Source organism: Brevundimonas sp. (assembly GCF_030704825.1).
In the GTDB taxonomy this organism is placed as follows: domain Bacteria; phylum Pseudomonadota; class Alphaproteobacteria; order Caulobacterales; family Caulobacteraceae; genus Brevundimonas.
On sequence record NZ_JAUYNX010000021.1, the window covers coordinates 1 to 52,898 of the forward strand.

Consider the following 52,898-nt stretch of genomic DNA (forward strand, 5'->3'; position numbering starts at 1 on the left):
TCGCGGGCGCCGGAGGACTGGCGAAGGCGAGCGACGCCGGGATCGAGACAGCGACCGTCGAAAGCAAGCCGTTCGGCAAGGACCGCGAAGCCTTCGAGCGCAAGCTTCATGACGTGCTTGTGGCCCACAATATCGAACTGGTCTGCCTTGCCGGCTTCCTCCGCCTGCTGACACCGTGGTTCGTCAAGCAGTGGGAAGGCCGGATGCTCAACATCCACCCGGCCCTGCTGCCCTCCTATCGCGGGCTGCATACCCACGAGCGCGCGCTGGCCGATGGCGTCAAGATTCACGGCGCGACGGTTCATTTCGTGGTGCCGGAAATGGACTCCGGTCCGATCGTCATGCAGGGCGCGGTCGCGGTGCATGACGACGACACGCCGGACACCCTGGCTGTGCGTGTCCTCGGCGTCGAGCACCGGATTTATCCGGATGCGCTGCGCCTCGTCGCCAGCGGCGGCGCGCGGCTGGAGAACGGCTTCTGCAAGGCCGGAAACGGCAACAGCGCAGAAGCCGCCCTGATCGTGCCGGCGATTACCTAGACGCGGACTTCGCGGCGGGCGTCACGCGCCACACGACATTGCCGACGTCGTCGGCCACCAGCAGGGCGCCGGCGGCGTCGAACTGGACCCCGACCGGCCGGCCCATCGCCTGATCCCGGTCATTGAGGAAGCCGGTCAGAATGTCCTCGGGCCGCCCCGCGGGAACCCCGCCGACGAACGGCACGAAGATGACGCGGTAGCCGTTGCGCGGGGTGCGGTTCCAGGAGCCGTGCTGACCCACGAAGGCCCCGCCGCGGTAGCGCGCCGGGAACAGTCCACCCTCGCCGAAAGTGAGACCCAGCGACGCCGTATGGGAACCCAGGGCGTAATCCGGCTTGAGAGCGCGGGCGACCATGTCCGGATTGGGCGGTTCGACCCGGGCGTCCACGATCTGGCCGTAATAGCTCCAGGGCCAGCCATAGAAGCCGCCAGGCGTGACCGAGGTCATGTAGTCGGGGACCAGATCGTTGCCGAGTTCGTCGCGTTCGTTGACCGAAACCCAGAGCACGCCGCTGTCCGGCTGCCAGGCCAGGCCCACCGGGTTGCGCAGGCCCGAGGCGAAGACCCGGTCGGCGCCGGTGGCGATGTCGATCTCGTGGATGGCGGCGCGCCCGACTTCCTCGTCGAGGCCGTTCTCGCCGATATTGGAGTTCGAACCGACGCCGACATACAGCCGGGCCCCGTCCGCGCTGGCGACCAGGCTCTTGGTCCAGTGATGATTCCGGCCGGCGGGCAGTGGCGTCACCCGGCGGGGAGCGGCGTTGATCCGCGTCTGGCCGGTCCGGTAGGGAAAGGCGACCACGGCGTCGGCGTTGGCGACGTAGAGCGTGTCTCCCACCAGGGCCATGCCAAAGGGCGAGGTCAGGTTCTCGAGGAAGGCGGTCTTCGTTTCCGCCGTCCCGTCCCCGTCCGCGTCGCGCAACAGGGTGATGCGGTTGGCGCTGGGGGCCTTGGCGCCGGCCTTCTTCATGAACAGGCCCTGCACCCAGGCGCGCAGCCCGCCCTCCTTGCCCTCGGGCTTGGGCGGGGCGTTGGTCTCGGCGACGAGGATGTCGCCATTGGGCAGGCGATAGAGCCAGCGCGGATGATCGAGGCCCGAGGCGAAGGCCTGGACCCGGAAGCCCGAAGCCGGGACCGGCGTCTGGCCGGCGGGCCAGCCGACCGCCTCGGCGACATTGACGCGCGGGAAGATGGAGGTTTGCGGTTCCGGCAAGGTCGGATTCGGGCCGAAGCCGGCGGCCGGATCCAGCGCCGGCGCGCTTCCGCAGGCTGCGAGGGCCAGGAACAGAACGGCGGCGGCGGCGGGTCGAATGGTCATGGCGAACTCCGGCGATGGGGGAATACCGCAGATACCCGACGGTTCCCCGCAGGCGCGGTTCAGAGCTTCAGCTTGCGCGGGGGGCGGATGCGGCGAAACCGCGCCTCGATGAAGGAAAAGGCTCCGAAGGCGACGAAGCCCAGGGCCCCGGCGATCAGAACCCAGGAACCGGCCGGCTGGCGCTCCACGGCCTCCAGCGCCGCGCCGAGGCTGGTTACGTCCGACGCCTTCGACCTGAGACCGGCGATCACGACAAGGACGGCCAGCGGGAGATAGGCCAGGCCCCGGGCGACGTGGCCGATGCGGGCCAGCGGGGCCACGCGGCGACAGGTCTTTTCCGAACAGGCTAGATACCGGGTGAAGTCCTCGCGCCACGCCTTGACGATATTTCCCGCCCCCGTGCCGAAGATGAGCAGTCCTCCGACGACCAGCAGCCAGTTTCCGAACGGGAGGGACAGTACGGTGGCGGCTTGTTCGCGACTGCGCTCCACGCCCTCGGCCGCCGGATCGGCGCCGGGGGCGTGAACCAGGAGGCTGAAGGCCGCGAAGGACAGGGCCGCATAGCTGAGGCCGCTGAACCCCTGGCTCAGGCGGGTGCGGAGACCGTGGCCGGACACGCCCTCATGGTCGGCGTCAAAGACGGTTTGCAGCAGCCGCCACATCACGAAGGCGGTCAGCCCCAGACCGATCAGGAACATCCATAGCCGACCCAGCGGGCGCACGGCCAGCCAGTCGAGCGCGCCCTTGATCCCGACCGTGTCCCCGATCACCTCGACCGCGGCCAGCAGGATCAACATCCCGGCGGACAGATAGACGAACCCCCGGGCGCCGTAGCCCAGACGCGCCGCCAGTTCGAGCAGGTCGCGCAGGGGCGGGACCCGGCGCAGCAGGGACGATCGACGGCGCCCCTGCTCGCCCAGGTTGGCCAGGCGGCGGCGAAGCAGGGCGAGGGGACTGGGCACGGCGACGGTAACTCGCGGCCGGGAATATGGCTCCGCTGTTCGATCCCCGCCCTTGAGGTGCGACAGGCGGACGCATATCTGCCTGCCTCTCGGGAGGGCGCGCATGCAGCCGGTGATATCGATCCAGGGTCTGACCAAGACCTACAAGTCGGGCCTCCAGGCCCTCAAACCCATCGACCTGACCATCGGCAAGGGCGAGATATTCGCCCTGCTCGGGCCTAACGGCGCGGGCAAGACGACACTGATCTCGATCGTCTGCGGCATCGTCACGCCGACGACGGGCACGGTGACGGCCGACGGTCATGACATCCAGACCGACTATCGCGCGGCGCGGTCGAAGATCGGCCTCGTGCCGCAGGAGCTGACCACCGACGCCTTCGAGACCGTGCTGGCCACCGTCACCTTCAGCCGCGGCCTGTTCGGCAAGGCCCCAAACCCGAAACACATCGAGAAGGTGTTGCGCGAGCTGTCGCTGTGGGAGAAGCGCAACGACAAGATCATGACCCTGTCCGGCGGCATGAAGCGCCGCGTCATGATCGCCAAGGCCCTGAGCCACGAACCCGACATCCTGTTCCTCGACGAGCCGACCGCCGGCGTGGACGTCGAGCTGCGGCGCGACATGTGGAACCTGGTGCGGCGGCTGCGCGAAAGCGGCGTCACCATCATCCTGACCACCCACTACATCGAGGAGGCCGAGGAGATGGCCGACCGGGTCGGGGTGATCCTGAAGGGCGAACTGATCCTGGTCGAGCAGACGGCCGAGCTGATGAAGAAACTCGGCAAGAAGACGCTGACCCTGAACCTGCAGGAGCCGCTGGCCGCGATCCCGACGGAGCTCGCCGAATGGTCGCCGACGCTGAAGGCCGAGGGGCACGAACTGGAATACGTTTTCGACTCCAACCTCGAGAAGACCGGGGTGCCGTCGCTGCTGCGCAAGCTGTCCGACCTCGGCATCGCCTTCAAGGACCTGAACACCAGCCAGAGCTCGCTGGAGGATATCTTCGTCAGCCTGGTCCACCAGGACAAGACCGACAGGAGCGCGGCATGAACTCGCTGACCTTCAACGGCCACGGCGTCTGGGCCATCTACAAGTTCGAGATGGCGCGGGCCATCCGCACCATCTGGCAGTCGGTCGTCACCCCGGTGATCACCACGGCGCTGTATTTCGTCGTCTTCGGCTCGGCCATCGGCAGCCGGATGACCGAGATCGACGGCGTGCCTTACGGCGCCTTCATCGTGCCCGGCCTGATCATGCTGAGTCTGTTCACCCAGTCGATCTTCAACGCCTCGTTCGGCATCTATTTCCCGAAATTCACCGGCACCATCTACGAACTGCTGTCCGCGCCGGTATCGCCGCTCGAGATCGTCATCGCCTATGTCGGGGCGGCAGCGACCAAGTCGGCGGTGCTGGGGCTGATCATCCTGGCCACGGCGGCCTTCTTCGTGCCGCTGCGGATTCTGCATCCCGTCGAGATGCTGGCCTTCCTGATCCTGATCTCGACGACCTTCAGCCTGTTCGGCTTTATCATCGGCATCTGGGCCGACGGCTTCGAACAGCTGCAGATGATCCCCATGCTGGTGGTCACGCCCCTGACCTTCCTGGGCGGATCCTTCTATTCGATCGACATGCTGCCGCCGGCCTGGCGGACGGTGACCCTGTTCAATCCGGTGGTCTATCTGATCTCGGGCTTTCGCTGGACCTTCTACGGCAGCGGCGACGTCGGCATCGGGGCCAGTCTGGCGGCGACCCTGGGCTTCCTGTTCGTCTGTCTCGCCATCGTGGGCTGGATGTTCAGGACCGGTTATCGCCTGAAGAACTGAGGTCTTCAGATTGGGGCCACGAAAGGGGCCAGATCGGCGGACACCTTGGCCGCCCTCCGCGTTTGATGAAGCGCGCCGGCGACCGGCGCGGGAGTTTCCATGTCCACCGACGCCGACAAACCGCTGAACGGGGCGACAGAGCCCTTCCGCCGTCCCGTGATCTGGGGCCGGCCGCCCCAGACCGTGTTCCGCGCCGGACCGCTGCCGAAGGGCGAGCGCCTGCCGCCCCTGCCCGAACCGCCGCGTGAATCGCAGGTGAGGCCGCCACGGGCGGTGGGACAAGGCATTCTCAGCGGATCGATGATTCCCCGCGCCGCGCCCCGGCCTGCTCCGCAAGCCCTGACGACGGAAACGCCCGTCGTCCCCCCGCCCGAAGCCCGGCCGGAACCCGCCCCGCGTCCGGTTCCGACCCTCCACGCGTCCGACCCCGATCTGACCGTTCGACCCCTGCCCCCGCTCGAGCCCGGACCCACGAAGCCGGTCGCCGCGCTGCAACTCGAGGCGCTGCCGGCCTTCCAGCCGGCCGTCCGGGACGAACCGGAGCCCGCGAGGGCCCCGGCTCCGGCCGCTTTCCGGACGGAACGAGCGGCGCCGGGGCGAAAGCTCCTTTATGGAGGCGTCGCCGCCGGCGCGGTCGCCGTACTCGCCCTCGGCGGCTGGATGTTGACCCGGCCTCCGGCGGATGCGCCGGTCCCGGCCGGATCCGCTTCACCGCCGGCCGTCGAAACCGCCGTCGCGCCGCCCGCGGCCTCCCCGCCGACCGTCGTGGCGACGCCGACGCCGGAGCCGGCCCCCCGGCTCGAACCCGTCACGCCCATTCCAGCCCCCGCCAGGCTCGCGCCGGCCCGGATTCCTGCGCCCACGCCGGTGCGCGAGACGTCGCCCGCCGCGACACGCCCTGCTCAGCCGCCGCCAGCGGAAGCGCCGGCCCCGACGATCGCGCCCGCACCATTGATCGAGATCGCGCCGGCTCCGCCCGCAGGCCCGCCGCCGACCGAGGCCGAACGTCCGTCCGCCGATCCGGACGCGCCCATCGCGACGCGGCCCCAGCCGATCGGCTGAGGCGTCTAGCGAATGGCGACGTAGCCGCGCTCGACCATGTGGCGCAAACCCTCGTAGGCCTCGGCCAGTTCCTCGTAGGCCGTTCGAGCCGACGTCAGACGGGCGATCTGATCGGGCGTCGAGGGCGCGCCCGACTCCGACTGACGCAGCCCCTCGGCCGCCCATTTCCCCCGCGCCGTGGCGGCCAGGATCGCCAGACGCTGGAAGGTCGCCGCATCCACCTTCGGCAACATCTGGCCGAGAACCTCGCGGTTGGCGACGAAGGCCGAATAATCGATCTGCTCCAGCAGACCGCGCAGCCGTCGCTGCTCCTGCGGATCCGTGTCCTGGGGCTCGAAATGATCGCGCTGTCGGCGGTAGCTGGACGTCTGGATGGTCGACATCTCGCCTCTCCGGAATGGGGAGCACCAGCGTGCGCCGCGCCGATTAACGCGCCGTTATCCCTGTTCTCTCCGCGTGGGCTTGCGTGCCTCCATCCGGCTTGATACTTAAGCAGATGCTTCAGCATCAAGCGCCGCTCGATCTCGCCTTCCAGGCGCTGTCCGATCCGACCCGGCGGGCCATGGTCGAGCGCCTGTCGCGGGGACCGGCCTCGGTCAGCGAGCTGGCGGCGCCCTTCCCGATGTCGATGTCGGCAGTGGCGCAGCACCTGAAAATTCTCGAGGCGTCGGGCTTGGTCGCCTCGGAGAAGACGGGGCGGGTCCGGACCTGCCGCATCGAGGCCCAGGCTCTCAGCGCCGCCGAACGCTGGATCAACGAGCGCCGGAAGTCGGTCGAACGCAGTCTGGACCGGCTGGGCGCTTTTCTGAACGAAACCCGGGACGAAGAGGAGTTTCCGAAATGACCGCCGCCGCCCGCACCTCGGTCGCGCACGGGACCTTCACGGTCGAGCGTCGCTACGACGCCTCGCCCGCCCGCGTGTTCCGCGCCCATTCGGATCCTGCCGCCTTCCGTCGCTGGTTCGCCGAGGGCGATAACTGGACGATCCATGAATGGACGCAGGACTTCCGCGTCGGCGGCCATTTCGGCGGCCGCTTCCGTTTCGGCGACGAGAGCAACGACACCTGGTTCAACGACACCGAATACCTGGACATCGTCGAGGACCGGCGGATCATCCTTTCCTACGTCATGGGCCGTGTGGCGGGCGGGGAGAAGCAACGCGCCTCCGCCTCGCTCGCGACCACCGAACTGATCGCCGACGGTTCCGGGACGCGCCTGATTTATACGGAGCAGGGGGCCTTCTTCGAGGGAGCCGACGACATCGCCGAGCGCGAACACGGCTGCACCGCCATGCTGGAAGCCCTGGGCCGGGAACTGGAGGCGCACCCATGACCGGCAAGGTGCGCGTCGACGCTTTCAGCGTCTCGGTCGACGGGTTCGGTGCCGGACCCGACCAGAGCCTCGCCCATCCCCTGGGCGTGGGCGGAGAAGGGCTGCATCACTGGTTCTATCCGACCGAAACCTTCCGGACGCTCTTCGGCCAGTCCGCGGGCGAGACGGGCGTGGACAACGACTTCGCGACCCGCAGCATGGAGGGGATGGGCGCATGGATCATGGGCCGGAACATGTTCGCACCGAGCCGGGGAGACTGGCCCGACGACGGCTGGAGGGGCTGGTGGGGCGCCGAGCCGCCCTATCACGTGCCCGTCCTGGTGCTGACGCATCACGCCCGCGAGCCGATCGAGATGGAGGGCGGCACGGTCTTCCACTTCGAGACCGGGGGCATCGAGGCGGCGCTCGAGAAGGCGCGGGCGTTCGCGGGCGACAAGGACATCCGCATCGGCGGCGGCGCGGAAACCGTCCGGCAGTATCTGAAGGCCGGGCTGATCGACCGGATGCATGTGGCCATCTCTCCGGTGGTGTTGGGCCGGGGCGAGCCGCTATGGGACGGCCTGGACCTGCCGGCTCTCGGCTATGAAATCGCCTCCAGCACAGCGGGCGAGCGGGCGACCCATCTGATCCTGACCCGCGCGTTGGAGAGGCGGCCGTGAGCGACCTGTTCTTCGGGGCCTTCGCCATCGTCCGCCGCTATGACGCCCGGCCGGAGCGCGTGTTCCGGGCCTTCGCCGACCGTGAGATCAAGCAGCGCTGGCTGGGCTGCGAAGAGGTCAGCGCGCCAGTGATCGAGCGGCTGGATTTCGAAGTCGGCGGTCGCGAGATCAGCCGCGGCGGCGGCGAGGACGGCGCCGAGCACCTGTTCGAAGGGACCTACCTCGACATCGTCGACGGGCGCCGCTTCGTGTTCGCCTTCGTCATGCATGTCGGCGGCCGAAAGATCTCGGCCTCGCTGGGGACCGTCGAATTCACGCCGGACGGCGAGGGGACGGTCCTGACCTTCAACGAGCAGGGCGTCTATTTCGGCGAGGACGGCTGGGCGGGGCGCGAGGAGGGCACGGCCGCCGGGCTGGATCAACTGGGCGTCTGGCTGGCGTCGCAACAGAAGGACGCCTGATGATGACGCTGCATCTCTGGTCCCATCCCTACGCCGCCTACGGCCAGAAGGCTTCGGTGGCGCTGTACGAGCTGAACCTGCCGTTCGAGCTTCGGCTGGTCGACGCGGCCGACGAGGCCGGCATGGCGGCTTTTCGCGCCGTCTCGCCCTTCGGCAAGATGCCTGTCCTGGTCGACGGCAATCGCCGCGTCGTCGAATCCAGCATCGTCATCGAATATCTGGACCGGCTGGCCGGCGGCGGGCGGCTGATACCCGGCGATCCCGAGACGGCCCTGGAGGCGCGTTTGATCGACCGCATCGTGGACACCTATGTCGGCGGGCCGATGAACCGCATCATTCCGCGCAAATTCCGGCCCGCCGGGAACGAGGATCCCTGGGGCGACGCCCAGGACGAAGTCGTTCTGGCGGCGGGCTGGGACTGGCTGGAGGATCGGTTGGCGGATGACCGGACCTGGGGTGCGGGCGAGGCTTTCACCCTGGCCGATTGCTGCGCGGCGCCGATCCTGACCTATGCCCGGCGGCTGGTTCCATTCGGCGACCGGCCGCGACTGCGGGCCTGGCACGGTCGCCTGATGGAGCGCGCGTCATTCGTCAGGGCGCTGGAGGACGCGGCCCCCTATGGCGACCTGATGCCGGCGCCACCGCCGCGGGACTAGTGCGCCTCAGGCGGTCGGGCGGCGGGACTCAGGTATTCGTTCTCGGGCTTCGGGCGGGCGTCGAGCACGAACCGGCGGTCGCAATAGGCGCACTCGACGAAGTCCGCGCCGCCCATGTCCATATAGACCAGCGGATGGCCGAGGGCCCCGCCGCCCCCGTCGCAGGCCACGCGCCTGGTCGGGACCACGATGGCTTCGGGGGGGGGAATGATCGCATCGGCGTGGCGCGGCGGCATGGGCGACCCTGACTGGTGACGACTTCTGTCGGCCGACTCCCTAGAAGGCCGGCCGCCCGGCGTCAAACCGTCTGCGGGCCGCGGCGGAAGACCCGGTCGAACAGGGCCTTGCGCTTGCGGAACAGGGACCAGCCCAGACAGCCGGCGGCCACCCACAGGCCGATCTCGCCGATCACCGCGGCCGGGCCGCCGATCAGCAGCGCCTCGCGCATCGGCACGTCGCCCATCTTGGTCAGCACGACCATGGCGGTGAAGGTCCCGTAGCCCAGCAGACAAGCCGCGAAGGCGGTCCAGCCGATCATTCTGGTGCGGTTCATCGTTTCAACTCCGTCAAGCAAGCTGTTCATAATGACAAGCACGCTAGACATCACCGGAAACGATGTCAAGCGTCATTGACACGAGCGTTCGACGATGGCGGCAGCGGGCTTGGCGGCGACGTGGGGCGCGCCTACCTAGGCCGGTCATCGATCGAAAGCCGCCGCATGCCCGAAGCCGCCGCCCTGCCCGCCAACGCCATCGAGGTGCGGGGGCTGGAAAAGACCTATGCCGGCTCGAAGAAGGCGCCGCCCAAGACGGCCCTGCGCGGCGTCGATCTGGTCATTCCGCGCGGCTCGATGTTCGGCCTGCTGGGCCCGAACGGCGCGGGCAAGTCGACCCTGATCAACATCCTCGCCGGCGTGGTCAACAAGACCGGCGGGACGGTTTCGATCTGGGGCCGGGACATCGACAACCAGCCGCGCGACGCCCGCGCCGCCCTGGGCGTGGTGCCGCAGGAGATCGTCGCCGACGTCTTCTTCACCCCGCGCGAGGCGCTGGAGGTCCAGGCCGGATTCTACGGCGTCCCGGCCGGCGAGCGCCGCTCCGACGAACTGCTCGCCGCCCTGGGTCTCTCTGACAAGGCCCACGCCTATGTCCGCGCCCTCTCGGGCGGAATGAAGCGGCGGCTGATGGTGGCCAAGGCCCTGGTGCACAATCCGCCCATTCTGATCCTCGACGAACCCACGGCCGGCGTGGACGTCGAGCTGCGCCGCCAGCTGTGGGACTACGTCCGCCGGATCAACGCCGAGGGCGTGACCATCCTGCTGACCACCCACTATCTGGAGGAGGCCCAGGAGCTGTGCGACACCATCGCCATCATGAACCGCGGCGAGGTCGTGGCCTGCGAGCCGACCCCGCAACTGCTGAGACGGCTGGACACGCGCAATGTGGTGGTGACGCCCGAGGGCGAGCTGGACGGCCTGCCGAAGCTCAAGGGGTTCGAGGCGGTCGCGCGGCCCAACGGCGCCTTCGCCGTCACCTACAAGAAGGGCCAGTCGTCGGTGGAACAGGTGCTGGCGGCGGTGCGGGCGGCGGGAGTCACCATCGCCGACATCGTCACCGAGGATCCGGATCTGGAGGACGTCTTCCTGGCCCTGACCTATGGGGACGCGAGCCGGGTCAGTCCTACGAAGGACTGAGGAAGGACCGGGTTGTCGCCCTTGTCGTCGTTGTCGACAATGTCCGCGGACGGATTGTCGATGATATGGAGGGCGAATTGTATCGGTCGCCGAGCGCCCCTCAGACCACCATCACCGTCCCGATCAGCAGCCGCGCGCCGGCTCGGCCCATAACCGTATTGGTCGCGGCCTGGAGCTGGACGACCAGCCGCTCGACGTCAGGCGGGGAGCCGGGAAGGAGCGCCGTGGCGGCCTGCTGGACAACGGCGGCGTAGGCGGCGCGCAGGCGCGGGGCGGACTGGGCGACGCGGGTGCGCAGGGCGGCGTCGGGCGTGTCGATCCCGGTCTCGACCGTCATCACCCCGCGCCGGCCGCCGGCGCGGATCACGTTGGCGGTGATCGTCGGCAGACGCAGATAGCTGCTTTGAGGCGCGGACCCGCCGCCGCTGGTCTTCCGGGGCGAGGCCTTCAATCCGAGCAGGGCGCGACGATCCATGCCCCGATCCTGACACGCGTCGCTTAAGGCGCAGTTACGCCGCGGCCCCGACCGCGGCCGGTTCCATGGCCTTCAGATCGAGGAGGGCGAACAGGGCCGCATCCTCGTCCTGTTCGGGATTCGGCGTGGTCAGCAGCTTGCCGCCGACGAAGATGGAATTGGCCCCGGCCAGGAAGCACAGCGCCTGCATCTCGGCGCTCATGGTCTCGCGCCCGGCCGACAGCCGGACCATGGCTTTGGGACAGACGATCCGGGCCACGGCGACGGTGCGGACGAACTCGACAGGATCGATCTGGCCCTCGGCCAGCATCCGCTCGCCCAGAGGCGTGCCCGTCACCGGCACCAGCGCATTGACCGGCAGGCTGTCGGGATGCTCGGGCAGGGTCGCCAGCGCATGCAGCAGGCTGGCCCGGTCGCGCCGCGCCTCCCCCATGCCGACGATGCCGCCGCAGCAGGTGCTCATCCCGGCGTCCCGCACATGCTGCAAGGTGTCGAGCCGGTCCCGATACGTCCGCGTGGTGACGACCTGAGCGTAGTACTCCGGGCCCGTATCCAGATTGTGATTGTAGTAATCCAGCCCCGCCGCCTTCAGCTGCCGCGCCTGGTCGGCGGTCAGCATGCCCAGGGTTGCGCAGGTCTCGAGGCCCAGCGCCTTCACGCCGGCGATCATGGTCGCCAGCTTCGGCGTATCGCGGTCTTTCAGCTCGCGCCAGGCCGCGCCCATGCAGAAGCGGCTGGCCCCGCCGGCTTTCGCCGCCATGGCTTCGGCCAGGACCGCGGTCGCGTCCATCAGTTTCTCGGCCTTCAGCCCGGTGTCGAAACTGGCCGACTGGGAGCAATAGCCGCAGTTCTCGGCGCACCCTCCGGTCTTGATCGACAGCAGCTGGCTCTTCTGCACCTCGGACGGGTCGAACCACGTCCGGTGCACGGTCGCGGCCTCATAGACCAGCTCCATGAAGGACCGGGCGAACAGGCCCTCGACCTCTGCAAGCGTCCAGTCGTGGCGGGGGGTGGCGAGGTCACGGGTCATGACGGACTACCTAGCCCCGCCGCCCGATCCCGCCAAGCCGTCAAGGCTCGTCGCGGTAGACCCGGCCGTCGCGCATGACGAAGTCCATCGAGGTCAGGACCGCTACATCCGCCAGCGGATCGCCATCGACCGCGACGATGTCGGCCCGCTTGCCAGGCTCGAGCGAACCCATCTCGGTCGACAGCCCCAGCAGGTCCGCGGCGTTCACGGTCGCCGCCTGGATCGCCGCCATCGGCGTCATGCCGTGCTGGACCATAAGGGCGAATTCGTCGGCGTTGCGGCCGTGCTTCGACACCCCGGCGTCGGTGCCGAAGGCGATCCGCACGCCCGCCGGGAACGCCCGCTGCAGCGACTGGCCGGTGATCGAGATGCGCCACTGGATCTTGGGCAGGACCTCGGGCGGATAGGCGTCCGGATCGGCGGCCAGACGCTCGATATAGCCGTTCACCGTCGACAGGGTCGGGACATAGTAGGCGCCCGACTGGCGGAACAGGCGGATGGTGTCGTCGTCGAAGATGGTGCCGTGCTCGATAGAGTCCGCCCCCAGCCGCAGCGCCATGTTGATGCCGTCGGCGCCGTGGGCGTGGACCGCGACCTTGAGGCCGTACAGGTGCGCCGTCTCGATCAGGGCGCGGGCCTCGTCCTCAAACATCTGGGCGCCGAGACCGGCGCCGATGCGGCTGTTGACCCCGCCCGTGGTGGCGATCTTGATCACCCTTGCGCCGCGCCCGACCTGGAGGCGCACCGCCTCGCGGCAACTTTCGGGGCCGTTGCAGACATTGTCGTGGGGCGTGACCTCGCGGAGATCGTCGTTCAGGCCCAACCGCCCGTCCATATGGCCCGAGGTGGTCGAGATGCTGTTTCCGGCATCGATGATGCGGGGCCCGGGCAGGCTGTGGGCGGCGGTGGCGTCTGCCAGGGCCAGGGTCACCCCGCCGTCGTCGCCGAGGTTCCGCACCGTGGTGAAGCCGGCCATCAGGGTCTTCCGGGCGTTGTCCGCCGCGCGATAGGCGTGGGTCGGCAGGTTTTCGGTGATCCCGGACAGGAAACCCGCCTGGCCGCCGAGGTCCGAGACCAGATGCACATGGCTGTCGATCAGGCCGGGCAGGACGAACCGATCCCGTTGGTCGATCACCGTCGCGCCCGGAAAGGCGGCGGCGTCGACGAAGCCGTCGCGGATCTCGACGATCAGTCCGTCGCGCACCACCACGGTCGACGGACCGCGCGGGGCCTGGCCCGGGCGGTCGAGCAGCCGACCGGCGTGGATCAGGGTGACCGGGCCCGTCGGGGCGGAGGCCGCCGTCTGCGCCATGGCCGGGGCCGCCAGCGCCAGAACCGCCGCAATCCCAACGCTCGCCATCAGTCTGTGCATGACCCGTCTCCCGAACAGGCGGCCATGTTGAGCGCACCTGTGCGCATCGCGCCAGAGGCCGGTGGGTCGCAAACACATAAAGATATCCTTATGTGTTTCTTGCTCCAGAGCCGCGACCGGTCTATAGGCCGCGCGAACAGTCTCCCGGAAAGCCCGACTCATGACCGACTACATCGTCCGCGACATCTCGCTTGCCCCCTTCGGCAACAAGGAAATCGCCATCGCCGAGACCGAAATGCCGGGCCTGATGGCGCTGCGCGAAGAGTTCGGCGCACAACAGATCCTCAAGGGCGCCCGCATCGCCGGCAGCCTGCACATGACGATCCAGACCGCCGTGCTGATCCAGACTCTGGAAGCCCTGGGCGCCGACGTCCGCTGGGCCTCGTGCAACATCTTCTCGACCCAGGACCACGCCGCGGCCGCCATCGCCGCCAACGGCACTCCCGTCTTCGCCACCAAGGGCGAGACGCTGGAAGAGTACTGGGATTACGCGCACAAGATCTTCGAATGGGCCGACGGCGGCTATCCGAACCTGATCCTCGACGACGGCGGCGACGCCACCCTGCTGTGCGTCCTCGGCCCCAAGGCCGAGAAAGACCTGTCGCTGCTGGCCAATCCGCAGAACGAGGAAGAGGAAGCCCTCTTCAAGGTCATGAAGCGCTACATCGCCGAGAAGCCCGGCTTCTATTCGGCCATCCGCGACGCTATCGGCGGCGTGTCGGAAGAAACCACCACGGGCGTCCACCGCCTGTACGAAATGGCCAAGAAGGGCGACCTGCCGTTCCCGGCCATCAACGTCAACGACAGCGTCACCAAGTCCAAGTTCGACAACCTGTACGGTTGCCGTGAATCGTTGGTCGACGCGATCCGCCGCGGCACCGACGTCATGCTGTCGGGCAAGGTCGCCGTGGTCTGCGGCTACGGCGACGTCGGCAAGGGCTCGGCCGCCTCGCTGCGCCAGGGCGGCGCCCGGGTGAAGGTCACCGAGGTCGATCCGATCTGCGCCCTGCAGGCCGCGATGGAAGGCTATGAGGTCGTCACCGTCGAGGACGTGGCCGGCGAAGCCGACATCTTCGTCACCGCCACCGGCAACAAGGACGTCCTGACCGTCGAGCACATGCGGGCGATGAAGAACAACGCCATCGTGTGCAACATCGGCCACTTCGATTCCGAGATTCAGGTCGCGGGCCTGAAGAACTTCAAGTGGGACGAGATCAAGCCGCAGGTGCACCACGTCGAGTTCCCGGACGGCAAGAAGATCATCCTGCTGTCGGAAGGCCGTCTGGTGAACCTGGGCAACGCCACGGGCCACCCGTCGTTCGTGATGAGCGCCAGCTTCACCAACCAGACCCTGGCCCAGATCGAACTGTGGACCAACGCCAAATCCTACGAGAACCAGGTCTACACCCTGCCCAAGCACCTGGACGAAAAGGTCGCCATGCTCCACCTGGGCAAGCTGGGCGCGAAGCTGACCACCCTGTCGAAGGAACAGGCCGACTACATCTCGGTCCCGACCGAGGGGCCGTTCAAGCCGGACCATTACCGCTACTAGGCGGAAAGGCCGAAAGACCGAGGAAGGCCCGCATCGCCATGCGGGCCTTTTTTGCTGCGGCGTCGGGGCCGCTGGCCTCCGGGCCCGCCGCCGCCTAGATTGCCGCCATGGGCGACGTACTCAACATTCTCATCCTGCTGGCGATCGCGGCGGTGGCCGTAACCCTCGGGTTCGGCATCTATTCCCTGTATCGCGGCGGGGATTTCGCGCGCTCGCACTCCAACAAGCTGATGCGGCTGAGGGTGGCGTTGCAGGCCCTGGCCATCGTCCTGCTCGTCATCGGCATGTGGTGGAAATCCACGCACGGGGCCTAGGTCATGGTCGTCCTCAACCGCATCTATACGAAGACCGGCGACGGCGGCCGGACCCGGCTGGCGTCGGGCGCGCCGGTATCCAAGAGCGACGCCCGGGTCGAGGCCTATGGCGCGGTGGACGAGCTGAACAGCGTCATCGGCACAGCCCGGCTGCATTCGGGCCAGAACGACCGCATCGACGCCATGCTGGGCCGGATCCAGAACGAGCTGTTCGACCTCGGCGCCGATCTGGCCACGCCGCTGGACCCGCCGCCGAAATGGGAGGCGCTGCGCATCGTCGACAGCCAGGTCGAGCGCCTGGAGACCGAGATCGACTGGATGAACGAGAGCCTGAAGGAGCTGGACAGCTTCATCCTGCCGGGCGGTTCGCCCCTGTCGGCTTACCTGCATCTGGCCCGCACCGTGGCGCGGCGGGCCGAGCGGGAGGCCGTGCGGCTGGTCGAGGCCGGCGAGGCGGTGACGCCGGCGGCCGTGCGTTACCTGAACCGGCTGTCGGACCATCTGTTCGTCGCCGCCCGCCGGGCCAACGCCAACGGGGCCGACGACGTGAAATGGAAGCCGGGGGCCACGCGCCAGGTCTGAAAACACCGTGCGAAGCGTGCGAAGCGTGCGCTCAGTGCGCAGCCCACTGGAAAAACACCGTCCGAAGCGTCCGAAGAGTCCGTTCGCGGAGGGATCGCTGCATTCGATTGTCAAAGACCGGGCCCGAAGGTCCGGTCAGGGAAGCATGCCCCTGCGCCAAAAACGGACGCAGGCGGCGGAACCCGATCTATTGCGCGGCCAGCGCCGCGCGCTGGCGGTCGGCCTCGGCGTCGCGAGCGGCCCGCTGGGCCGCCAGCGAATCCTCGATGGCCACCAGTTCGCGGTTCTTCTCGGCCGAGGCGGCCGCGCGTTGACCGGGAAGGGGGCGACCGGTGATCTCGGCGATCGAGATCGGCTGCGCGCAGACCCGGCCCTGCGGATCCCACCATTTGCCGCCGGCCTCGCAGCGGTCGCCCGGCGCGACGACCAGTTTCTCGTAGGCGAACATCCCGCCCATCAGCACGGCGAAGGTCGCCAGGAACAGGACGCTCAACCGCTTCATGGTGAGGAGACGATGCATGACAGGTTCCTGGGCTTTGCGGGACGGACGAACGGGGGCGGTTGACGCGGCGTTACGTTGACAGGCCGGGCAAGGCGTACCTATTGCCTGACCCAACATTCCGGCGACTTTGTGGATAGCGCAATGAAGGTTCTCGTCCCCGTCAAACGGGTGATCGACTCCAACGTCAAGGCCCGCGTCAAGGCGGACCAGAGCGGCGTCGACCTGGCCAACGTCAAGATGAGCATGAATCCGTTCGACGAGATCGCCGTCGAGGAGGCCGTGCGCATGAAGGAAGGCAAGGAGCACCACGCCGCCGGCACGGCCGACGAGATCGTGGTCGTCTCCATCGGCGTGACCCAGGCCCAGGAGACGATCCGCACGGCCCTGGCCATGGGCGCGGACCGCGGCCTGCTGATCCAGTCGGATGCGGACCTCGAGCCGCTGGCGATCGCCAAGCTGCTGAAGGCGGTGGTCGACGAGGAGAAGCCGGATCTGGTGCTGATGGGCAAGCAGTCGATCGACGGCGACAACAACGCCGTCGGCCAGATGCTGGCGGCCCTGCTGGACTGGCCGCAGGCGACCTTCGCCGCGAAGATCGGGATCGCCGGCGGCAAGGCCACCGTGACCCGCGAGGTCGACGGCGGCATCCAGACGCTGGCCGCGACCCTGCCCGCCGTGGTCACCGTGGACCTGCGCCTCAACACGCCGCGCTACGCCTCCCTGCCCAACATCATGAAGGCCAAGAAGAAGGAAATCGCGGTCAAGGCGGTCGCCGATTACGGCGTCGATGTCGCGCCCCGCCTGAAGGTGGTGAAGGTCACCGAGCCGCCCAAGCGTTCGGCGGGCGTCAAGGTGACGGACGCGGCCGATCTGGTCGCCAAACTCAAGACAGCGGGGGTCCTGTAATGGCCGTTCTCGTCATCGCCGATCACGACGGCACGACCGTCCGCGAGACCACCCACAAGACGGTGACCGCCGCCGCGGCCATCGGCGGGGATGTCGACATCCTCGTGGTGGGACAGGGCGCCAAGGCGGCCGCCGACAGCGCCGCGAAGATCGCCGGCGTGCGCAAGGTGCTTCTGGCCGAGTCCGCGGGCCTGGGCCATCACCTGGCCGAAGCCGTCGAGGCGACGGTCGTCGGCCTGGCCGGCGGCTATGACGCCATCCTTTCGCCGGCCAGCATGGACGGCAAGAATTTCATGCCGCGCATCGCCGCCAAGCTGGACGTCGCCCCGATCTCGGACATTGTCGAGGTCGTTTCCGCGGACACCTTCGTGCGCCCGATCTACGCCGGCAATGCGCTTGAGACCGTCCAGTCGTCGGATGGCAAGAAGGTCATCACCGTGCGTCCGACCGGCTTCGCCGCCGCGGCCGAGGGCGGCTCGGCCAAGGTCGAGAGCGTCGCCGGCGCCGACGCCGGCAAGTCGGTCTTCGTCAGCGAGGAGATGGTCAAGTCGGACCGTCCGGAGCTGGGCGCGGCCAAGATCGTCGTCTCGGGCGGCCGGGCGCTGGGTTCGGCCGAGGAGTTCCACGCCGTCATGGACCCGCTGGCTGACCGGCTGGGCGCCGCCGTGGGCGCCTCGCGCGCCGCCGTCGACGCCGGCTATGCGCCCAACGACTACCAAGTCGGCCAGACCGGCAAGGTGGTGGCCCCGGCCCTCTACATCGCCATCGGCATCTCGGGCGCCATCCAGCACCTCGCCGGGATGAAGGACTCCAAGGTCATCGTCGCCATCAACAAGGACGCCGACGCCCCGATCTTCCAGGTCGCGGACTATGGCTGGGTCGCGGATTACAAGGTCGCCGTGCCGGAGCTGATGAAGGCGCTGGGGTAGGGCCCGGTCAAACGGATCGAGACGGGCGCGGCGCCGAAGGGGGCCGCGCCCTTTTCATGGGCTTGGGCCGCCATGGGCAGGCTCGTTCAACCCTGCAAGGCGACGGGCTGCTCCATGAGCAGCGCCATCGGAAGATCGGCCTCATACGTCCCGTCGGGAAGGCGGAAACGTCGCTCGAAACGCCCCTCCTGGCGGAAGCCGACTCGTTCGTAGAGGCGAATCGCATGCGTCAGGCCTTCCCTGACGACGAGCTCAACGCGCTCGACCCTCGGCGTCAGGGCCGACGCCTTCGCAAGCAGTTCCAGAAACAGTTTGTGGCCTATGCCCCGGCCCTGCGCTTCGGGCGCGACCGCGACCGTCAGATCCCAGAGCACATGCTGGAACTGCACCGAGGGCATGCGGCTGGCCTTGATCACGCCGACCAGCTGCGAGCCGTCCCAGGCGCCGAGGGCGATCCCGCCCTGGAGCGCGCCCGAGAGGGCCTCCTCCATCCATGGCGGATCCATCTCGTCGGGGAGCCGGCCAAGGCCGCCTTCGGCCCGACGCATGAGGGCCAGGACCTCGGGCGCGTCGGCGAGGCTCAACGGCCGGAGGGAGAGGTCGGCCGGATCCGGCGCCGGCGACGTCACGCTTTTGCGACCAGAGTGACCAGCAGTTCGTCCAGCTGCTCGAACTGTTCGGGCATTCCTTCCTCCGCCCCATGGCCGGCGTCGAGGGCTTCCTTCGAGGGGTAGAGTTCGTGGACGGTCAGGAGCGTTTTGCCGTCCCTCTCCTCGAAGGTCACCGTGGTCACGGGGCCATCTTCGCCCTCCTCATTCGTCCAGACGAGGCGCGAGGGCGGCTCCACTTCGAAGTATTTGCCGACGAAGGCCATGGACTGCGAGGCGTCATGCCCGAACTCGAGCCGGTAGCTTCCGCCGGGGCGAACGTCCATCACGCACGACAGCAGGGGCACGCCTATCGACTTCGGCGCCCACCACAGTTTCATCAGCTCGGGTTTCGTCCACGCCTCGAACACGATGCGCGCCGGGCCGTTGAAGGTGCGGGTCACGACGAGCTCGCGCCCGGACGTTCGTTCGATCCGGGTGGGGTTAGTCATCGGCTTTCTCCCTGAGTTTCAAGGTCTCGACCACCTGATCCAGCGCGTCGAAGCGTTCGGCCCAGATCTGGCGGTAGGTCTCGATCCATGCCGCCTCTTCGTCGAGCCGGCGCAGGCCGAGCCTGCAGGTCCGCACGCGGCCGACCTTCTCCGTCGTGACGAAGCCGGCATGCTCAAGGACGCCGACGTGCTTCTTCATGCCGGTGAGGGTCATGTGGAATCTGTCGGCAAGCTCGGTGATCGAAGCGTCCGAACGTCCGAGCTGCTCCAGAACGCCGCGTCGGGTGGCGTCCGAGAGCGCGGCGAACGAGGTGTTGAGGCGGGATGTCGTATACTGAACCATATGGTGCAGTGTCTAGCCGACGGATTGGCGACACGCAAGAGCGGCGGACCGTCCGAACACCGAGCAGGGGATCGAAAGCGGTCGCCCGGCGAATGCGCCGTTGAAATCCCGCCGCCCGTCTGATCTTCCATCGCCATGGCCCATCTCGCCGTCAGACTGACCCCCGGCGCTTCCGCCGACCGCATCGACGGCTGGGACGTGGACGGCGAGGGACGGCCCGTCCTGAAGGTCCGGGTGCGCGCCCGGCCGGTCGAGGGCGAGGCCAATGAGGCCCTCGTCAAACTGCTGGCCAGGGCCTTGCGCGTCGCGAAATCGGCGGTGGCGATCCAGCGCGGCGGGCAGTCGCGGATCAAGATGCTCGACATCGCCGACCTGTCGAACGACGAGATGCGAAGCCGCCTTACCGGTTTGTAATGTTTCCGGCTTTGACGGGACCCGCCGGAGGCTTTTGTAATCCGCCCCGACCTGCGCCCCAATCCTCAAGCCGGGCGCCCCAAGGGGAACGATCGATGAGATTCCACGCCTTGCGGGGCTCCAGCCTCGCTGTCGTCGCCTGCGTCCTGGCGGGCTCTCTTGCGCTGTCGGCCTGCGCCACCACCGGGGACGACGACACGCCCGCCGCGGACGATTCATCCGGCGACGAAGCGCGCGAGCCGCTGGCCCGGGGCCTCGACCCTGCGGCCAACCCCGACCCCTTCCCATCGACCTATCGCGGCCTGCCGCGCGAGAACATGGCCATCGTCGGCGGGACGGTCTTCACCGGCGCCGGCCAGCGCATCGAGAACGGGGTGGTCGTGGTCACCGACGGCAAGGTCGCCGCGGTCGGCGACGCCTCGACCCCGGTCCCGGGCGGGCACCGCGTCGTCGATGCGCGAGGGCGGTTCGTGACCCCGGGCATCATCGACGTGCATTCGCACCTCGGCGTCTATCCCTCGCCGGGCGTGTCGGGGATGAGCGACGGCAACGAGGCGACCAATCCGAACACCGCCCAGGTCTGGGCCGAACACTCCCTGTGGCCGCAGGATCCCGGCTTCAACGCCGCCCGCGCCGGCGGGGTGACCACCCTCCAGATCCTGCCCGGCTCGGCCAATCTGTTCGGCGGCCGCGGCGTGACCGTGCGCAACGTCCCCTCGGTGACCATGCAGGGCATGAAGATGCCCGGCGCCCCCTACGGGCTGAAGATGGCCTGCGGCGAGAACCCGTCGCGCGTCTATGGCGGCCGCAACACCTCGCCGGCCACCGGCATGGGCAATGTCGCCGGCTATCGCGCCGCCTTCATCGCGGCCCGCGAATACAAGGCCAAATGGGACAAGTGGCGCGAGGACGGCGAGGGCTCGCCCCCGACCCGCAACCTTCAGCTCGAGACCCTGGCCGGGGTGCTGGACGGCTCGGTGCTGGTCCAGAACCACTGCTACCGCGCCGACGAGATGGCGGTGATGATCGATATCGCCAGGGAGTTCGGCTACGAGATCACCGCCTTCCACCACGCCGTCGAGGCCTACAAGATCGCGCCCCTGCTGGCCCGCGAGGGCATCTGCGCCGACATGTGGACCGGCTGGTGGGGCTTCAAGATGGAGGCCCTCGACGCCGTCGAGGCCAACGCCGCCCTGGTCGACGCGCCCGAAGGCTCCTGCGCCGTCATCCACTCGGACGACGCCGAACTGACCCAGCGGCTGAACCAGGAGGCCGCCGCCGGCCTGGCCGCCGGCCGCCGGATGGGGATGAACATCTCGGAGGAGCGGGCGATCAGCTGGATCACCCTGAACCCGGCCCGGTCGCTGGGCATCGCCGACCAGACAGGCTCGCTGGAGCCCGGCAAGCGCGCCGACGTGGTGATCTGGAGCGCCAATCCGTTCAGCGTCTACGCCCGCGCCGACCAGGTCTTCATCGACGGAGGGCTGAGCTTCGACCGCATGAACCCGGCCTACCAGCCGCTGTCCGACTATGAGCTGGGCCAGCCCGGCTATGGTCTGTCCGCCGCCAACGTCCCGCAGGGAGCCCGCTGATGCGCCTCAGGAACCTCATCCTCGGCGCCGTCTGCGCCGCCGCCCTCGCCTCGCCCGCCTTCGCCCAGTCCCTGACCGCCATCACCGGCGGACGGGTGCTGACCGGAACCTCGGTGATCGAGAACGGCACGGTGGTGATCCAGAACGGCCGGGTCGTCTGGGTCGGAACCGGCGCCGCCCCCTCGGGCGCGCGCGTCATCGACGCCCGCGGCAAGGTGGTCGCGCCCGGCTTTGTCGCCGTGGACAGCGGCCTCGGCGCCTCGGAAATCTCGTCGGTCGGCGGGTCGGACGACCAGTCCAACGGGGCCAACTCGATCAGCGCCTCGTTCGACGTCAGCTATGGCCTCGATCCGTGGTCCTTCACCCTGCCGGTCGCGCGCCTGGGCGGCATCACCCGCGCCATTGTCGTGCCCAGCCATCCGGGCGGCGGCGGCGGCAATCACCGGGACGACGGCGACGCGGACTTCGCCGGCGTCGGCGAGGGCGGCTACCAGGCGCCCAGCCTGTTCGCCGGACAGGCGGCGATCATCCATCTGGCGCAGGGGACCGACATCCTGGTCAAGCCGCGCGTGGCCATGGTCGCCCCGTTCGGCGAGGCCGGGGCCGGCGTCTCGGGCGGCGCCCGCGGGGCCGAGTTCACCCAGTTCAAGGAAACCCTGGCCGAGGTGCGGCTGTATGCGCGCAACCGGGCTGCCTACGACCGCGCGGGCCTGCGCGACCTCAGCCTGTCGCGGGCCGATCTGGAGGCGCTGATCCCGGTGGCCAACGGGACCCTGCCGCTGATCGTCACCGTGCACCGCGCGGCCGACATCCAGCAGGTGCTGCGTCTGGCGCGCGAGGAAGGGGTGAAGATCATCCTCGACGGGGCCGAGGAGGGCTGGCTGGTCGCGGACCAGATCGTGGCCGCCAATGTGCCGGTGCTGCTGAACCCGATCTCCAACCTGCCGGGCGATCTCGAGACCCGGGCGGCGCGGATGGAGAATGCCGCGGCCCTCGACGCCGCCGGGGTCCTGATCGCCATCAAGGGCAACGAAGGCTCGATCCACCGCGCCCGCGAGACCCGCTACAACGCCGGCAACGCCGTGTCGCACGGCCTGCCCTACGATGCGGCGATCGAGGCGATCACGGTCAATCCTGCCCGCATCTTCGGCATGGCCGGCCAGTTCGGCGAGCTGCGCGCGGGCGCGGCGGCCGATGTGGTGATCTGGTCCGGCGACCCGCTGGAGCCGCTCAGCATCGCCGAGACCATCTTCATCGGCGGCGCCGAACAGGCCCCGACCAGCCGCCAGTTCCTGCTGCGGGATCGGTATCGCGCGGGCGGCGAAGGGGCGATGCCGCCGGCTTACACAAGGTAGGGCGCTAACGCTCGTGACGCGGTCACTCGCTGCTTGAGCGCGATTCGCGCTAGGTTGGGCGGATGACCGCGTCCGCTTCGCCCCGCCTGTTCATCGACGCCGACGCCTGTCCGGTGAAGGACGAGGTCTATCGCGTGGCGGCCCGCTACGGCCTGCATGTGTTCGTGGTGTCCAACAGCTGGATCAACACGCCGCGCGAAAAGTGGATCGAGCAGGTCGTGGTCGACGCCGGGCCGGACATCGCCGACGACTGGATCGCCGAACGGGCCGGGCCGGGCGACATCGTCGTCACCGCCGACATCCCGCTGGCCGACCGCTGCCTGAAGGCGGGCGCGCAGGCGCTGAAGTCGAACGGCCAGCAATTCACGCCAGACTCGATCGGCTCGGCCCTGGCCGGGCGGATGGTGGGGGAGCACCTGCGCTCGATGGGGGTGGCCACCTCGGGGCCGCCGCCGTTCGGACCGAAGGACCGGTCGGCCTTCCTGCAGGCGCTGGACCAGGCCGTGGTGCGGGCGAAACGGGCCATTCTTGCGGGGGCGGGGCGGTGACCGTCATCCCCGAGAGCGAGCTTGAGTTCCGCTTCTTCCGCGCCGGCGGACCGGGCGGGCAGAACGTCAACAAGGTCTCGACCGCGGTGCAGATGCGCTTCGACGCCCGCAACTCCCCGTCCCTGACCGAGCCGGTGCGGGCCCGGCTGATGAAGCTGGCGGGCAGCCGGCTGACGCTGGACGGGGTGATCCTGATCACCGCCGTGCGCCACCGCACCCAGGAGCGCAACCGCGCCGACGCCATCGAGCGGCTGCAGGGCCTGGTCGACAAGGCGTCGATCGCCCCGGTCTATCGCGTGCCGACCAAACCCACCCGCGCCTCGAAGGAGCGGCGGCTGGAGGGCAAGGCCAAACGGGCGACGATCAAAAGCGGCCGTGGGCGTCCCGGCGGGGACGACTAGCGCCGCGCCTCGGCCCGCCGCTGCAGCGGCGTCTCCGGCAGGCCGGCCATCGTCAGCCGGCCGTCGCGGTCCGTATCCAGCGCCAGAAACCAGCGCTGCGTCGCCGCCGCCCATTCCTCCGCGGTGACGCGCTGGTCGACATTCACGTCGGCCGCCTTGACCGGCTGGGGCAGGTTGAAGAAGCCGGCCTCCGCCACCAGCCCGTAGCTCTGCTGCCGGCGCGGGCGGGAGCGCGGCGGCCCGCCCCCGTCGGGACCGGCCCGGGACCCGCCCGGGGGGCCGCCGCCGGGACCTGTCTGGGGCGCAAGGCCCGCCGGCCCTCCCCCCGGACCGCCGCCGGGACCAGACGATCCGCCGCCCGGGCCGCCGCCCGGGCCGCCGCCGTACTGGCGCAGGGCCGCCTCGTAGGTCCACAGCTCAGCCTGACCCAGACGGCCATCCCGGTCAGCGTCCAGATGATCAAACCAGCGGCGGCCGTCTGCCGCGAACTCATCGAAAACCAGGACGCCGTCGAGGTCTTCATCGGCGCCGATGAACCAGTCGGCCGTCGGCCAGGGATTGCCGGGCGCTCCGACGAACAGCTCGCCGAAGGGGCTGACGAACAGGGCCGGCGCGGCGGGCCGCCCCCCGCCCGGACCTCCCGGCGGGCCTCCCGGACCCATCCGCGGACCGGCGCAGCCGGCGAGGACGACGACGGACAGAAGGCCGGCCGCGAAGGCTCGCGCGAACCGGCGCGCTGGCGGGTTCGAGGCATGAGGATGGCGCACGGCGGGCTCCGATGGAAAGGAAGGCGAGCTCTATTCCGCCGGGCGGAACAGCAGGGCTGCGACCTTGCCGCCTTCGTCGAACCCGATGATCCACTGGGTCGCGGCCGTGGCGAAGGTGACGGCGAACAGGTCGGCGCCCTCCTGGCTGCCGACGAAGTCGAGCGCCTGGATCGCGCCGAAGCCCTCAAGGAGGGGCAGGATGCCGGCTTCCTGCGCGCGGACCTTGCCCGCGAGATCGTCGGTCATGAGGGCATAGGGAAGGGCGCCCGCCTGGCCGCCGGCGATGATCTCGCGCAGGACTTCCTCGGAGCGGGGATTGGCGGGCGTGGTCGACATCGCGGGCGCCGGGGCGGCCGCCGCGGGGATGGCCGGGACGGGCTGTTGCGTCCGCGCGGCGGGGCGGTCGAAGCTGTTGGGCACGGTGGCGGCGGCGACCTGGGCCTGGGCCGCGGCGGGGACGAGCAGAAGGGCGGCGGCGATCAGAAGCGGCTTCATGGGGTCGTCTCCAGAACTCACTTCAGACGATGGCGGGCCAAAGCGACAGAACAAGGGCGGCCACGGAGGCGCTTGTTGCAAGCGTGACACAGACGATCACCCAGCCGGGGATCCGGGTCTCGCGGACAACCAGCGTCTGCGGCCGCGGCGGGTCCTGCGCCAGCCGGGCCAGGGCCTTCAGCGTGGCGCGAAGCTCCTCCAACGCGTCGCGCACCTGGGCCTGGGGCCCCAGCTCGCGGCGGATCCAGCGTTCGACCACCGGCCGCGCCGCCTCCCACAGGTCGTGGTCCGGATTCAGCCGCCGGGCCACGCCCTCGACCGAAACCATGGTCTTCTGCAGCAGGATCAGCTCGGGCCGCAGATGCATGTCGAACAGGGCCGTGATCTCGAACAGCTGGCCCAGCAGCCGGCCCATCGACACCTGCGACGCCTGTTTGCCGATCACCGGCTCGCCGACCGCGCGCAGGGCCTGGGCGAAGGCCTCGACCGAATGCTCGGGGGGCACATAGCCCGCCTCGAAATGCACCCGGCTGATGCGGTCGTAGTCGCGGCTCAGGAAGCCCCAGAGGATTTCCGCCAGATAGCGGCGCTCGCCATGGCCCAGCCGGCCGACGATGCCGAAGTCGATGGCGGTGAGCTCGGCCGGGGCGTGGCAGAACAGATTGCCCTCGTGCAGGTCGGCGTGGAACGTCCCGTAGTCCAGCGCTTGGGTCAGGAAGGCGCGCACCAGATTGTCGGCCAGGCCGTTGCGGTCCAGCCCCGGCTGTTCGGCGGCCAGCGGATCGGTCATGGCCATGCCGGGGGCCCACTCCAGCGTCAGCACGCGCCTGCCGACGCCGTCCCAGACCACGGCGGGGGCGGTCATGTGCCCGCCGCCGGACTCCCGGACCTTGTCCATGATGTCCTTCAACTCGGACGCCGCCGCCGCCTCCAGACGCATGTCCAGCTCCAGCTGCAGGGCCCGGGCGATGGTCTCGACGAAGGCGGACGGCTCGAGGCGGCGCGCCAGAGGCACGAAACGGACGGCGAGACGCGCCGCCAGCCGCATGGAGTCCAGGCCCTGGGCCACGCGGCGCTCGACGCCGGGGCGCAGCACCTTGACCGCCACCTTGCGGCCGTCGGCCAGCCAGGCCGGATGCGCCTGGGCGAGAGAGGCGGCGGCGACCGGCGGACCGAAGTCGGTGAACAGGCTCTCGACGGACCGGCCCAGCGCGCGCTCGATCTCGCGCCGCGCCTGTTCGAGCGGGAAGGGCTCGAGCGCGTCCTTCAGACGGCCCAGATCGCGGGCGAATTCCACCCCGAAGATGTCGGCCCGGGTGGCCAGCACCTGGCCCAGCTTGATGGCCACGGGCCCCAGATGTTCGAACGCCCGGCCCAGCCGCTGGCCGGGACGGCCCTCGCGGCCCTCCTTGCCGGCGAAGGCGTGCAGCAGATGGGCCAGCCAGCGCACCCAGAGGGGCAGCAGATGGGTGATCTCGCGCGGGGCCAGGGCGTCGTGGCGGATCAGCACCCAGCCCCAGCCGAGCAGGCGCAGCCAGGCTTCGACGGGGTGGCGCACCGGCACGGTCGCCGGAGGCGGCGGCGGGGTCGCGGGATCGATCCGGCGGGTCAGATCGCCCACCCGTGATGGATGGCGGCGACACCGCCCGACAGATTGGTCACGGTCACCCGGCTGAAGCCGGCGGCCTCGATCATGGATTTGAAGGTCGTCTGATCCGGGAAGCGGCGGATGCTCTCGACCAGATACTGGTAGCTGTCGCGGTCGCCCGCCACCCAGCCGCCGATGCGCGGAATGGCGTGGAAGGACCAGGCGTCATAGGCCTTGCGGATCGCCGAGGCGGTCGGGCGCGAGAACTCCAGGCACAGGAAGCGACCACCGGGCCTGAGCACCCGCCGCGCCTCGCGCAGGGCCTGGGGAATGTCGGCCACGTTGCGGATGCCGAAGCTGATCGAATAGGCGTCGACCGAGGCGTCGGGCAGCGGCAGGGCCATGGCGTCGCCGACCGACCATTGCATCTCGGGCTCTCCGCCCTTGTGCACGCCCGCCATGATCATTTCGGCGTTGTAGTCCAGCACGATGACGGAGGCGTCCGCCCCGCCGCGCCGCGCCTGGGCCGCGCGCGCCATCTTCGCGTAGCGCCGGGCCATGTCGCCCGTGCCGCCGGCGACGTCGAGAATGGTTTCGCCGGGCCGGGGATTCAGCTTCGCCGCCGCGGCGTCCTTCCACAGCCGGTGCACGCCCGCGCTCATCAGGTCGTTCATCAGGTCGTAGTTCGAGGCCACGCTGTCGAACACGCCGCGCACCAGTTGCACCTTCTCCTTCGCGTCGACGTCGCGAAAGCCGAAGGAGGAGGTCTTGCCGGAGGGGGCGGCCGCGTCAGTCATGAGCGCGGTCTAGCGCGTCGCCGGCCCGGCGTCACCGGGCCGCGTGGTCGCGGTTTGCCGGGCCACCTCAGATGGATGCGCCCGGCCTGGGAAGCGGGGAGCCCAGGTCCTTCATCAGGCTCCGCATGGCGTCATAACAACCGCAGGCCGCGCCTTCGAGCGCCTTGCGGTCCAGGATCTGGACCCAGCCCCGACCGCGCCGGATCAGCCCCCGATCCTCCAGAACCGAGCCGACCTCGGACACGGTGGCCCGGCGCACGCCCAGCATGCCGGCGATGTCGGCCTGGGTCAGGTGAAAGCGGTCGTCCCCGGCCCGGTCGTGGATGGTCAACAGCCAGCGGGCGAGGCGTTCATCGAGCCGATGCTGCGCATTGCAGGCGGCCGCCTGCTGCACCTGGGCGAACAGGCTCTCGGTGAACCGCGCCAGCGCCGCGCGCATACCCTCGCTTTCGCCGAGGGCCTCGGCGAAGACATCGGACGGGCAGCAGGCCGATACGCCCTCGATCTGGGCGATGGCCCGGCTGGCGGCGCGGGCGTTCGAGGGTCCGCAGGTCACGCCGACCAGCCCTTCGCGCCCGATGGCGGCGGTCTCGATCATCCGGTCATCGTCGAGAATGGTCATCAGCGACACCACGCCGCTCATCGGAAACCAGATTTCGGAAACCGCCTCGCCGGCGTCGTACAACATCTGGCCCTGGGTGAAGGGACGCTCGTTCAGGTGAGGCTCGATCCTCTTGCGATCGGCCGGGTCGAGGGCGGCGATCCACATATTGTCCACGTCTGCTCTCCGTCCTGAATGGCGACGCTCGGTAACGTCGAAGCTTCGCCGTGCGTTCCGAACCGCTTGTGGACCTCCGGCGCGCGCGATACGGCGAATGCTGCAGGAGGACGACATGGCCGACCGGATTGACGTTGCGGAAGCTCTCAAGGGCCTGCCGCTGTGGCGCGCGCACGGCGGCGAACGGCCGGCGATCGAGCGCAGGCTGGCGTTCGCCGACTTCAACGCCGCCTTCGGGTTCATGACCCGGGTGGCCCTTCTGGCTGACAAGGTCGACCACCATCCGGAGTGGTCGAACGTCTACAATCGGGTCGAGGTGCTGCTGACGACCCACGACGCCGGCGGCGTGACGGGCAAGGATGTCGACATGGCCCGGTTCATCGACTCGGCCGCAGCCGAACTGGGAGCGAAATGATGGCCGGACGGGTGGCGGGGAAAAAGGCGCTGATCACGGGCGCCGCCGGGGGGCTGGGCGAGGCCATGGCCTGGATGCTGGCGCGCGAGGGCGCGAAGGTCGCGGTCACCGACGTCAATCTGGAGGGCGTTCAGGCGCTGGCCGCGGCGATCAACGCCGAGGTCCCGGATGCGGCCTTCGCCTTCGCCCACGACGTCACCGACGAGGCTGAGTGGGTCTCGGTCATCGACCAGGCGGTTTCGGCCATGGGCGGGCTGTCGATCCTGGTCAACAACGCCGGCATCGGCGGCGACCTGAAATTCGTGGAGACCGATACGCTCGAGAACTGGCGCCGCGTCCAGGCCGTCAACATCGAGTCGATCATGCTGGGCTGCAAGCACGCCATGCCGCATCTGCGAGCCTCGGCGCCGTCGTCCATCGTCAACATCTCATCGGTGGCCGGTCTGGCCGCCGCGCCCGGCATGGGGGCCTATAACGCCACCAAGGCGGCGGTGTGGATGTACACCAAGACCATCGCGCTGGAGGCCGCCAAGGGCGACTGGAACGTGCGCTGCAACTCGGTGCATCCGGTCTTCATCAAGACGCCCATCCTCGACCCGTTCATCGCCATGGCGGGCGGCGACGAGGCCAAGGCCCACGAACGCCTCAGCCGCGGCATCCCGCTGAAGCGGATCGGCGAACCGGACGACGTGGCGTATTGCGTGCTCTATCTGGCCGCCGACGAGAGCAAATTCGTCACCGGCGCCGAGTTCAAGATCGACGGGGGCATGCTGGCGCAGTAGCCAGGGCCCTATCGCTCACCGCGCGGCGGCTCGCTGCTTGAGGGCGAGTCTGCGCGAAGCGCCAGGCCGCGTCGGGTCGGGAGGTCCCGAAGGGCCGACGACCGCGGCCCTAAAGCAAGTCCGCCGGCAATATCTGGCTCGACAGCAGACGCTCCATCCCCTCCCAGCGGTCGGGTCCCTGGCGTTCGACCCAGGCCTGGACCACGTCGCGGCCGAGACCGTAGTTGATGATGTAGCTGCGGTAGGCATCGATGAAGCGCAGCCGCTGGGTCGCCCTGGCCTCGTCGGCCAGGGAGTATTTCATCAGCCGCCGGATCGCCTCCGCCCGTTCGATCCGCCCCGCCAGCCAGTCGTCGGCGATGGTGTATTCGGCCCGCGCCAGCCGCCGCATCAGGACTCCCAGCTGCGCCTTCTTCCCGGCCGTCTCCGGATCGAGCCCGGCCAGCGGGAACAGGACCTCGCGCTCGAAGCGCGTGCCCTCGTCGCCCGGGAAGGCCAGGTCGATGCCGTAGTTGGCGCTGCCCTCGGCGACGAAGGACATGGGGGAGAACAGCGGATAGACGCTCATCTCGACCCAGCCGCGATCGCGCACGAAGGTCTTCTCCAGCAGGGCGTTGTAGACGTGGTGGCCCGGATAGCCCTCGTGGCAGCCCAGATCGATGGCCCGCTCGGTGTAGATCGGGAAGTCGGCGTTGATCTCGATCCGGCTGGCGGCGTCGCCGAGATAGTAGTTGTAGCCCGACCAAGGCTTGTCGCCGACGAAGCTGAGGGTGAACCGCTCATTGGCCGGCAGGGCGATGTGGCGCACAGTGCGCGCCCGGCATTCGGCGATGGCCGCGTCCATGACCGGCTGCAGGCGGTCCCTCGGAATGATGTAGTGGGCCTTGAAGGCGGTGACCCGGTCGCTGAGCGAACCCTCGCCCGGCAGCAGGGCGTCGATCTCGGCGAGGACGGGGTCGAAGCTCTCCAGCGGCCGCAGTTCGGGCCGGATGCCGAACAGGGCCTCGGCCTCGTCGGCGAAGCTCATCTTTTCGCCCGACAGCATGCGCAGCCGCGCCGAGGCGGCCGAGACGTGGGCGGCCAGATATTTGCGCCGCTGGACCTCCGCGGGCGTCATTCCGGACGGGCCATTGCGATCGAAATCCGCCAGCCGGCCGGAGAGCCCGGCGGCGCGCTGGCTCAGCTCGGCCGCTGTCTCGGTCTCCGCCCTCGCCGCCGTCTGCCATTCGGCCGGCCCGTAATAGGCGTCGACGTAACCGGGCTCGAGCTCTCCGATATCGAGGATCAGGCGGACATAGGACTCGGCGATGGAGTCGAGGCTGTCCGGCGCGACGCCGGGATGGCCGGTGGTCACGTCGTCCGGCGTGGCGGCGCAGGCCCCAAGCAGCAGCAGACCGAACAGAAGCACGCGCATCGGGACCTCCCACCATCGAAGCAGGGACACGCTAGGCCGGGGACGGGTTCGCGCCAAGCCGGTTGCGCATTCGGGATTGAGGGCGGCGCGGTCCTGCTGTAAGGCCCTTCGTCCGGCGTTCGCCGCCAGACGCACCCGTAGCTCAGCTGGATAGAGTACTGCCCTCCGAAGGCAGGGGTCAGAGGTTCGAATCCTCTCGGGTGCGCCATTTTCCATTCGGATCCGCGGCTCGACGGCGCTCGCCATCCTGTGTGGCTGTATCGATCCCTGGCCATTAGGGTGGAACGATCAACACACGGGGTCGGAGCTCCGGGGATGACGATGCTGAAATACGTGAGCACGCGCGGCCTGGCGCCGCCCTGCGACTTCGCCGGAACGGTCATCGACGGCATCGCGTCCGACGGCGGCCTGTTCGCGCCGGCCCAATGGCCGCGCCTGGACGTCGCCGCGCCGGGGCAGGGCGAATCCGGCTACGCCGCGCTGGCCCAAAGCCTGCTGGAGCCTTTTGTCGGCGCCGCCCTGCCCGAGGGCGCCCTGGCGGCCGCGACCCGGCGCGTGCAGGACCGGGTCGCGCATCCGTTGACAGTTCCCCTGGTGGAGATCGCCCCGGACCTGTTCGTCCTCGAACTGTTTCACGGGCCCACGGGGGCGTTCAAGGACCTGGCCATGCAGCTGGTCGCCGGCCTGTCCGAAGCGGCGCTGGCGCAGGGCGGCGAGCGGCTGCTGCTGTTCACGGCGACCAGCGGCGACACCGGGGCGGCGGCCGTGAACGCCTTCGCCGGGGCCGACAGGGTCGACCTCGTCGTCCTGCATCCGCTGGACAGGGTCTCGCCGGTGCAGCGGATGCAGATGACCACCTCCGGCGCCCCGAACGTGCTCAACCTGGCCGTCCGCGGCGATTTCGACGACTGCCAGCGGCTGGTGAAGGCGCTGCTGGCCGAACCGGGGCTGAAGGCGTCGCGGCATGTCAGCTCGGTGAATTCGATCAACTGGGCCCGGCTGGCGGGTCAGATGCCCTATTACGCCGCCGCCGCCGCGACCCTCGGCCGGTCGGCGACCTATGTCGTGCCGACGGGCAATTTCGGCGACGCCTTCGCCGGCTGGGCGGCGCGCCGGTGCGGCCTGCCGGTCGGGGGGATCGTGGCCGCGACCAACCGCAACGACGCCCTCGTGCGGGCGCTCGACACCGGGATCTACGAGCGCAGCCAGGCCCGACCGACGGCCAGCGTCAGCATGGACGTGCAGGCGCCCTCGAATTTCGAACGGCTGGTGTTCGAGGCGTCGGGCCGGGACGCCGACCTGACCCGCGGCCTGTTCGCGGACTTCGCCCGGGACGGCCGGATGAGCCTGCCGGGCGACCTGCTGGCGGCCCTGCGGCGCGAGGTGACCGCCGTGTCTGTCAGCGAGGCGGAGACGGTGGAGGAGATGCGGCGCAGCTGGGCCGAAAACGGCCGGGTGATCTGCCCCCACACCGCCGTGGCCCTGCACGCGGCGCGGCGCGTCGACCGGACCGCCGGGCCGGTGGTGGCCCTGTCGACCGCCCACCCGGCGAAATTCCCGGAGAGCGTGGAGGCGGCGCTGGGCTTCGCGCCCGAGCGGCCGCCGCAACTCGAAGGCCTCGAAGGTCGAACGGAGCGGTTCGAGGTAGTCGATGCGACCCTCGAAGCGGTGCTGGCGGCGATCGGCCAGACCATTTTTGCTTCAGGTCGAATCACCTGAAGCCAAAAAATGGTCCAGCATCATACCGGAGCGAAATCTGAGCCTTGGCGGACGCGTCCACCAGGACCGATTTCGCTCTAGGCCGCCAGGGCCTCGTCGCTCCACCAGTCGAGGCGGCGGAGGAAGGGCGCGGGGTCCTTGGGCGTGACCAGCCGGGTCGGGTCGTGGAACAGCCGGTCGTGCAGCCGGGTCAGGGTGAAGCGCACGGCCGCCACGGCGCCGAGCGCCGGCAGGGCGGCGGCCTCGGCCGGGCTGAGCGGACGCACGGACTCATAGCCCGCCCGGAAGGTCCGCAGGGCGCCGGCCCGCGGTCCGCCGGCGGCGTCGAAGCCCCACGCCGACAGGGCGATGGCGAGGTCGTAGGCCAGGGCGCCGGTGCAGGCGAAATAGAAGTCGATGAGTCCGCTCGGCGCGCCGCCCTCGAACAGCAGATTGTCCGGAAAATAGTCGGCGTGGATCGGCCCTTGCGGCAGGCCCGCGGCGGAATCCGGCGCCCCGGCCGCCACCCAGGGGGCCATGCGGTCGAGCAGGGTCAGGTCCGCCGCCCCGGCCCGGGTCAGGCAGCGGTCGAACAGCGCCCGGCGCGCGGCGGGGCCGACGGGGTCGGCGCGCCCGCCCCGGAAATCGGCCGAGACCAGATGGAGCCGGGCCAGCAGTTCGCCCGCCCGGGCCAGATCGGCCGTCGAGGGATCGCTTTTCCAGGCGCCCGGCAGCCATTCCAGTATGGCGGCGGGGCGGCCGTTCAGTGTCCCGACGGTCTGGCCCGCGACGTCTTTCAGCGGACGGGCGCAAGGCAGGCCCCGGGCGGCGGCGTGGGCGGTCAGGCCGAGGCAGAACGGCAGGGCGGCGGCGTCGGTCCGGCCCTCGAACAGGGTCAGGACGAACCGTCCCCGGTCGGTGTCGAGGCGGTAGTTGGTGTTCTCCACCCCCTCCGCGATCGGCGTGAGCGCGCGCAGGGCGCCCAGGCCGTAGCGACTAATGAAGGGCTCGGCCTCGGCCTCCTCGACGGGGGTGAAGACGGCCATGGTCAGGCGGGCTCGAGAACGAGGCGCCGCGCCGCGAGGTCCGACAGGTCCGCCAGCAGGCTTTCGGCCGTGGCCCAGCGACCGGCGCCGCGGCCCCGGCAACGCACCACCGACCCGTCATGGGAAACCACCTTCAAGGCGTTGCCTTCTCCCTTCAGGTCCCCGAACAGGGGGTCCAGCGGTCCCGCCGTCAGACGGACCGAGGCGACCAGCTTGCCGTCTTTCCATTCGCAGCGACAGACCTGACGCGATCCGGCCGGCGGGAGCGACGCGGGGTCGAGCACGTCGCGCGGGATATCGGCCTCATCGGGCATCTGGCCGAACGCCTCGAAGGCCAGCAGGCGCACCTTGGCCAGAGCGTCCAGGCCCTCGAGATCCGCCGACGGGTCCTCCTCGGCGAAGCCCGCGGCGCGGGCCTCCGCGAGCGCCCGGTCGAACGGCGCCCCGTCGCCGAGACGATCCAGCATGAAGTTGACGGTGCCGTTCAGCACCGCCTCGAAGGCTGCGACAGGTCCGCGGGCGCGGACGTCGCGGACGGCCTCGACCATCGGCGCGCCGCCGCCGACCGAAGCCGACCACAGCAGCCGGGCGCCGCGGGCGCGGGCCAGCGCCTGAAGGCCGCCCGGGTCGAGGCTGACCGCCTGTTTGTTGGCGGTGGCCACGTCGGCGCCCCGCTCGAGGGCGGCGCGGATCACGGCATGGCCGGCGCCGGCCTCGGACAGGGCTTCCAGCACGATGTCGGGACGGCGATCCAGCAAGGCCCCGGCGTCCGTGACCAGCAGCGGCTCCAGCCGGCCGGGCGCGGCGCCGGGGACGTCGCGGCTTCTGGCGACGTCGCGGACCAGCACGCCGACGACCTCGACGCGCGGATCGACCAGCAGCCGGGCCAGGGCTCCGCCGCCCACCACGCCGCAGCCGGCCACCGCGACTCGCAGCCGGCGATGCGGCAGGGCGGCGCGGGGCGGGGCGCTGACCGGTCCGACGACGGTGCGATGGCCGTCCAGATAGTTTCGCACCTCGATCTTCAGGCCGCGGGCCTCGGCGAGGTCCAGCGCGTCCGGCTGCACCAGACCGCCCCCCAGCGCCCTGGCCTCGGCCCAGCTGGCCTGGTCGTAACGCCGGGCGTCGGCACAGGCGTTCGGGTCGCGGTCGTAGAGTCCGTCGACGTCCTTCACCAGCTGCACGCTGTCGAGCCCGAGCTCGGCGGCGAGGAACAGGGCGCTGAGGTCCGAACCGCCGCGGCCCAGCAGAACGACCAGCCCTTCCGGCGACAGGGCGCCGAAGCCGGGGACCACCACCACCTCGTGCTTCACCAGCGCGTCCTCGAGAGCGACGGGACCCAGGGCGACCGGGCGGGCGTGCTCGCACGGCCCTTCGGCGACGAGGCCGAGATCGCGCACCGACAGGGTGGCGGCGCTCAGACCGACGCGGTCGCAGGCCAGCGCCACCAGGGCGGCGGAGCGTTCCTCGCCCTGCACCACATAGGCGGGCAGAAGGGCGTTGTCGTGGGCGAGGCCGAGGGCGCGGGCCTCCGCCAGCAACCGGTCGGTCTCGCCGGCGAGGGCGGAGACGACGGCGACGACGCGTCGGCCCTTGCGGACCTCGGCGTAGATGTCGGAGGCGACCTTGGGCGCATCGGCGGGATCGACCAGCACGGAGCTGCCGAACTTCATGACCACGACCGGCGAGGCGGCGGCGGGCGACGGGTTCGGGCGGGGCCGATCGAGGAGGGCGAGGCTGGCGGGCATGGCAAGGGTCTTTCGAGAAGGGGGAGGAGGAAAAGAAAAACCCCGCCCGGAGATTTCCGGGCGGGGCTGGGTCTGTGCGTTCCTGAGCTTCGGTGCGCGCTAACCTGTCCCCGCCGGAGGCGTGGTGGTGGTGGTCATGCCGGCGCCAATGATCGCGCGCAGGGCCGCGCCGCCGCGCGAGGCGGTGGTGGCGAAGGCGGTGCGGACGTCGGGTCGGTTCACGGGACCTGCTCGGTTCGGGTTCGGGGTCAGGCTGACGGAAATCCGGCGGGGCCGTCAAGTCGAAAGGTAGAAAATTGCGCCCTACGGCACATGTTGCGTCTTTCCAGGCACGGTTTCACCGGTCACGCCCAGTGCATCTGGACCCGATGGGCGGCGGCCCAGTGGATCGCACGGATGCCGTCGATGACGGCGTTGGTCGCCTCGCGGGTGCCCAGGGTCCCGCCGAGATCGGCGGTGACCGCCCCGGCGGACAGGACGGCCGCGACGGCGGCCTCGATCGATCCGGCCTCGTCCTCCAGTCCCAGGCTGTGGCGCAGCAACAGGGCGGCGGACAGGATGGTCCCGACCGGATTGGCCTTGTCCTGACCCGCGATGTCCGGGGCCGAGCCGTGGATCGGCTCGAACAGGCCGGGACCGCCCGAGCCCAGGGAGGCGGAGGGCAGCAGGCCGATGGAGCCGCCCAGAACCGAGATCTCGTCCGACAGGATGTCGCCGAACATGTTCTCGGTCAGGATGACGTCGTACTCGCGCGGCTTGCGGATCAGGTGCATGGCCATGGAATCGACCAGGGCGTGCTCCAGCTCGATGCGCGGGAACTCCTCGGCGTGAACGCGGGTCACCACCTCCCGCCACAGGCGGCTGGTCTCCATGACATTGGCCTTGTCGACCGAGGTCACCTTGCCGCGCCGCTGCTGGGCGGTCTTGAAGGCGGCGCGGGCGATGCGCTCGATCTCGGGCGTGGTGTAGACGCACAGGTCCGTGGCCCGGTCGTCGGTGCGCGTCTTCTCCCCGAAATAGATGCCGCCGGTCAGTTCCCGGAACACGATCAGGTCGACGCCCTCGACGATCTCGCGCTTCAGGGGGGACCGGTGCGCCAGCACCGGCGAGACCTGCAGCGGCCGCAGATTGGCGTACAGACCCAAGGCCTTGCGCAGGCCGAGCAGGCCTTCCTCGGGCCGGCGCTTGCCGCCGTCCCACTTCGGCCCGCCGACCGCGCCCAGCAGCACGGCGTCGGCGGCCTGACAGGCGCTGACCGTCTCCGGCGGCAGGGGATCGCCGGTCGCGTCGATGGCGGCGCCGCCGATCAGGTGTTCGTGGAAGCGGAAACGCTGGCCGAAGAAGTCGCCGATGACGGTCAGGACGGCCTGGGCCGCCTGGGTGACTTCGGGGCCGACGCCGTCGCCCGGCAGGACGACGATGTCATAGGTCTTGTGTGCGGGCATCACAGGGCTTCTTTCTGGCGTTCAAAGGCTTCGATGGCGGGGAGGCGGGCCTGCAGCCAGCCGAGGGTGTCGACCCCGTCCAGCAGGCACTGACGGGCGAACCGCTCGACCGTGAAGGCGACCGGGGCGGCGTTGCCGCGCCGGATGGTCGAGGTCTCCAGGTCGATGGTGACGGGCTGATCGGGATGGGCCGCCAGATCATCCCAGGCGGCCTGGTCGACCACCACGGGCAGCAGCCCGTTCTTGAGGGCGTTGGAGGTGAAGATGTCGGCGATGCCGGTCGAGACCACGGCCCGGAAGCCGTAGTCCAGCAGCGCCCACGGCGCATGTTCCCGGGACGAGCCGCAGGCGAAATTGGCCCCCGCCAGCAGGATGCGATGTTCGGCCGGATCGATGCGGTTCAGCACCGCCTCGGGCTTCGGCGATCCGTCGGCCTCGTAGCGCCAGTCATGGAAGGCGTGGGCCCCCAGGCCCTCCCGCGTCGTGGTGGAAAGGAACCGGCCGGGAATGATCTGGTCCGTGTCGATGTTCGACTGCGACAGGACCACGGTCTTCGACGTCAGGGCGCGGAAGGGCTCAGACATCGGCCGTCTCCTCGAGAAACACGCGGGGGTCGGTCAGGACGCCCATCACCGCCGTCGCCGCCGCCGTCGCCGGACTGGCCAGGATGGTCCGGGAGCCTGGCCCCTGCCGGCCCTCGAAATTGCGGTTGGACGTCGAGACCGCGAGCTGGCCCGGCGCGACCATGTCGCCGTTCATGGCCAGGCACATCGAGCAGCCCGGGATGCGCCACTCGGCCCCCGCCTCGATGAACACCCGGTCCAGCCCCTCGGCCTCGGCGTCGCGGCGCACGGCCTCGGAACCGGGCACGACCAGCATGCGCAGGCCGGGCTTCACCTTGCGGCCGCGCAGCACCTCGGCCGCCGCGCGCAGATCGGGCAGGCGGCCGTTGGTGCAGCTGCCGACGAAGACCACGTCGACGGCGTGACCGGTGGTCGCCTCGCCGGAGGCGAAGCCCATATAGGCCAGCGCCTTCTCGCCCGAGGCGTCGCGCGGCGCCGGAACGGGATCGCCGATGGCCGAGGCGGCGTCGGGCGTGGTGCCCCAGGTGGCCATGGGCCGGATGGCCGGTCCGTCGATCTCCACCTCGGCGTCGAACGCCGCGCCGGGGTCCGAACGCAGCGACAGCCAGTCCGCGGCCGCGCGGTCGAACGCCTCGCCCTTCGGCGCGTGCCTGCGCCCCTTCAGCCAGGCGACGGTGGTCTCGTCCGGCGCGATCATGCCGGCCCGGGCGCCGGCCTCGATGGACATGTTGCAGACGGTCATCCGCCCTTCCATGTCGAGCGACCGGATGGCCTCGCCGGCGTATTCGATGACGAAGCCGGAGCCGCCGCCGAAGCCCAGCCGGGCGATGATCGCCAGGGCCACGTCCTTGCCGGAGACGCCGGGGCGCAGCTGTCCCGAGACCGTGACCCGCATCGCTTTCGGCTTGCGCTGGAGCAGGCACTGGGTCGCCAGCACATGGGCGACCTCGGTGGTGCCGATGCCGAAGGCGAGGGCCCCGAACGCGCCGTGGGTGGCCGTGTGGCTGTCGCCGCAGACTATGGTCATGCCGGGTCGGGTGAGGCCCAGCTCGGGCCCCATGACATGGACCACGCCGCGATCCTCGCTGTCCCAGCCGGCCAGCGACACGCCGTGGCGCGCGCAGTTCGCCTCCAGCGCCTCGACCTGGGCCTTCGAGGCCGGCGTGTAATAGGGGCGTTCGCCGGCCGCGTCGGCGGGCAGGGTCGGGGTGGAGTGATCCAGGGTGGCAAAGGTCCGGTCCGGGCGGCGGACCCTCAGCCCCCGGCTTTCGATCTCCGCGAAGGCCTGCGGGCTGGTGACCTCATGCACCAGATGCAGGTCGACATGGAGCACCGCCGGCGTGTCCGGCGTCTCCGCCGCCACCACGTGCCGGCTCCAGACCTTGTCGAACAGGGTCTCAGGCATATTCCGGCTCCGCGCGCGCCACCGACGGGGCGGGGGCCGCGATCGGCTCCAGCCAGCCGAAGCGGTCGGGCGTCCCGCCGTCGAACAGGCCGCGGAAGGCGGCGTTGACGGCCCGGGTCACCGGCCCCGGACCGGCGGCGCGGGTCGGAATGCCGTCGACCGAACGCACCGGGGTGATCTCGGCCGCCGTGCCGGTCATGAAGATCTCGTCGGCGACGTACAGGGCCTCGCGCGGCAGGATCTGTTCGCGAGTCTCGTAGCCCAGACCGCGGGCCAGCTTCATGACGCTGTCGCGGGTGATGCCCATCAGGATGGAGGCGGCGGCGGGCGGGGTGACGATCGCGCCGTCCTTGACGATGAACAGGTTCTCGCCCGCCCCCTCGGACAGGCGGCCGTCGGTGCCCAGGGCGATGCCCTCGCCGAAGCCGCCGACCCGGGCCTCGCGGCCGATCAGATAGGACGACAGATAGTTGCCGCCGGCCTTGGCCCCGGACGGCACGGTGTTCGGCGCGATCCGCGACCAGCTGGCCACGCAGGCGTCGACGCCCTTCTCCAGCGCCTCCTCCCCGAGGTAGGCGCCCCACGGGAAGGCGGCGATGGCCACGTCCACGTTCATGTTCTCCGGCGCCGGCGTCACGCCCATCCCGCACTGGCCGAGGAAGGCGATGGGACGGATGTAGGCCGATCGCAATCCGGTCGCGCGCACCACCGCGTGGCAGGCCTCGACCAGCTCATCTTCCGTATACGGAAGAACGAAATGATACATGCGGGCGCTGTCGAACAGGCGGCGCACATGATCCGTCAGACGGAAGCCGCAGGGGCCCTTCGGCGTGTCGTAGACGCGGATGCCCTCGAACACCGAGGTGCCGTAATGGAGCGCGTGGCTCATCACATGGATTTTCGCGTCGGCCCAGGGCGCCAGTTCGCCGTTGACCCAGATATGTTCAGCCAGCGGCCGCATAAGCATACTCCTGTTGGGTGGCGGCGGCGGGGCGCGCGGCCTCGATGATCGCCAGCAGTTCGTGATCGTTGATCTCGCCGATCTGGTCGGCGCGGGTTTTGAAACCGGCGAAGGCGGCGGCCAGGAGCGGGCCGCTGACGGGCTGACCGAGGGCCTCGGCGCGTTTGGCGACGGCGTGTCGGCCCGAATGCTTGCCCAGCACGAACCAGGTCCCCTCGAAACCCACGTCCTGCGGGCGCATGATCTCGTAGGTCGACGGGTCGGCCATCATGCCGTGCTGGTGGATGCCGGCCTCGTGGGCGAAGGCGTTGAGGCCGACGATGGCCTTGTTGCGGACCACCGGCGTGTGGGTGACCTCGCTCAGCAGCCGGCTGGCGCGAACCAGATGGGTGGCGTCCACGCCGGTGTGCAGGCCGAAGCGGTCCGCCCGGGTGCGCAGGGCCATGACCATCTCCTCCAGCGAGGCGTTGCCGGCGCGCTCGCCGATGCCGTTGATCGCGCCCTCGACCTGGCGCGCGCCGGCCTCGACCGCCGCCAGGGAATTGGCCACCGCCATGCCCAGGTCGTCGTGGCAGTGGGCGGAAAAGACCACCTCGGGGAAGCGCGCGCGAACCCGGGCGATCAGGGTCCGGAAGATATCGCCGACCTCGGCCGGCGTGGCGTAGCCGACCGTGTCCGGGATGTTCAGAGTCGTGGCGCCCGCGGCGGCCGCGACTTCGCAGACCTCGGCGAGGAACTCCGGCTCGGTGCGGATCGCGTCCTCGGGGCTGAACTCGACGTCCTCGAACCGGGTGCGGGCGTAGGCCACCGAACGTTCGGCGGCGGCCAGAACCTCGGCCTTGCTCATCTTCAGCTTGGCCGTCCGGTGGATCGGACTGGTGCCCAGGAAGATGTGCACGCGGCGCTCGTCGGTGCCCCGCAGGGCCCGCCAGGCGGCGTCGATGTCGGCCTCGCCGGCGCGGGCCAGCGAGCAGAACACCGGACCCTCCACCTCGCCGACGACGCGGCGAACGCATTCCTCGTCGCCGGGGGAGGCGGCGGCGAAGCCCGCCTCGACGACGTCGACGTTGAGAGCGGCCAGGACGCGGGCCATCCGCACCTTGTCCTCGGGGCCCATGGAGAACCCCGGCGCCTGTTCTCCATCGCGCAGGGTGGTGTCGAAGACCACGACCCTGTCCGGATCGGCCGCGACGGTCTGCTGGACCCGGGTCATGCCGCTACCTCGGGATGGAAGACGGCGGCCGACGGGGTCAGGCGGGTGACGCCGAACAGGCGGTCGATCTGACGGCCCAGGGTTTCGACGCTACGGCCCTCGTCGCGTCCGCGCACGGCCATCTGGACGCGGCGGCCGTGACCCTCGTCGCTCAGGGTCATGCCGTCGATGTGGAAACCACGGCGTTCGATGAGTCCGATCAGGCGCTGGAGCGAGCCGTCGGCGCGGTCGATATGCAGGTGCAGGGTGTCGGCGGTCATGGTCAGGCGCCTTCCATCATTTCGGCGTTGTTCTTTCCGGGCGGGACCAGCGGCCACACGTTCTCCCGGGGATCGATGATCACGTGCGCGAGGCAGGGGCCGTCGGCGGCCAGCAGCCGGGCGATGCCGGCCTCGACCTCCTCGCGCCGGCTAATTCGGAAGGCCTCGACGCCAAAGGCCTCGGCCACCTTCACGAAGTCCGGATTGTCGGACAGGTCGACCTCGGAATAGTTGCCGTCGAAGAACAGCTCCTGCCACTGGCGCACCAGTCCCAGCGAGCTGTTGTCCAGCAGCAGCACCTTCACCGCGACGCCGTAGCGCCGCAGGGTCGCCAGTTCCTGCACGTTCATCATGAAGCCGCCGTCGCCGGCGACGACGACCACGGCCGCGTCCGGATCGGCCAGTTTGGCGCCGATGCCGGCGGGCAGGCCGAAGCCCATCGCGCCCAGTCCGCCCGAGGACAGGTGGGCCTCCGGGCGGGAGAAGCGGCAGTGCTGCGCCGCCCACATCTGGTGCTGGCCGACGTCGCAGGCGGCGACGAAGGCGTCGCCCGCGGCTTCCGAGATCGCCTTCAGCAAGGCGGGGGCGTAGACCCCCTCGCCCGGGGCGTCATAGCGGAAGGCCGTGCGCGCGGTGCGGCTGGCGCACTGGATCATCCACGGATCGATCGCCAGGCGCACGCCGGCCAGTTGCGCCGACAGGGCCTCGACTCCCGGGGCCAGTTCGCCGACGACGGCGACATGGGCGTCGCGCAGCTTGCCGACTTCGGAGGCGTCGACGTCGAAATGCACGACCCGGGCGTGCGGGGCGAACTCGGCCAGCTTGCCCGTGGCGCGGTCGTCGAACCGGGCGCCGAACACGATCAGCAGGTCGGCCTCCTGCACCGCCTCGTTGGCGGCGCGCGTGCCGTGCATGCCCAGCATGCCCTGGAAGCCGGGGGCGCCCGTGGGGATCGTGCCCAAGGCGTTCAGGGTCGAGACCGAGGGAATGCCGGTCGCCTCGGCGAAGGCGCGAACCTGTCCGGTCGCCCGGCCGATCTTCACCCCGCCGCCGACGTAGATCAGCGGGCGCTCGGCGGCGCGGATGACCCGGGCGGCGGCGGCCACCGCGTCATGATCGACCGGCTGGATCGCGTTCGGATAATGGAAGCCGAAATCGTCGCTGGTCCGGCCGACCTGCACGTCTTTCGGCAGGTCGATCAGCACGGGCCCGGGGCGGCCCGAGGCGGCGATGTGGAAGGCCTCCTCGATCGCGGCCGGGACATCGGCCGGATCCCGGACCAGGATCGAATGCTTCACGATCGGCAGGGTGACGCCCAGGATGTCGATCTCCTGGAAGGCGTCGGTGCCCATGACGCCCTGGGCGACGTTGCCGGTGATGCAGACGATGGGGACGGAATCCATCATCGCATTGGCGATGCCGGTAATCAGATTGGTCGCCCCCGGCCCCGAGGTGGCCAGACACACGCCGACGCGGCCGCTGCGCCGCGCATAGGCGTCCGCGGCGAAGGCGGCGGCCTGTTCGTGCCGCACCAGGATGTGGCGCAGCGACGATCCGGCCAGGGCGTCGTAGACCGGCATGATGGCCCCGCCCGGATAGCCGAACACGACCTCGACCCCCAGCCGCTCCAGGGTGGAGACGAGCAGGCGCGCGCCGCTTCTGGGCGGGCTTGCGTCTATTGCGCTGATGGCGGTGGCGACTGCGGTCATTGCGGTTTTGGGACCAAACTTTTTGCGGTTCAAGCGGGCCTGGATTTATGCGGCTTCCGCGGTCTTGGGCGCGTGCAGCCAGGCCATGCGCTCGCGCAGCCTCGCTCCGGTCTCTTCGATCGGCTGTTCGCTATCGGCCCGGACCCAGGCGTCGTAGCGGGGCTTGCCGGCCTCGTTTTCGGCGATCCATTCGCGGGCGAACTGGCCCGACTGGATCTCGTCCAGGATGGTCTTCATCCGGGCGCGGGTCTCGTCGGTGATGATGCGCGGACCGGACTTGACCGAACCCCATTTCGCCGTCTCCGAGATGAACTCGTTCATCCTGGTGACGCCGCCCTCGTAGAACAGGTCCACGATCAGCTTCAGCTCGTGCATGCATTCGAAATAGGCGATCTCGGGCTGGTAGCCGGCCTCGACCAGGGTGTTGAACCCGGACATGACCAGCTCCTTGGCGCCGCCGCACAGGACGGCCTGCTCGCCGAACAGATCGGTCTCGGTCTCCTCGCGGAAGGTGGTTTCCAGCAGGCCGCCGGTCGCGCCGCCATTGCCCCTGGCGTAGCCCATGGCGCGGTCGCGCGCCTTGCCGGTAGCGTCCTGTTCGATGGCGAACAGCGATGGGACGCCGCGGCCGCGCTGATACTCGCGGCGGACCAGATCGCCCGGCCCCTTGGGCGCGACCAGGATGACGTCCATGTCCTCGCGCGGCGTGATCCGGCCGTAGATGATCGAGAAACCGTGGGCGAACAGGATGGCCGCGCCCTGTTTGGCATTGGGTTCGATGACGTCGCGATAGACCTCGGCCTGGATCATGTCCGGGGTCAGGATGGCGATGATGTCCGCGTCCCGGACGGCCTCGGCCGGTTCGGCGGTCGGAACGCCGTCGGCGGTCGCGTTGCGCCAGCCCTTGCCGCCGTGACGGACGCCGGCGACCACGTCGTGGCCGGAGTCCCTCAGGTTCTGGGCGTGGGCCCGCCCCTGCGAGCCGTAGCCGATGATGGCGATGCGCTGGCCGGCGATGGCTCCGGGGCGAATATCGTCATTGGTGTAGATGGTGATGGCCATGGGTCAGGCGTCCTCTCGGGCGGATCGGGTTTCGGTTTCAGCGGGACGCTGGACCGGCGGCGGATCGGGAATGGTCACGGCGCCCTGCGCGGCCGAGGCCACGGACGCGCGGTATTTGGCGAAGACTCCGTGCGCCGGGCGGGCAGGTCGGGGGGCGAAACCCGCCCGGCGCTTCGCCAGATCGGCGTCGACGTCGATCCGGCGGTTGGTGACGTCGATGACGATACGGTCGCCATCGCGAATGAGAGCGATCGGGCCGCCGGCCGCCGCTTCGGGCGACACATGCCCGGCCACGAAGCCGTAGCTCGCGCCGGAAAAGCGACCGTCGGTGATCAGGGCCACGTCGTGGACGCCGCGCCCCTTCAGGGCCGCGGTGACCTGCAGCATCTCGCGCATGCCGGGGCCGCCGCGGGGACCTTCGTAGCGGATGACGATGACGTCGCCCTCGCCGACCGACCCGTCCTGGACGGCCTGGAAGGCGTCCTCCTCGCTGTCGAACACGCAGGCCGGACCCTCGAAGCGGTCGACCTCGTGGCCCGTCAGCTTGATCACGGCTCCATCCGGCGCGATGTCGCCGTAGATGACCGCATAGCTGCCGCGATCCATGACCGGGGCGTCGAAGTCGGTCACGACCTGCTGGCCGGGCGTCTCCTCGGCCCTGCCGGCCTCGACGAACAGGGTTTCGCCCGACACCGTCGGGGTGTTGACGATCTTGCCGGCCTCGGCCATCCGCCGCGTCACCAGCCGCGTGCCGCCCGCGGCGTACAGGTGGCTGGCCAGGAAGCGGCCGCCCGGCTTCAGGTCGCAGATGACCGGCGCCTCGACGCAGGCCTGATGACAATCCTCGACCCCGAAAGCCACGCCGGCCTCGGCCGCGATCGCGGTCAGGTGCATCACCGCATTGGTCGAGCCGCCCGAGGCCGAGACCGCGACGGCGGCGTTCTTCAGGCTGGCCCGGGTGATGTATTTCCGGGCCGTATCGCCCGCGAAGACCCGTTCGACGATCAGGCGGCCGCAACGCTCGCCCTCGGCGGCCTTGCCAGGATCGACGGCCGGGACGTCGTTGGCGCCCATCGGCGACAGGCCCATGACCGACAGGGCCATGGCCATGGTGTTGGCGGTGAACTGTCCCCCGCACGCGCCCGCGCCCGGGCAGACCGCGCTCTCGACGGCTTTCAGCCCGGCGTCGTCCAGCGCGCCCGCGGCATGGGCCCCGATGGCCTCGAAGATGTCCTGCACCGAGACGTCGCGGCGGCCGATGGTCCCCGGCAGGATGGTGCCGCCGTAGTAGACCAGCCCCGGGATATCCATGCGCGCCAGCGCCATGGCCGCGGCCGGGATGGTCTTGTCGCAGCCGACGATGCAGACCACGCCGTCCAGCTGATGGCCCTCGACGGCCAGTTCGATCGAGTCGGCGACGACCTCCCGGCTGATCAGCGAGGCCTTCATGCCCGGCGTGCCCATCGAAATGCCGTCGGTGACCACGATGGTGTTGAAATCGACCGGATATCCGCCGGCCGCGACGATGCCGGCGCGCACGTCGCGGGCCAGGCGGTCCAGGTGCATGTTGCACGGGGTGACCGAGGACCAGGTGTTGACCACCGCGATCATCGGCTTGTCGAAATCGGCGTCCTGCATGCCGGCGGCGCGCAGATAGCTACGCGCGGCGGCGCGGCTGGGACCGGCCGTCACGGCGCGGCTGCGCGCATTCGGCGCCGGCCTGTCTGTCGGGGTGAAATCTTGCGTCATTGCGAAGTGTCGGTTCCGGAGAGGTCCGGACCGCGCGCAACAAAAAACCCGCTTCCTTTCGGGAGCGGGTGGCTGCGGGCGATCCTGAGGGTGAGATTAGGTCAGGTCACAAGCGTCCACGCCGCTCCGGCAAGGAGGACGAGAAGTACCGCAAGAATCGCAATGCTGTTGATCGTCACGCCGACATCCGGACGCGCGAAGACCGCCGCGGAAGCGGCGCTCATGCGCGGGGAGGGACGGGTGTTGGCGGTCACGGGGAGCCTTTGAACGAACGCCCTATAGAAACACCTTCTGCCGCGCCGCACAATGGGTTTGGTGAAAAAATGCGTTTGCGCACGCCACTCCCTGAGCTTGCGCACTATTCTACCCGAGCCAGATCCCTGCCCGCGGGTTTCCTCGACCACCGCGGCGGGTCGCCACGCTCAAACCGGGGCGGGAAGCGCCCGATAGCGGAAGTCGCTCAGAACCACCCGCCCGGGGCCCGCGGCATAGACGCCGATCCTGAGGCTGAGGAAGCCGCCGAAGACGTTGTGGTGGAGGCCCGAGACCTCCATGCGCATCCCGTTTCGCGTCCATGTCGCCCCGTCGTCCGACGAGGTGAACCAGGTGACGACATTGTCGATGTTCGCGACCTTCAGCCGGAGGCGGCGCGTCTGGTGAGCCGCGCGCATCCAGGTCAGTTCCTCGGAGAACTGGAAGGTCTTCAGCGCGGTCGGGGTGAAGCCGATCCCGACGAAGGCCCGGGGATTGTAGAAAAGCAGCAGCCCCCCTTCGGCGTCTCTCTCCAGATCCAGGGCGATCTCGGCCTCGTATCGACGATCCCCGACCAGGCAGGTCAACGGCGCCGAGTCGGCCGGCGAGGCTCCCTGTCCCTGGAGGACGAGACCCGCCCGTTCGTAGCTGGCGCGCCGGGCGCTGTCGGGATCCTCCGTATGGAAGGCCCATTGAACGCCCATGCGGTTCGACGAGAAGTCGTCGGAAAGGCCCGGCGCCGACGCTCCCTTTCGGCCGCCGCGCGGGGTGGGCAACGGCCGGGAAAGGTCGCCGCCGCGGGCATGGAACCAGCCGTCGGATGTCCATTCGACCGGGTCCAGGAGGGTCTGGCGGCCGAGGGTCCGGAACCCGTTCTCATAGCCGTGGTAGACCAGCCACCAGTCGCCGCCGGGCCCCTCGACGAGGGTCGCGTGACCCCGCGACCACCAAGGCTCGGCCGCGTCGGTGGTCCGCACCAAGGGATTGTGCGGGCAATGCTCCCACGGCCCGTGAACCGAGCGCGACCGCGCGGTGATGACCATGTGGCCGGTCGGCGGACCGGCCGTGCCGCCGACGGCCGTCACCAGATAGAACCAGCCGTCCTTCTTCAGAAGCTTGGGGCCCTCCGGCGCGAAGCCCTCGACGATCCAGTCGTCGGGATAGACCCATGGCGCATAGGCGGGTTCGAGCTCGCCGTCGGTGGCCAGTCCATCGTCGGTGAGGCGGATCTTGCGGATGCCGTTGGTGAACAGGTATCGCCGGCCGTCCTCGCCCACGACGTGGCCCGGATCGATGCAGTCCCGGATATTCAGGTCGACCGGCTCGCTCCACGGGCCGCGGATGTCGTCGGCCCAGATGACGAAGATCGACCAGCCCTCCTTCTTCGGATCGGCGGGGATGTAGATGAAATACCGGCCCTCGTGCCTGATCAGGTCCACCGCCCAGATCACGCCGAGGTAGCTGTGCAGGGCCGGGCCGATCGGCGTCCAGTTCACCAGATCCGTCGAATGCCAGATGACCAGTCCCGGGTACGACAGGAAGGACGAGAAGGTCATGTAGTAGTCGTCGCCGTCCTTGAGGATGGTCGGGTCCGGATGGTCGCCGGCGACGATGGGGTTCTGGAAGAAGCCGTTTCCGAGATCGGCCTTGCGCTGGCCCTCGGCGCCGACGCCCCAGCGCCGGGCCGGCTGCGAAGCCTGCGTCTGCGCGACCGCGTCTGACGGCGTCGCCAGGGCGGGGGCGAGGGCGCCGGCCAGGGCGCCCTTGAAGAGCAGGCGGCGGGGCAGGGTCATGGTCGGTCCAGTTCGATCATCACCACGTCATGGTCGCGCATCGGCAGGGTCAGCGAAGCCTTTCCGTCGGCCCCGACGTCGACGGTCTGGCGAACCGGCGCGTCCGTGGTGAGCGCCTGCAGCTCCGCCAGCTGGTCGGCGGTCAGTTCGGCCGGCCGTCCCATCTCCAGATAGGCGGTGTAGGCGTCGTTCTGCCGGAAGCCGGTCCGGCGGATGCGCGCCTCATAGCGCCCCGGGGCCAGGCCCTCGACGGTCAGGGCGAGCGGAGGCCCGTCGGCGGCGGGGCGCACCTGGCGGAAGAAGGGCCGGTTGCTGACCGGCTGCTCGGGCAGAACGTCCCGCCAAGCCAGCACCTGCACGGTGTCGCCGTTCAGGGCCGCGATGCTCTGGGCGTCGCCCGTCGCCAGCTCCCGGTCGCCGAGGCTGTTCAGATATTTGAAGGCGAACCAGGTCGCCTTGCGAACCCCGTCCGGGGTCATCAGGCCGAATCCGCCGTCGAACGGCCGGGTCTGCGGGCCCGGTTCCTCGAACAGGTCGCTGAAGGCCCAGTAGCTCATCCCCTGCGCCAGAGGCTCGGTCTGGCGGAGCTTGGACAGGACGTAGGCGGCGCCGAAATAGTCGTCGTGGACAGGATCGCGCGGATTGTAGCTGGAGCTCCACTCGGTGAAGAACAGCGGCAGGCCGGGCCGCGTCGACGCCTCGATCTGCGCCCGCACCCTGCGGACATCCCCCACCACGGCGTCGGGGTTCCCGGACAGCTTGATGTCGCTCTCGCCCATCTCGTCCAGGAAGCCGCTGTCGACGCCGTAGGTGTGGGTGGTGATGAAGTCGACCGGCAGGGCGTGCTGGTCGGCATAGGCGAGGAACTCGGGGACCCAGTCGGCGCCGGCCGTGGACGGGCCGCCGACGCGAAGCGCGGGATCGACCGCCTTGATGGCCCGGACGGTGCGTCCGTAGTAGTCGAAATAGGCCGCCTGGTCGGCCCGCTCCCAGAAGCCGTCTAGGTTCGGCTCGTTCCAGAACTCGAAATACCAGCTGCGCACCTCTTCGGCGCCGTAGCGGTCGATCAGGTGACGCACGAAGGCGTCGATCAGGGCGCTCCATTTCTCCGGCTCGGGATGGGAGGTGTTGCCCTTCCAGTAGAAGATCGTCTGGTCCGAGGTCTTCATCGCGTCGGGGGTGAAGCCCAGTTCGATGAAGGGTTTGATCCCCATGCCCAGCAGCCGGTCGTAGAGATGATCGATGCGGGTGAAATCGTAGATCGGCTGCCCGTCCACCTCGCGATAGACGCCCATGTCGTCGTGGAAGATGTCGTGGAAGCGGATGTAGCGGAACCCGAGCTCCGCGCTCGCCGTCTCCAGCTGGGCCAGACTGTCCTCGCGGATCAATGTGCCCGGGTAGTCCGAACCGACCGAAAACTCCGCCATCCGGTTGCGGGGCGTGGTCGGACCGTCGACACGAACCACGATGGCGCGGGCGTCTTCCCGTTGAATCTCCACGGCGTTGGCGACGCCAGGAGCCGCGACGAGAAGGGCCCAACAGCACAGGACAGCCCACGAACTGAACGATCTCATCGTCTTCTCCAGGATTCGTTTCATGTTCAGGGCTTTGTTGCGGCTCGGGACGGCGTCGCCGGGCGGAGTTGAGGGATGGCGGGCGCCGGGACGTCGCGCGGCAGGACTCCGCGGCGCGCAAGTCGTTCGAGACATGGGCCTCCCCTTCCTGATTGCCGGACCCATCGCTTGTTTCGCGACGTCGGCCAGCGTTCCTCACAACCGCGCATGATGGCGTCGGCGGACGCACGATGCATGATTTGGGGGAGTTGAGAAGCATTTTTGTTAGCGCTACCATTCGGATGGGGGATCGCCTCCCGGACCAACCTTCCCGGCAACACTTCCACAAACCGCGTCTCGCGGGATGGGCAGCAATATGTCAGAGTAATATTCCCTCGTCATCGTGGAGTTCCGACGTGCCCCTTCGCCTGATCCAGTATCGCCTTGAGGCTGGTGATCGCACCGTAGCCGCGATGGCCGACGTCGGCCCGGCGCGGCGGCTGGCCGGCGTCGACAGCGTCTATGCCCTGGCCCTTGAAGCGTTGGCCGCGGGGACGTCGTTATCCGCCCTGGCCGAAACCCGGGCCACGGGCGAAGTCGTCGACCTCGAGGCGGCCGAAGCGGAAAGGCGCTTGCTCCCGCCCATCGACCACCCCGACCCCGCGCACCTGAAGATGACCGGCACGGGCCTGACCCATCTCGGCTCGGCGGAAGGGCGGGACCGGATGCACAAGGCCGCGGCGGCCGGCGCCGAGACCGATTCCATGCGCATGTTTCGCATGGGGCTGGAGGGCGGCAGGCCGGGGCCGGGCCAGGTCGGCGCCCAGCCCGAGTGGTTCTACAAGGGCGACGGATCGACCCTGACGGCCGCGGGCCGTCCATTGGTCTCGCCCGCCTTCGCCCTCGACGGCGGCGAGGAACCCGAGATCGCCGGCATCTACGTCATCGACGATTCAGGCGCGCCCCGGCGGCTGGGCTTCGCGCTCGCCAACGAGTTCTCGGATCATGTGACGGAACGGGGCAACTATCTCTGGCTGGCCCATTCCAAACTGCGCGCCGCCTCCGTCGGTCCCGAATTGCGACTGGGAGCCCTGCCGGACGACGTGCGGGGCGTCAGCCGCATCGTGCGGGACGGGACCACGCTCTGGGAGAAGCCGTTCCTGTCCGGCGAGGCCAATATGTCCCACAGCCTGGCCAATCTCGAGCATCATCATTTCAAATACGGCCTGTTCCGCCAGCCCCGCGATGTGCACGTCCACTTCTACGGCACGGCGACGCTGTCGTTCGCCGACGATGTTCGCGCGCGCGCGGGCGATCGTTTCGAGATCGAGGCGGAGCCGTTCCGCATGACCTTGCGCAACACCCTCGCGATCGCCGCGCCGGAGAACATGCGCGTGAAGGATCTGTAGAGACGCGGTGGCGCAAGCGCTCGATGATGCTCGCCCCGGAGGCGTGAACGGCCTATGGGTGCATCCGCCCGCCGCCGCTGGACAGAGCCCGCGGTCGTCCGCTTTACTATGACAGATCGCGGCTGACAGGTGATCCCGTTTCGCCTCGTTGGCGGCGCAGGAACAATTTCCATGGCCGAGCCGCCAGCCGCCGCCGGGAGCCAAGCGCTTCCCGCCACGCCCAACGCCCGCCGTAGCGCCCGGGAGCCCGGGCGCCGGCTGCACGGCGCGATCGCGAACATGCTGGGATCGGCCATTCTCGCGGGCGAGCATGCGCCGGGCGACACCCTGTCCGGCGAAGTCGCCTTCTCCGAAGCGCTCGATGTGTCGCGCAACGCCTACCGCGAAGCGATTCAGGTCCTCGCGGCCAAGGGGTTGGTGGAAAGCCGGCCCAAGACCGGCACCAAGGTCCTGCCCAGACATCGCTGGAACCTGCTGGACCCGGTGGTTCTGGGCTGGGCGTTTTCCGGTCAGCCGGACCTGCGCCTGATCCGCAGCCTGTTCGAACTGCGCGCGGTGATTGAGCCCGCCGCCGCGCGGATGGCGGCCGAGCGCCGGGACAAGGCGGACATCAAGGCGATGAAGGATGCGCTGACGGGCATGCGTCGCCACACCCTGGCGACCGAGGCGGGTCGGGCGGCGGATCGCGACTTTCACGACGCCATCCTGCAGGCGACCCGGAACGACGCCCTTGTGACCCTCAGCGCCAGCATCGGCGCCGCCGTCGCCTGGACGACCCAGTTCAAACAGCGCAGGCGCGCCCTGCCCCGCAATCCGGTCCCGGATCATGCACGGGTCTATGATGCGATCGTCGCGCAGGATCCGGACGCGGCGGAGACCGCGATGCGGGAGCTTGTCGTCCTCGCGCTGGAAGACACGCAGCAGGCGGTGGAGGTCGAAGCCGCCGCGGCGCGCGCCGGGACCGACTGACCGGCCCGGATCCCTCGATGGCGTGTAGCCGCCTACCGGGCGACCGACACGCGATAGATCATCACATGACGATAGGGGTGATCCGGATCGACCCGGGCCGAAACGAACCCGGGCTCATTGGGGGCGTTCGGGAATTTCTGGGGCTCCAGCGCGATCCCGTCACCCATCCGATAGACGTGCCCGCCCTTCCCGGTCAGGGTCCCGTCGAGGAAATTGCCGGTGTAGAATTGAAGCCCCGGTTCCGTGGTGAACACCTCGAGCACACGGCCCGACCCGGGATCCTCGAGCCGCGCGGCCAGTTCCGGATCCGGGGTCAGTCCCTTGTCCAGGGCGAAGTTGTGATCGTAGCCGCGGCCGATCCGGATCTGTTCGTCGCGCCCGTCCCGCAGGCCGGCGGCGATGACGCGCGGCGTACGGAAGTCGAAAACCGTGCCCTCCACGGGGCGCCGTTCGCCCGTCGGGATCAACGTCGCATCGACGGGGGTGTAGGCGCCGGCCGGAACGCTCAGGAGATGCGTCATGGCGCCCTCGGGCGACCCCTCCCCGGCCAGGTTGAAGAGGGCGTGGTTGGTCATGTTGATCACCGTCGCGCGGTCCGGCCGGCCCTCGAAGGCGATCTCCAGCGAGCCGTCCTCGGCAAGCGAATACGTCACGGTCGTCTCGAAACGGCCCGGATAGCCGGACTCGCCGTCGGGGCTGGTCAGCGCCAGGGTCACCCGGGCTTCATCTCCCCCCTCGACGGACACCACCCGCCACAGCCGCGTGTCGAATCCCTCGCCGCCGCCGTGGAGCGAGTTGGGGCCGTTGTTCAGGGGAAGCTGGTAGGTCTGGCCGTCCAGCGTGAAGCGGCCGCCCGCGATGCGATTGGCGTAGCGCCCGACCGTGACCCCGAAGAAGTTGGATCGGGCCTCATAGTCGGCGACGTCGTCGTAGCCGAGCACGATGTCGGCAGGAACCCCGTTGCGATCCGGCGCGATCAGCGACTGCAGCGTCGCGCCATACGTCAGGACGCGCGCCGATACGCCTGCGGAATTGGACAGCACGATCGCCTCGACCGGCCGTCCGTCCCCTAGCGTCCCGGCGCTCTCC

59 protein-coding genes and 1 tRNA gene (1 of these 60 running past the window's edge) are annotated in these 52,898 nt (G+C 69.6%); 26 read left to right on the top strand and 34 right to left on the bottom strand.

Annotated elements, in window-relative coordinates; translation table 11 throughout:
* On the top strand, window positions 1-539 hold a 539-nt coding region (purN, locus tag Q8Q71_RS10780), incomplete at its 5' end, for a phosphoribosylglycinamide formyltransferase (protein ID WP_305759595.1).
* Here the strand turns inward: purN and Q8Q71_RS10785 are convergent.
* Both Q8Q71_RS10785 and Q8Q71_RS10790 read right to left on the bottom strand, forming a co-directional pair.
* On the bottom strand, window positions 532-1,857 hold the full coding sequence (locus Q8Q71_RS10785) for a sorbosone dehydrogenase family protein (protein ID WP_305759596.1): 1,326 nt from the start codon (window positions 1,855-1,857) through the stop codon (window positions 532-534). The two genes, purN and Q8Q71_RS10785, sit on opposite strands and share 8 nt — an antisense overlap.
* Window positions 1,858-1,916: 59 nt before the next feature.
* Complete coding sequence (locus Q8Q71_RS10790) at window positions 1,917-2,819, bottom strand: DUF1206 domain-containing protein (protein ID WP_305759597.1); 903 nt, start codon at window positions 2,817-2,819, stop codon at window positions 1,917-1,919.
* Window positions 2,820-2,922: 103 nt separating this feature from the next.
* Between Q8Q71_RS10790 and Q8Q71_RS10795 the strand changes: the two genes are divergently transcribed.
* From Q8Q71_RS10795 to Q8Q71_RS10805, 3 genes are all read left to right on the top strand, one after another.
* Entirely contained in the window at window positions 2,923-3,867 is a 945-nt protein-coding gene (locus tag Q8Q71_RS10795) for an ABC transporter ATP-binding protein (protein ID WP_305759598.1), read from the top strand.
* Complete coding sequence (locus Q8Q71_RS10800; RefSeq protein WP_305759599.1) at window positions 3,864-4,640, top strand: ABC transporter permease; 777 nt, start codon at window positions 3,864-3,866, stop codon at window positions 4,638-4,640. The genes Q8Q71_RS10795 and Q8Q71_RS10800 overlap by 4 nt, the downstream gene beginning before the upstream one ends.
* A 99-nt stretch (window positions 4,641-4,739) precedes the next feature.
* Window positions 4,740-5,702, top strand: a complete 963-nt coding sequence (locus tag Q8Q71_RS10805) for a hypothetical protein (protein ID WP_305759600.1) — start codon at window positions 4,740-4,742, stop codon at window positions 5,700-5,702.
* A gap of 5 nt (window positions 5,703-5,707) precedes the next feature.
* Here the strand turns inward: Q8Q71_RS10805 and Q8Q71_RS10810 are convergent, their stop codons facing one another.
* Window positions 5,708-6,085: a hypothetical protein gene (locus tag Q8Q71_RS10810; RefSeq protein WP_305759601.1), complete on the bottom strand. Its 378-nt coding sequence runs from the start codon at window positions 6,083-6,085 to the stop codon at window positions 5,708-5,710.
* 113 nt (window positions 6,086-6,198) lie between these two features.
* Between Q8Q71_RS10810 and Q8Q71_RS10815 the strand changes: the two genes are divergently transcribed.
* The 5 genes from Q8Q71_RS10815 to Q8Q71_RS10835 are packed head-to-tail and all read left to right on the top strand — an operon-like array spanning window position 6,199 to window position 8,810.
* Window positions 6,199-6,546, top strand: coding sequence for a helix-turn-helix transcriptional regulator (locus Q8Q71_RS10815; RefSeq protein WP_305759602.1), 348 nt, complete (start codon window positions 6,199-6,201; stop codon window positions 6,544-6,546).
* Window positions 6,543-7,034: an SRPBCC family protein gene (locus tag Q8Q71_RS10820; protein WP_305759603.1), complete on the top strand. Its 492-nt coding sequence runs from the start codon at window positions 6,543-6,545 to the stop codon at window positions 7,032-7,034. Before Q8Q71_RS10815 ends, Q8Q71_RS10820 begins: the two co-directional genes overlap by 4 nt.
* Window positions 7,031-7,693: a dihydrofolate reductase family protein gene (locus tag Q8Q71_RS10825; RefSeq protein ID WP_305759604.1), complete on the top strand. Its 663-nt coding sequence runs from the start codon at window positions 7,031-7,033 to the stop codon at window positions 7,691-7,693. The genes Q8Q71_RS10820 and Q8Q71_RS10825 overlap by 4 nt, the downstream gene beginning before the upstream one ends.
* Window positions 7,690-8,154, top strand: a complete 465-nt coding sequence (locus tag Q8Q71_RS10830) for an SRPBCC domain-containing protein (protein ID WP_305759605.1) — start codon at window positions 7,690-7,692, stop codon at window positions 8,152-8,154. The genes Q8Q71_RS10825 and Q8Q71_RS10830 overlap by 4 nt, the downstream gene beginning before the upstream one ends.
* Complete coding sequence (locus Q8Q71_RS10835) at window positions 8,154-8,810, top strand: glutathione S-transferase family protein (RefSeq protein ID WP_305759606.1); 657 nt, start codon at window positions 8,154-8,156, stop codon at window positions 8,808-8,810. The genes Q8Q71_RS10830 and Q8Q71_RS10835 overlap by 1 nt, the downstream gene beginning before the upstream one ends.
* On the opposite strand, the gene Q8Q71_RS10840 is transcribed toward Q8Q71_RS10835, so the two are convergent.
* Both Q8Q71_RS10840 and Q8Q71_RS10845 read right to left on the bottom strand, forming a co-directional pair.
* Window positions 8,807-9,046, bottom strand: coding sequence for a zinc-finger domain-containing protein (locus Q8Q71_RS10840; protein ID WP_305759607.1), 240 nt, complete (start codon window positions 9,044-9,046; stop codon window positions 8,807-8,809). The genes Q8Q71_RS10835 and Q8Q71_RS10840 overlap by 4 nt on opposite strands.
* Window positions 9,047-9,108: 62 nt before the next feature.
* Entirely contained in the window at window positions 9,109-9,363 is a 255-nt protein-coding gene (locus tag Q8Q71_RS10845; protein WP_305759608.1) for a hypothetical protein, read from the bottom strand.
* A gap of 165 nt (window positions 9,364-9,528) precedes the next feature.
* Between Q8Q71_RS10845 and Q8Q71_RS10850 the strand changes: the two genes are divergently transcribed.
* Window positions 9,529-10,503 (top strand): ABC transporter ATP-binding protein, encoded by a 975-nt coding sequence (locus tag Q8Q71_RS10850; protein ID WP_305759609.1) that lies wholly within the window; start codon window positions 9,529-9,531, stop codon window positions 10,501-10,503.
* A gap of 100 nt (window positions 10,504-10,603) precedes the next feature.
* On the opposite strand, the gene Q8Q71_RS10855 is transcribed toward Q8Q71_RS10850, so the two are convergent.
* The 3 genes from Q8Q71_RS10855 to Q8Q71_RS10865 are packed head-to-tail and all read right to left on the bottom strand — an operon-like array spanning window position 10,604 to window position 13,380.
* Entirely contained in the window at window positions 10,604-10,978 is a 375-nt protein-coding gene (locus Q8Q71_RS10855; RefSeq protein ID WP_305759610.1) for a Tat pathway signal protein, read from the bottom strand.
* A 34-nt stretch (window positions 10,979-11,012) separates the two neighbouring features.
* Complete coding sequence (gene bioB, locus Q8Q71_RS10860; protein ID WP_305759611.1) at window positions 11,013-12,008, bottom strand: biotin synthase BioB; 996 nt, start codon at window positions 12,006-12,008, stop codon at window positions 11,013-11,015.
* 40 nt (window positions 12,009-12,048) lie between these two features.
* On the bottom strand, window positions 12,049-13,380 hold the full coding sequence (locus Q8Q71_RS10865; protein WP_305759612.1) for an amidohydrolase family protein: 1,332 nt from the start codon (window positions 13,378-13,380) through the stop codon (window positions 12,049-12,051).
* Between the two features lie 160 nt (window positions 13,381-13,540).
* On the opposite strand from Q8Q71_RS10865, the gene ahcY reads away from it, so the two are divergent.
* From ahcY to Q8Q71_RS10880, 3 genes are all read left to right on the top strand, one after another.
* Window positions 13,541-14,932 (top strand): adenosylhomocysteinase, encoded by a 1,392-nt coding sequence (ahcY, locus tag Q8Q71_RS10870; RefSeq protein ID WP_305759613.1) that lies wholly within the window; start codon window positions 13,541-13,543, stop codon window positions 14,930-14,932.
* A gap of 107 nt (window positions 14,933-15,039) precedes the next feature.
* Complete coding sequence (locus tag Q8Q71_RS10875; RefSeq protein ID WP_055826683.1) at window positions 15,040-15,246, top strand: twin transmembrane helix small protein; 207 nt, start codon at window positions 15,040-15,042, stop codon at window positions 15,244-15,246.
* Window positions 15,247-15,249: 3 nt separating this feature from the next.
* Window positions 15,250-15,828: a cob(I)yrinic acid a,c-diamide adenosyltransferase gene (locus Q8Q71_RS10880; RefSeq protein WP_305759614.1), complete on the top strand. Its 579-nt coding sequence runs from the start codon at window positions 15,250-15,252 to the stop codon at window positions 15,826-15,828.
* 187 nt (window positions 15,829-16,015) lie between these two features.
* On the opposite strand, the gene Q8Q71_RS10885 is transcribed toward Q8Q71_RS10880, so the two are convergent.
* A complete protein-coding gene (locus Q8Q71_RS10885; protein WP_305759615.1) occupies window positions 16,016-16,348 on the bottom strand; it encodes a hypothetical protein in 333 nt (110 codons plus the stop codon).
* Window positions 16,349-16,471: 123 nt separating this feature from the next.
* Here Q8Q71_RS10885 and Q8Q71_RS10890 point away from each other — a divergent pair, with 123 nt between their 5' ends.
* Together Q8Q71_RS10890 and Q8Q71_RS10895 are read left to right on the top strand one after the other, a co-directional pair.
* On the top strand, window positions 16,472-17,236 hold the full coding sequence (locus Q8Q71_RS10890) for an electron transfer flavoprotein subunit beta/FixA family protein (protein WP_305759616.1): 765 nt from the start codon (window positions 16,472-16,474) through the stop codon (window positions 17,234-17,236).
* A complete protein-coding gene (locus Q8Q71_RS10895; protein ID WP_305759617.1) occupies window positions 17,236-18,165 on the top strand; it encodes an electron transfer flavoprotein subunit alpha/FixB family protein in 930 nt (309 codons plus the stop codon). The genes Q8Q71_RS10890 and Q8Q71_RS10895 overlap by 1 nt, the downstream gene beginning before the upstream one ends.
* Window positions 18,166-18,251: 86 nt before the next feature.
* On the opposite strand, the gene Q8Q71_RS10900 is transcribed toward Q8Q71_RS10895, so the two are convergent.
* Genes Q8Q71_RS10900 through Q8Q71_RS10910 form a run of 3 tightly spaced genes read right to left on the bottom strand, consistent with a single transcriptional unit; the run spans window position 18,252 to window position 19,607 of the window.
* Window positions 18,252-18,794 carry a GNAT family N-acetyltransferase gene (locus Q8Q71_RS10900; RefSeq protein WP_305759618.1) on the bottom strand — a complete coding sequence of 181 codons (543 nt, stop codon included), beginning with the start codon at window positions 18,792-18,794 and terminating at the stop codon, window positions 18,252-18,254.
* Window positions 18,791-19,264 (bottom strand): SRPBCC family protein, encoded by a 474-nt coding sequence (locus tag Q8Q71_RS10905; RefSeq protein WP_305759619.1) that lies wholly within the window; start codon window positions 19,262-19,264, stop codon window positions 18,791-18,793. Before Q8Q71_RS10905 ends, Q8Q71_RS10900 begins: the two co-directional genes overlap by 4 nt.
* Entirely contained in the window at window positions 19,257-19,607 is a 351-nt protein-coding gene (locus Q8Q71_RS10910) for a helix-turn-helix transcriptional regulator (protein ID WP_305759620.1), read from the bottom strand. Before Q8Q71_RS10910 ends, Q8Q71_RS10905 begins: the two co-directional genes overlap by 8 nt.
* A gap of 135 nt (window positions 19,608-19,742) precedes the next feature.
* On the opposite strand from Q8Q71_RS10910, the gene Q8Q71_RS10915 reads away from it, so the two are divergent.
* The 5 genes from Q8Q71_RS10915 to arfB all read left to right on the top strand — a co-directional run bounded on the left by Q8Q71_RS10915 (window position 19,743) and on the right by arfB (window position 23,917).
* A complete protein-coding gene (locus Q8Q71_RS10915) occupies window positions 19,743-20,021 on the top strand; it encodes a DUF167 domain-containing protein (RefSeq protein WP_305759621.1) in 279 nt (92 codons plus the stop codon).
* A 95-nt stretch (window positions 20,022-20,116) separates the two neighbouring features.
* The gene (locus Q8Q71_RS10920; protein ID WP_305759622.1) at window positions 20,117-21,613 is read left to right on the top strand and encodes an amidohydrolase; all 1,497 of its coding nucleotides are present in this window, start codon (window positions 20,117-20,119) and stop codon (window positions 21,611-21,613) included.
* On the top strand, window positions 21,613-22,968 hold the full coding sequence (locus Q8Q71_RS10925; RefSeq protein WP_305759623.1) for an amidohydrolase family protein: 1,356 nt from the start codon (window positions 21,613-21,615) through the stop codon (window positions 22,966-22,968). Before Q8Q71_RS10920 ends, Q8Q71_RS10925 begins: the two co-directional genes overlap by 1 nt.
* 62 nt (window positions 22,969-23,030) lie before the next feature.
* The gene (locus Q8Q71_RS10930) at window positions 23,031-23,516 is read left to right on the top strand and encodes a YaiI/YqxD family protein (RefSeq protein WP_305759624.1); all 486 of its coding nucleotides are present in this window, start codon (window positions 23,031-23,033) and stop codon (window positions 23,514-23,516) included.
* Window positions 23,513-23,917: an alternative ribosome rescue aminoacyl-tRNA hydrolase ArfB gene (gene arfB, locus Q8Q71_RS10935; protein ID WP_305759625.1), complete on the top strand. Its 405-nt coding sequence runs from the start codon at window positions 23,513-23,515 to the stop codon at window positions 23,915-23,917. Before Q8Q71_RS10930 ends, arfB begins: the two co-directional genes overlap by 4 nt.
* On the opposite strand, the gene Q8Q71_RS10940 is transcribed toward arfB, so the two are convergent.
* The 5 genes from Q8Q71_RS10940 to Q8Q71_RS10960 form a co-directional block, all read right to left on the bottom strand.
* A complete protein-coding gene (locus Q8Q71_RS10940) occupies window positions 23,914-24,684 on the bottom strand; it encodes a hypothetical protein (RefSeq protein ID WP_305759626.1) in 771 nt (256 codons plus the stop codon). The two genes, arfB and Q8Q71_RS10940, sit on opposite strands and share 4 nt — an antisense overlap.
* A gap of 30 nt (window positions 24,685-24,714) precedes the next feature.
* Window positions 24,715-25,179 carry a hypothetical protein gene (locus Q8Q71_RS10945; protein ID WP_305759627.1) on the bottom strand — a complete coding sequence of 155 codons (465 nt, stop codon included), beginning with the start codon at window positions 25,177-25,179 and terminating at the stop codon, window positions 24,715-24,717.
* Window positions 25,180-25,201: 22 nt separating this feature from the next.
* The gene (gene ubiB, locus Q8Q71_RS10950; RefSeq protein ID WP_305759628.1) at window positions 25,202-26,800 is read right to left on the bottom strand and encodes a 2-polyprenylphenol 6-hydroxylase; all 1,599 of its coding nucleotides are present in this window, start codon (window positions 26,798-26,800) and stop codon (window positions 25,202-25,204) included.
* Window positions 26,788-27,564 carry a class I SAM-dependent methyltransferase gene (locus Q8Q71_RS10955; RefSeq protein WP_305759629.1) on the bottom strand — a complete coding sequence of 259 codons (777 nt, stop codon included), beginning with the start codon at window positions 27,562-27,564 and terminating at the stop codon, window positions 26,788-26,790. Before Q8Q71_RS10955 ends, ubiB begins: the two co-directional genes overlap by 13 nt.
* 67 nt (window positions 27,565-27,631) lie before the next feature.
* Window positions 27,632-28,333, bottom strand: a complete 702-nt coding sequence (locus Q8Q71_RS10960) for a Crp/Fnr family transcriptional regulator (protein ID WP_305759817.1) — start codon at window positions 28,331-28,333, stop codon at window positions 27,632-27,634.
* Window positions 28,334-28,457: 124 nt separating this feature from the next.
* Here Q8Q71_RS10960 and Q8Q71_RS10965 point away from each other — a divergent pair, with 124 nt between their 5' ends.
* Both Q8Q71_RS10965 and Q8Q71_RS10970 read left to right on the top strand, forming a co-directional pair.
* On the top strand, window positions 28,458-28,757 hold the full coding sequence (locus tag Q8Q71_RS10965) for a 4a-hydroxytetrahydrobiopterin dehydratase (protein ID WP_305759630.1): 300 nt from the start codon (window positions 28,458-28,460) through the stop codon (window positions 28,755-28,757).
* Entirely contained in the window at window positions 28,754-29,539 is a 786-nt protein-coding gene (locus Q8Q71_RS10970) for an SDR family oxidoreductase (RefSeq protein WP_305759631.1), read from the top strand. The genes Q8Q71_RS10965 and Q8Q71_RS10970 overlap by 4 nt, the downstream gene beginning before the upstream one ends.
* Window positions 29,540-29,648: 109 nt before the next feature.
* On the opposite strand, the gene Q8Q71_RS10975 is transcribed toward Q8Q71_RS10970, so the two are convergent.
* Entirely contained in the window at window positions 29,649-30,953 is a 1,305-nt protein-coding gene (locus Q8Q71_RS10975) for a hypothetical protein (RefSeq protein ID WP_305759632.1), read from the bottom strand.
* A gap of 131 nt (window positions 30,954-31,084) precedes the next feature.
* Here Q8Q71_RS10975 and Q8Q71_RS10980 point away from each other — a divergent pair.
* Both Q8Q71_RS10980 and thrC read left to right on the top strand, forming a co-directional pair.
* A tRNA-Arg gene (locus Q8Q71_RS10980) sits at window positions 31,085-31,161 on the top strand.
* A 107-nt stretch (window positions 31,162-31,268) separates the two neighbouring features.
* Complete coding sequence (gene thrC, locus Q8Q71_RS10985) at window positions 31,269-32,672, top strand: threonine synthase (RefSeq protein ID WP_305759633.1); 1,404 nt, start codon at window positions 31,269-31,271, stop codon at window positions 32,670-32,672.
* A gap of 77 nt (window positions 32,673-32,749) precedes the next feature.
* Here the strand turns inward: thrC and Q8Q71_RS10990 are convergent, their stop codons facing one another.
* From Q8Q71_RS10990 to Q8Q71_RS11060, 15 genes are all read right to left on the bottom strand, one after another.
* Window positions 32,750-33,697 carry a homoserine kinase gene (locus Q8Q71_RS10990; RefSeq protein WP_305759634.1) on the bottom strand — a complete coding sequence of 316 codons (948 nt, stop codon included), beginning with the start codon at window positions 33,695-33,697 and terminating at the stop codon, window positions 32,750-32,752.
* A gap of 2 nt (window positions 33,698-33,699) precedes the next feature.
* Window positions 33,700-35,445: a homoserine dehydrogenase gene (locus tag Q8Q71_RS10995; protein WP_305759635.1), complete on the bottom strand. Its 1,746-nt coding sequence runs from the start codon at window positions 35,443-35,445 to the stop codon at window positions 33,700-33,702.
* Window positions 35,446-35,544: 99 nt separating this feature from the next.
* Window positions 35,545-35,667 (bottom strand): hypothetical protein, encoded by a 123-nt coding sequence (locus Q8Q71_RS11000; protein ID WP_305759636.1) that lies wholly within the window; start codon window positions 35,665-35,667, stop codon window positions 35,545-35,547.
* A gap of 122 nt (window positions 35,668-35,789) precedes the next feature.
* On the bottom strand, window positions 35,790-36,890 hold the full coding sequence (gene leuB, locus Q8Q71_RS11005) for a 3-isopropylmalate dehydrogenase (protein WP_305759637.1): 1,101 nt from the start codon (window positions 36,888-36,890) through the stop codon (window positions 35,790-35,792).
* Window positions 36,890-37,474: a 3-isopropylmalate dehydratase small subunit gene (gene leuD / locus Q8Q71_RS11010; RefSeq protein WP_305759638.1), complete on the bottom strand. Its 585-nt coding sequence runs from the start codon at window positions 37,472-37,474 to the stop codon at window positions 36,890-36,892. Before leuD ends, leuB begins: the two co-directional genes overlap by 1 nt.
* Entirely contained in the window at window positions 37,467-38,879 is a 1,413-nt protein-coding gene (gene leuC, locus Q8Q71_RS11015; protein WP_305759639.1) for a 3-isopropylmalate dehydratase large subunit, read from the bottom strand. Before leuC ends, leuD begins: the two co-directional genes overlap by 8 nt.
* Complete coding sequence (locus Q8Q71_RS11020; protein WP_305759640.1) at window positions 38,872-39,840, bottom strand: branched-chain amino acid transaminase; 969 nt, start codon at window positions 39,838-39,840, stop codon at window positions 38,872-38,874. Before Q8Q71_RS11020 ends, leuC begins: the two co-directional genes overlap by 8 nt.
* Entirely contained in the window at window positions 39,824-41,053 is a 1,230-nt protein-coding gene (locus Q8Q71_RS11025; RefSeq protein ID WP_305759641.1) for a 2-isopropylmalate synthase, read from the bottom strand. Before Q8Q71_RS11025 ends, Q8Q71_RS11020 begins: the two co-directional genes overlap by 17 nt.
* Window positions 41,050-41,313, bottom strand: coding sequence for an ACT domain-containing protein (locus Q8Q71_RS11030; protein ID WP_305759642.1), 264 nt, complete (start codon window positions 41,311-41,313; stop codon window positions 41,050-41,052). Before Q8Q71_RS11030 ends, Q8Q71_RS11025 begins: the two co-directional genes overlap by 4 nt.
* A 2-nt stretch (window positions 41,314-41,315) precedes the next feature.
* On the bottom strand, window positions 41,316-43,022 hold the full coding sequence (gene ilvG, locus Q8Q71_RS11035; protein WP_305759643.1) for an acetolactate synthase 2 catalytic subunit: 1,707 nt from the start codon (window positions 43,020-43,022) through the stop codon (window positions 41,316-41,318).
* Window positions 43,023-43,067: 45 nt separating this feature from the next.
* Window positions 43,068-44,084 (bottom strand): ketol-acid reductoisomerase, encoded by a 1,017-nt coding sequence (gene ilvC / locus Q8Q71_RS11040; RefSeq protein ID WP_305759644.1) that lies wholly within the window; start codon window positions 44,082-44,084, stop codon window positions 43,068-43,070.
* A gap of 3 nt (window positions 44,085-44,087) precedes the next feature.
* Window positions 44,088-45,833 (bottom strand): dihydroxy-acid dehydratase, encoded by a 1,746-nt coding sequence (locus Q8Q71_RS11045; protein WP_305759645.1) that lies wholly within the window; start codon window positions 45,831-45,833, stop codon window positions 44,088-44,090.
* A gap of 101 nt (window positions 45,834-45,934) precedes the next feature.
* Window positions 45,935-46,087, bottom strand: a complete 153-nt coding sequence (locus tag Q8Q71_RS11050) for a hypothetical protein (RefSeq protein WP_305759646.1) — start codon at window positions 46,085-46,087, stop codon at window positions 45,935-45,937.
* A gap of 168 nt (window positions 46,088-46,255) precedes the next feature.
* Window positions 46,256-47,878, bottom strand: coding sequence for a family 43 glycosylhydrolase (locus Q8Q71_RS11055; RefSeq protein WP_305759647.1), 1,623 nt, complete (start codon window positions 47,876-47,878; stop codon window positions 46,256-46,258).
* A complete protein-coding gene (locus Q8Q71_RS11060) occupies window positions 47,875-49,452 on the bottom strand; it encodes a cellulase family glycosylhydrolase (protein ID WP_305759648.1) in 1,578 nt (525 codons plus the stop codon). Before Q8Q71_RS11060 ends, Q8Q71_RS11055 begins: the two co-directional genes overlap by 4 nt.
* A gap of 395 nt (window positions 49,453-49,847) precedes the next feature.
* Between Q8Q71_RS11060 and araD1 the strand changes: the two genes are divergently transcribed.
* Window positions 49,848-50,840 (top strand): AraD1 family protein, encoded by a 993-nt coding sequence (gene araD1 / locus Q8Q71_RS11065; RefSeq protein ID WP_305759649.1) that lies wholly within the window; start codon window positions 49,848-49,850, stop codon window positions 50,838-50,840.
* 171 nt (window positions 50,841-51,011) lie between these two features.
* On the top strand, window positions 51,012-51,809 hold the full coding sequence (locus tag Q8Q71_RS11070) for a FadR/GntR family transcriptional regulator (RefSeq protein ID WP_305759650.1): 798 nt from the start codon (window positions 51,012-51,014) through the stop codon (window positions 51,807-51,809).
* Between the two features lie 32 nt (window positions 51,810-51,841).
* Here the strand turns inward: Q8Q71_RS11070 and Q8Q71_RS11075 are convergent, their stop codons facing one another.
* Window positions 51,842-52,898, bottom strand: partial view of an aldose epimerase family protein gene (locus tag Q8Q71_RS11075; protein WP_305759651.1) — the 3' portion only. It continues 110 nt past the right edge of the window; 1,057 of the gene's 1,167 nt are visible here — the last part of the coding sequence; its start codon lies beyond the right edge, outside the window — the gene reads right to left on this strand; it ends in the stop codon at window positions 51,842-51,844.

Bases quoted from the DNA above. Each gene is read 5' to 3' on its own strand.
- Q8Q71_RS11020 (WP_305759640.1), bottom strand. From the start codon at position 39,840: ATGCGGCCGCTGGCTGAACATATCTGGGTCAACGGCGAACTGGCGCCC.
- Q8Q71_RS10975 (WP_305759632.1), bottom strand. From the start codon at position 30,953: ATGCGCGTGCTTCTGTTCGGTCTGCTGCTGCTTGGGGCCTGCGCCGCC.
- Q8Q71_RS10835 (WP_305759606.1), top strand. From the start codon at position 8,154: ATGATGACGCTGCATCTCTGGTCCCATCCCTACGCCGCCTACGGCCAG.
- ahcY (WP_305759613.1), top strand. From the start codon at position 13,541: ATGACCGACTACATCGTCCGCGACATCTCGCTTGCCCCCTTCGGCAAC.
- thrC (WP_305759633.1), top strand. From the start codon at position 31,269: ATGACGATGCTGAAATACGTGAGCACGCGCGGCCTGGCGCCGCCCTGC.
- Q8Q71_RS10795 (WP_305759598.1), top strand. From the start codon at position 2,923: ATGCAGCCGGTGATATCGATCCAGGGTCTGACCAAGACCTACAAGTCG.
- Q8Q71_RS10890 (WP_305759616.1), top strand. From the start codon at position 16,472: ATGAAGGTTCTCGTCCCCGTCAAACGGGTGATCGACTCCAACGTCAAG.
- Q8Q71_RS11045 (WP_305759645.1), bottom strand. From the start codon at position 45,833: ATGACGCAAGATTTCACCCCGACAGACAGGCCGGCGCCGAATGCGCGC.
- Q8Q71_RS10805 (WP_305759600.1), top strand. From the start codon at position 4,740: ATGTCCACCGACGCCGACAAACCGCTGAACGGGGCGACAGAGCCCTTC.
- bioB (WP_305759611.1), bottom strand. From the start codon at position 12,008: ATGACCCGTGACCTCGCCACCCCCCGCCACGACTGGACGCTTGCAGAG.
- leuD (WP_305759638.1), bottom strand. From the start codon at position 37,474: ATGTCTGAGCCCTTCCGCGCCCTGACGTCGAAGACCGTGGTCCTGTCG.
- Q8Q71_RS10880 (WP_305759614.1), top strand. From the start codon at position 15,250: ATGGTCGTCCTCAACCGCATCTATACGAAGACCGGCGACGGCGGCCGG.
- Q8Q71_RS10925 (WP_305759623.1), top strand. From the start codon at position 21,613: ATGCGCCTCAGGAACCTCATCCTCGGCGCCGTCTGCGCCGCCGCCCTC.
- ilvC (WP_305759644.1), bottom strand. From the start codon at position 44,084: ATGGCCATCACCATCTACACCAATGACGATATTCGCCCCGGAGCCATC.
- Q8Q71_RS10850 (WP_305759609.1), top strand. From the start codon at position 9,529: ATGCCCGAAGCCGCCGCCCTGCCCGCCAACGCCATCGAGGTGCGGGGG.
- Q8Q71_RS10995 (WP_305759635.1), bottom strand. From the start codon at position 35,445: ATGCCCGCCAGCCTCGCCCTCCTCGATCGGCCCCGCCCGAACCCGTCG.
- Q8Q71_RS10990 (WP_305759634.1), bottom strand. From the start codon at position 33,697: ATGGCCGTCTTCACCCCCGTCGAGGAGGCCGAGGCCGAGCCCTTCATT.
- Q8Q71_RS10875 (WP_055826683.1), top strand. From the start codon at position 15,040: ATGGGCGACGTACTCAACATTCTCATCCTGCTGGCGATCGCGGCGGTG.
- Q8Q71_RS10885 (WP_305759615.1), bottom strand. From the start codon at position 16,348: ATGCATCGTCTCCTCACCATGAAGCGGTTGAGCGTCCTGTTCCTGGCG.
- Q8Q71_RS10800 (WP_305759599.1), top strand. From the start codon at position 3,864: ATGAACTCGCTGACCTTCAACGGCCACGGCGTCTGGGCCATCTACAAG.
- Q8Q71_RS10785 (WP_305759596.1), bottom strand. From the start codon at position 1,857: ATGACCATTCGACCCGCCGCCGCCGCCGTTCTGTTCCTGGCCCTCGCA.
- Q8Q71_RS10855 (WP_305759610.1), bottom strand. From the start codon at position 10,978: ATGGATCGTCGCGCCCTGCTCGGATTGAAGGCCTCGCCCCGGAAGACC.
- Q8Q71_RS10840 (WP_305759607.1), bottom strand. From the start codon at position 9,046: ATGCCGCCGCGCCACGCCGATGCGATCATTCCCCCCCCCGAAGCCATC.
- Q8Q71_RS10820 (WP_305759603.1), top strand. From the start codon at position 6,543: ATGACCGCCGCCGCCCGCACCTCGGTCGCGCACGGGACCTTCACGGTC.
- Q8Q71_RS10970 (WP_305759631.1), top strand. From the start codon at position 28,754: ATGATGGCCGGACGGGTGGCGGGGAAAAAGGCGCTGATCACGGGCGCC.
- Q8Q71_RS10895 (WP_305759617.1), top strand. From the start codon at position 17,236: ATGGCCGTTCTCGTCATCGCCGATCACGACGGCACGACCGTCCGCGAG.
- Q8Q71_RS11055 (WP_305759647.1), bottom strand. From the start codon at position 47,878: ATGACCCTGCCCCGCCGCCTGCTCTTCAAGGGCGCCCTGGCCGGCGCC.
- ilvG (WP_305759643.1), bottom strand. From the start codon at position 43,022: ATGACCGCAGTCGCCACCGCCATCAGCGCAATAGACGCAAGCCCGCCC.
- Q8Q71_RS11025 (WP_305759641.1), bottom strand. From the start codon at position 41,053: ATGACCCGGGTCCAGCAGACCGTCGCGGCCGATCCGGACAGGGTCGTG.
- Q8Q71_RS10910 (WP_305759620.1), bottom strand. From the start codon at position 19,607: ATGGTTCAGTATACGACATCCCGCCTCAACACCTCGTTCGCCGCGCTC.
- Q8Q71_RS10960 (WP_305759817.1), bottom strand. From the start codon at position 28,333: ATGTGGATCGCCGCCCTCGACCCGGCCGATCGCAAGAGGATCGAGCCT.
- Q8Q71_RS11070 (WP_305759650.1), top strand. From the start codon at position 51,012: ATGGCCGAGCCGCCAGCCGCCGCCGGGAGCCAAGCGCTTCCCGCCACG.
- Q8Q71_RS10865 (WP_305759612.1), bottom strand. From the start codon at position 13,380: ATGCACAGACTGATGGCGAGCGTTGGGATTGCGGCGGTTCTGGCGCTG.
- leuB (WP_305759637.1), bottom strand. From the start codon at position 36,890: ATGCCCGCACACAAGACCTATGACATCGTCGTCCTGCCGGGCGACGGC.
- Q8Q71_RS11030 (WP_305759642.1), bottom strand. From the start codon at position 41,313: ATGACCGCCGACACCCTGCACCTGCATATCGACCGCGCCGACGGCTCG.
- Q8Q71_RS10930 (WP_305759624.1), top strand. From the start codon at position 23,031: ATGACCGCGTCCGCTTCGCCCCGCCTGTTCATCGACGCCGACGCCTGT.
- Q8Q71_RS10945 (WP_305759627.1), bottom strand. From the start codon at position 25,179: ATGAAGCCGCTTCTGATCGCCGCCGCCCTTCTGCTCGTCCCCGCCGCG.
- leuC (WP_305759639.1), bottom strand. From the start codon at position 38,879: ATGCCTGAGACCCTGTTCGACAAGGTCTGGAGCCGGCACGTGGTGGCG.
- Q8Q71_RS10810 (WP_305759601.1), bottom strand. From the start codon at position 6,085: ATGTCGACCATCCAGACGTCCAGCTACCGCCGACAGCGCGATCATTTC.
- Q8Q71_RS11060 (WP_305759648.1), bottom strand. From the start codon at position 49,452: ATGAGATCGTTCAGTTCGTGGGCTGTCCTGTGCTGTTGGGCCCTTCTC.
- Q8Q71_RS10955 (WP_305759629.1), bottom strand. From the start codon at position 27,564: ATGACTGACGCGGCCGCCCCCTCCGGCAAGACCTCCTCCTTCGGCTTT.
- Q8Q71_RS10825 (WP_305759604.1), top strand. From the start codon at position 7,031: ATGACCGGCAAGGTGCGCGTCGACGCTTTCAGCGTCTCGGTCGACGGG.
- Q8Q71_RS10905 (WP_305759619.1), bottom strand. From the start codon at position 19,264: ATGACTAACCCCACCCGGATCGAACGAACGTCCGGGCGCGAGCTCGTC.
- Q8Q71_RS10915 (WP_305759621.1), top strand. From the start codon at position 19,743: ATGGCCCATCTCGCCGTCAGACTGACCCCCGGCGCTTCCGCCGACCGC.
- Q8Q71_RS10965 (WP_305759630.1), top strand. From the start codon at position 28,458: ATGGCCGACCGGATTGACGTTGCGGAAGCTCTCAAGGGCCTGCCGCTG.
- Q8Q71_RS10920 (WP_305759622.1), top strand. From the start codon at position 20,117: ATGAGATTCCACGCCTTGCGGGGCTCCAGCCTCGCTGTCGTCGCCTGC.
- Q8Q71_RS10815 (WP_305759602.1), top strand. From the start codon at position 6,199: ATGCTTCAGCATCAAGCGCCGCTCGATCTCGCCTTCCAGGCGCTGTCC.
- Q8Q71_RS10845 (WP_305759608.1), bottom strand. From the start codon at position 9,363: ATGAACCGCACCAGAATGATCGGCTGGACCGCCTTCGCGGCTTGTCTG.